Source organism: Paraburkholderia sediminicola (genome assembly GCF_046027355.1).
Classification (GTDB): domain Bacteria; phylum Pseudomonadota; class Gammaproteobacteria; order Burkholderiales; family Burkholderiaceae; genus Paraburkholderia; species Paraburkholderia sediminicola_B.
Genome location: NZ_JAQQEK010000033.1, coordinates 1 through 57,671, shown reverse-complemented (window position 1 = coordinate 57,671; position 57,671 = coordinate 1). Strand labels below are relative to the sequence as shown.

The window sequence follows — 57,671 nt, the reverse complement described above, 5'->3', positions numbered from 1 at the left end:
CGAGATGCACCTTGCCACGCGAGGCATCGATGATGCCGATGGTCCTCGCGGCCTCGTCCGCGAGCGTGAACGCGCGCTCGCCGCTCCACGGGCCTGTGCTATCGCAGCCGTAGTGCTCGGGCGCGACGAACGCATGGCGCGAGCCGAGCGCCTCGCCGAGCTTGCGCCATTGCGCCGCTCCCGAGCCGGAGCAATGCAGTGCGATAACCGACGTTGCGGATGAGAATGCTTGCGAAGCGATAGTGCTGTTCATGTCGTTCATGGAACTCAGAAGTTACGCGCACGGATGCCGGATCGCGGAAGTCTCTACTATCGGCGCGGCGCGGGCGGCTGGCTATGATCGAGACGCCGGCGCACATGTCCAGGCGTCCAAACTGATTGAGAGCGCGCGCGTGGTTTGTCGCCTCAGCGGTCAATCTCCGTCAAATGCATACGGCGTTCGAGTTCGCCCATGTCGGCGGCGGACGCGAGGTACGCGTCACGACGACTGTGTTCAGCGCGGTCAAGCGCCTTTCTCAGCAACGGATAAAGATAGAAGAGCAAGATGAACAAAACGTTCTCCGGTTGGCTGCCTGGTCGATGGCGTATCGCGCACGAACGGGGCGCGATACGTGGGTTCCAGGCGTGCATCCGGTGCGGGGCATCCGACTTCGATGGATGGGCGGGCCGTGCTACGGCTGGACGCTGCGTGATGCAGAGTCCATGCCACATTGCAGCGAGCCTTGTTTGACGGACGTTTCAGCGGTCTTTGAGGGATGCGGATGGGGCGAAGTGTCGTCGCGTGGCCGACGAATATTCGAGTGGAAGTCGGGCCGCGACAAACACGTGTCCGGTAGTGTGTCGTGCGGTACCGAGCGCCACGTTTCGGAAACGTGCGAGAACTCGGTCACGAGTTCCAGTGTGAACGTCCGACTACAGCGCAGTGACATCGAGCGTTCACTATCCATTTAGAACTGGTGGCGAACGCCCACCATTGCACCCGTTTGATCCACCCCGGGCAACGGTGTAGAGCCGGGTGGAATCACGCCGCCATCAATCGTGAACGCTGCGTTGCGCTGGTTGAACATACGTCCTGCTGTGACGTACACGGAAGTGCGCTTGGACAATAGGTATGACGCGCGCGCTGCAATCACGGAGGCTCCCGCGGAACTCCCACCGTTCACGGATATATGTCCGAACTGGGCGTCAAGGGCGATTTGCGGAACCGGAAAATAAGTCCCGCCAAGCCACCAGTAGTTGCTGACCGCGTCGAAAACAGTCGGGGTCTGCACCCCGTGATTAATTCGATGGAGGAAACCCGCGCCGATTGTCGAGGTACCCAGCTTCACATAGCCGTCGATGACGGCGCGTGTATCAGTTTGCGAGGTATTGGGCTGGGGCGAGCCGACGCCGCCACCGCCGTAGTTGCGGTCGATAGCCGTGGCTACGCCCCATGTCGCCGCTTCATATTTCACCATGGCAGACATTGACTTGCAGGCCCGCCAGTCCGTCGGCGACTGCCCGGCGCATCCGCCTGCCGGCGCAGAATCCACCGCGTCACGCCCGAACGAATAAGTGAAGCCCACGGTCAGCCCCGATGACGTGAACGTGTAGGCGACAGCGTTGTCGAGCCGCGCCTGAGACAAGTACGGGTCCAGATCGCCGGCGGCATAGACATTCGGCCCCATCGTGTCACCCGGCAAGGCCCAATAGATCTGAGAATATTGCCGGCCTAGCGATAACGTCCCCCACCGCCCTGAAAGTCCGACATATGCCTGCCGGCCGAACAGGCGGCCACCTTGATTCAGTGTGCCCTGTGACGGGGCAAAGCCCGACTCCAATACAAAAACCGCGCTCAGACCACCACCCAGATCCTCCTTGCCACGGAAGCCCCACCTCGACGGTATCGATCCCGTGAGCGACGGCATACGCACGACGCTGGACTTGTGAGCACCGACGTTTGTCACGTACTCGATACCGGTATCGATAATCCCATACAGAGTGACAGAGCTCTGTGCCTGCGATGCTCCCGGCACACATACCGCAAGAGACGTGAGTCCCCACCAAATTGTCTGACGCCACGAGAATGCACATCCCGTCCGACCCAGCCGCGAACTCATCATCTATCTCCCTTTGGTTAAATGCTTCCACGGAAGATAAATTTCAGTCGTCTTCCCTGTCAAACGATTTGCCGTCGGGAGTTACCCGCATTTGGATCGCCTGAGGCTTGGGGTCGTCAGGAGCGGCGAGTCTTACTCACGGATTCGCCGTTTTTGTCGAGATTTGCACATATTGGCGTTTGCCCTACCTCGACACGCATCGAGCAGAATAGTATCTTCCTCGGAAGACGTAATAGATCGACGTGATCAATTGAGCAGGAGTTCGTTGAAAAATGAAGCAGTTGAAAGACCACCAGACAATCCACGGTCGCGGTGCTGCACCATCACCGAACCCAGCGTGGGAGAAGGATCGTGTGCTGTCCAGCTTCGCCTGGCATGACGACTATGCCCTTGGCCATCAGGCGATGGACGAGACGCACCACGAGTTTGTCGCGTGTGTACACACGCTGCTGACAACGGACGACGAAAATCTTGAGAGCGCACTCGAAGCGTTTGCCGAGCATGCGCGCCGCCACTTTGGCGACGAGGACGCCTCGATGCGCGATACAGCCTACGGTTCAGCGGGCTGCCATATCGAGGAACACGCTGCCGTGCTCCGATCCCTCGACGAGGTACGGACCATGTTGGCTGATGGACGGACCGAGGTCGTCCGCTCTTTTGCCCGAGCGCTGGTGGATTGGTTTCCGGAGCATGTGCGCGTGATGGATCAAGGTCTGGCGCGCTGGCTGGTACAGCGACAACTGGGCGCCTCGCCAGTCGTCATCCGGCGTCGGCTTCACATCGCCGCCTGACACGCTCTCCTCTCTTTACGCCTATATCCGTCATGGAACACACATCGACCCCTATGAACACTTTGCTGCAAGTCAAAGTCTCTGCCAGGACCTGGCTGGCGGACGACATTGCCGGCTATGAGCTCTCGCCATTGGCGGATGGTGCACTGCCTGCCTTCGAAGCAGGTGCGCACATCGACCTGCATGTGCCTGGTGGCCCCGTACGTCAGTACTCCTTGTATGACTTGCCGGGCGATTACCCCTGCTACCGTATCGGCGTGTTGCGGGACCCCCAATCCCGCGGCGGCTCGGTGAAGCTTCTCGAGAACGTGCATGCGGGAGACACACTTACGATCAGCGCCCCGCGCAACCACTTCAGCCTGCACAACGGTCAAAACAACCATTCGATCCTGTTCGCGGGCGGCATCGGTATCACGCCGATTCTCTGCATGGCGCAGCAACTGGCGCGTGAACACCGCCCATTCGCGATGCACTATTGTGGGCGCACGCTGTCGCGCATGGCTTTCGTCGATCGCCTGCAACAAGCGCAATTCGGCGACGGTTCGCAGATGCATGTGCACGTCGACGACGGCGCCCCTGACCAGCAACTCGATGCCCGCTCCGCAATAGGCTCGCCATCTTCCGACAAGCATCTTTACGTGTGTGGACCCAACGGCTTCATGGACCACATCCTGCAGACCGCGCGCGAACTCGGTTGGGACGAGGGACACCTGCACCGTGAATATTTCGCGGCAACGCCAATCGATTCTTCGGAGGACGGACGGTTCGAAATCGAGATCGGTAGCAGTGGTCAGGTCATCGAGGTTCATGCGGATCAAAGTGCCGCCCACGCCTTGCTCGACGCCGGTTTCAATTTGCCACTGTCTTGCGAGCAGGGCGTTTGCGGCACCTGCATGACGAAGGTGCTGGCTGGCGCGCCCGACCATCGAGATCTTTATCTGACGGACGAAGAGCGGGCACGCAACGACAGCTTCATGCCGTGCTGCTCGCGCGCCAAGACTTCCCGGCTGGTGCTCGATCTTTGAGGCCACCTGTTACTCACTGCCTGACACTGTAGCGAGGGGATCAACATGTTGACCAAGCAAGATAACGAATTGATGTGCCGTATCGGAGCGGGTACGCCGATGGGCGAGGCAATGCGCCGCTTCTGGCTGCCCGTCATCCAGTCGTCGGACATGCCGCGGGCGAATGGAGAACCACAGACGGTAGAGCTGCTGGGCGAGCGGTTTGTCGTGTGGCGCGATCAGCAGGGTCGCCCCGGCCTCTATGCAGAAGGTTGCCTGCATCGGGGCGCTTCAATGCAGTTGGCTCGTTCGGAGGGCGATGGTCTGCGCTGCATCTATCACGGCTGGAAGTTTGCGGTGGATGGGACTGTCCTCGAGACCCCGAACATCGAGGACCCGAAATTCAAGGAGCGCATCAAGGGTCGAACCTACCCCGTGCGGGAAGCGGGTGGCATCGTCTGGGGTTATCTGGGTCCCAAGGGTGAAGCGCCGCCCTTCCCGCACACGGCCTTCATGGACCAGCCGGACGCGCACCGCATCAACGCCTGCGCGGTCATCAACGCCAATTTTGTTCAGGTGATGGAAGGTCTCGTCGACTCATCGCATTTGACCGTCCTTCATAGTTCCGCGCTAGCCAGGACTAACGACTCCGATCTCGACTATGCGAGGAAAACTTCGCATATGCAGTTCGACGCAACCCCAAAGATCGAAGCAGACGAGACGGACTTCGGTTTCCACTACGTGGCAATCCGCCAAACCGGAGATAAGCGCATCGCTCGAGTCACAGCGTTCATCGCACCCTGCTTCATCGCCAACGCGAACGGGGATGTCTGGCTTGCGATCGTCCCGGTTAGCGACGAGCGCTGCAATCTGTATCACGTGTGGTGGGACGCCGAAAAGCGCATTGGCGAAGAACCGTTACGCAGTGAGCAGCTCGCGTTCGTGGGTCTGGATGAGCCGACGCTGCGCAAGTACGGGATGACGACCGACACCTGCGACTCTGCGGCCGCCATGTCCGTCGCCAATGGCTACCGCCAGGACCGCGCGCAGCAGCGGAGCGGTCACTTCACCGGTTTTGACGGCATCACGCAGGAAGACGCCGCGTGCAGCGTTTCGAGCGGCGCGATTCGCGACCGGTCGCAGGAGATGCTGTCCACGGCCGACATCGCGATCAGCCGTCTTCAGCGCTGCTTGCTGGCGTACGCCCGGGCGGCCCGTGACCAGCAGGAGATAGCCGCGCTGCGAGCGGACGCTGGCAGCGCAATAGGCGTGTCCGGCGAGATCGGTATCGACGAGAACTGGCGCACCCTGGTTCCGCACCATCGGATCGTTTCGTCCCATGGTGTACGTGCAGAGCGCAGTGAATAACGAAATTCAGGAAAGGAGCATTAAATGTTGAGCCACGCAGACAACGAGATTCTTTGCCGTATCGGTCCGGGTACCCCGGGCGGAAACTTGATGCGACGCTTCTGGCACCCAGTGTGCACCTCGGCCCAGTTGCCGCATCCGGACTGCGCGCCGCTGCGCGTGCGTCTGCTCGGCGAGAACTATGTCGCGTTCCGGGACACCGAGGGCAAGGTCGGCTTTCTGGAAGAGCTGTGCATGCACCGGGGTGCATCGCTCGCACTGGGAAGGGTCGAGGAAGGCGGCATCCGTTGCCTCTATCACGGCTGGAAGTTCAGCGCGTCCGGTACCGTCATGGAAACACCGAATCACGCCGATCCCAAGTACGCTACACGAATGAAGGCACCAGCCTTTCCAGTACGCGAGGAAGGCGGCATCGTCTGGGCGTATGTGGGCCCAATCGAGTTGCTGCCGGCGTTTTCCCGCTATGCCTTCATGGACGCGGAACCGAACCATCGCGTCGTGCTGCGCGTCAACGTTGCCTGCAACTATCTGCAGTTGGTAGAGGGTGGAGAGGACAGCTCTCATGTCGGCGTACTGCACACCAACATGGCACGCCCCGGCTGGAAAGACAACGAGTTCACACGCAACCCTGACGTAATCAATCCCGCTGCGCTTGCATCCAATGACCTGGAACCGGCTCTGAAAATCGAAGAGACAGCCTTCGGCTTCCACTATGTCGCTCTGCGCAAGACTGACGACCCGGGAGTCCGTAACGCGCGCGTGGTCCCATTTATCGTCCCGTATGGCCGCATCATCCCTGCTCCGGCGTTTCAGTTCACCGTCCTCGAAGTCCCCGAAGACGACACACACACCAGCACCTACATCGTCGTTCACGGCGACGCCCCGGTGGCTGAAGAAAAGATCATCGAGTTGCTCGGGCTGAACGACCCCACGTACTACGACCGCAAGAATTGCACGTTCACGGCTAGCTGGACGGACACCTTTGGCCAGGACCGCGAGCTGATGAAGGAAAGCTGGACCGGATTGCGTGGCGTCGAGGTGGAGGACGCAACGATCGGGCTGTCTCAAGGGCCGCTCTACGACCGTTCGCGCGAGCATCTGGTGCCTGCCGACCAGGCTGTCGTGCGCGTGCGCCGTGTGCTGCTGGATTCGATCAAGCGTGTGACGCAGAACCAGCAACCGCCCGCGCTCGGCCTCGACCTCCGGGGCGTGAGCGCCTGCGACCGACAACTCGAAGACGGTGTAGCCTGGCAAGAGCTGCTGCCGTCACATCGCCAGGTAGTGGCAGCCTGAGGAGGAGACTCGCATGAGCAACAACACCCATAACGACGTTCCGGACTACTTGTCCTTGTTACGACTCGACGGCCGCGGTTTTGTCGTGCTTGGCGCCGGCCAGGGTATCGGCGCGCAGACCGTTCATGCACTGGCACAGGCCGGTGCTCGCGTGCTCTGCGTCGACCGCGACGAGACGCTCGCCCGCAACATTGCGGACACTGTGGACGGCATACCGTGCGTGGCGGACGCAACATCTCGCGTCGACATGCAGCGCGTGTTCGACACCGCGCGCCAGCACTTCGGCCGCATTCATGGCGTCGTCGATATCATCGGTATCGCGGGAATCAAGCCGCTCTCTGCCGTCGACGATGCGTCATGGGACCAGCAATTCGATATCGTCGTACGCCACGCATACCTCGCGATTCAAATTGCCGGCGAAATGATGAAGGCCGATGGTGGCGGCACCTTTGCGTTTGTCGGCTCGCTCGCCGGCGATCGCGCGGTGCCGAACGAGGTGGCCTACGCGGCTTCGAAGGCGGCGTTGCATCACCTCGTGCGCTGCGCGGGCGTCGAGTATGCCCCCCACAACGTGCGCATCAATGCAGTGTCTCCGGGTTTCGTCCGCACGCCGCGACTGAATCAGCGTCTGGACGAAGCGACGTGGACGACCGTCGGTCGCGCCATTCCGATTGGCCGGGCTGCCACGCCGGCAGAAATCGCGGGCCATCTGTTATTCCTTGCCTCCGACCTGAGCGCCCATATGGCCGGTGAAATCATCACTGTCGATGGCGGCCTCAGCGTCCTTGCCGCCATTCCCTCCATTACGTTCGCTCCCTCAACGACCCCGACTCCCTGAAATCAACAATGTCTTCTTCCTCTCAAAACCACATCCACCCGTCGCTTCGCGCTATCGCTGCAAACGCCGCAGCGAAGCCGAGCATGGCAGAGGTGAGCCCCGAGGAGGCGCGCGCAGGCATCGCCGCACGCACTGCCGCGCGGGAGCCCGGCCCCCGTATCGATAAGGTTTTCGATTTCATGATTCCGGGTCTCGACGCCGAGATCCCCGTACGCATCTACCATCCGAAAGGCGCCATAGGGGTCACGATGGCCTTTCACGGCGGCGGATGGCTGATGGGCAATCGGGACAGCTTCGACGCGGTATGCCGGCACCTGGCCAACGACGCCGGACTAGCGGTGGTCAGTGTCGACTATCGGCTCGCGCCCGAACACCCCTTCCCTGCAGCGTTGGACGATGTGTGGTCCGCGACCTGCTGGGTCGCCGAGCACGGACACGAGCTGGGGCTTCCGTCCGAACGCTTGACCGTGTTCGGCGAGTCGGCCGGCGGCAATCTCGCGGCAGTGGTCTGCCTGCTTGCGCGGGACCACGCCAAGCCTCGCATTCTCGCTCAGGCGCTCGTCTATCCGGCAACCGATGCTCGTCAACAGGTGGCCTCGCTGTCCACCTATGCCGAAGGCTTCATGCAGCGCAAGGCCGACGTCGAGTACGCATTTCGCACGTATGCGCTGGATCACGGCGTGACGCCCACAACCTGGAAGCTCTCGCCGTTCCTTGCCGACAACCATGCGGGGCTACCGCCGGCCATCGTGATCACCGCCGAGTGTGATGCCTTGCGCGACGATGGCGAAGCCTACGCGCGAAAACTGGCCGACGCGGGCGTCCCGGCGACGTGCGTGCGATACCTCGGCATGCTGCATACCTTTTACAGCATGCGCGGCCAGGTCGACGCGGCGACGCTGGCCCAGCGCCAGATAGCCGACGCGTTGCGCAATGCGGTGCAAGCGGGTTAACGACGCCAATCATCAAAGCGGAACTACTCGGCCGCGCGCCTGATCTTTGACGCGCCGCCGGAAATTTTACGTACAATTGTGCGCGGCCATATTGAGCCACTCCCGCTACAATTTGCCGGGAGTGAACATCCTTCCAGGGAAGTCATCGAGATGAGCATCGCCGCGCCAAAGCGACCCGCGCCTACCCGAACCCGCAAGACTGCGGCATCGGAACAGTCGGAGCCCACCAGGAAATCGAATCTTCCTGGTAGCAGCCTGATCGAATTCATCACGCTGCAGTGGCAACGTGAACACAGCGAGCTCGATCTCTCCAACTTCCTGCTCGCGATCTATTTCATGCGACTCGGCACGCTCGTGGAACAGGCGTTTGACAAAATGTGCCAGGGCCTATGCGGTATTAGCGGGTCGGACATGCGTGTGCTGCTGGCACTGCGCCGCAGCGGTCATCCGTACGCGAAGCGCCCAACCGACTTGTATCGAGCGCTACTCGTTACCTCGGGCGCCATTACCAAAAAGATCGACCGTCTCGCGAGCCTTGGCATGGTGGAACGTCAGCATGATCCAAGTCACGGCGGCGGATTCATCGTCCATTTGACCAGGAAGGGCCTTGATGTTGTTGAGAAGGCGATAGTCAAGCTGGCGGAAGAGTCGTCGATCGCGCCTGCGATGGCACACTTTTCGGAGGCGGAACGCGCTGCGGGTAACGAGTTCTGCCTGCGGACCCTGGCGTTAATGGAAGAATTGGTACTTCCGGGTCTTGAAGAGCCCGACAACGCATTGCCGAAGCCTCAGGCCAAGGGCACGCGGCGCTCGCCGCGCAGCCGCTGATGATCCCATTCATCTTCACATGCTGAGACTCTCCGTTCGCCGGCGTTGGTGGCCCATGATTTCGCCCTCATCGTGCGCTGCCCGAATGTGCTCGATATAGTCGTTCGCGCTACGGCTCAATTGATCCGCCGGGATAACGTGATTCGCGCCCTGCAACGCGAAAAGAGGCAAATAACGCGCGCCGACAAAGCGCGTCGTTTGTTCGAGCGGACGAAGCAGCTCGACCAGCGTGTGTCCCACACGGCCATCTGTCTGATAAGCGGCTTCAGGACTGCCGGTCGATACGACCAGCCCTATTTCTTTGTGCGCCAGCCGGTTGCCACCCGGGCCGTACGCCCAGCCATAAGCGAGGACGTCGTCGAGCCATTTTTTCAGCAGCGGCGGAGTGCTGTACCAATAGAGCGGAAACTGCAGAAAGATCCTCTCGTGGCTTTCTAGGAGTGCCTGCTCCGCGGCGATGTCGATATTCCAGTCTGGATATAGCTCATAAATATTCCGAATCGTGACCGGACCCGCAGCTTCCTCGAGCCCGGATCGCCACGCCGCATTGATCTGCGACTCGGCAAGGTTCGGATGAGCGAGTATGACCAGTGTTTTCTTGCTCATGATGTCCTCGCTCAATGACGGAAATCGATGCGGTCGCGCTCGATACGCGCAGCCGTGCTGGATGTGATCACGATGCGTTTCATGTCAGGCTCCTTGACGGATAAGAAGGGACCCAACGACCCGGTGTCTGCGCGAGATCCGCCTTCGCGCTCCGGTGCGTCGATCCGTTGCAGCCATTCTTGCCCACCTGAGCAGCCCCGCCAACTCCCCAAACATGCGGGCCGTGGGTGCAGCAATGCACAAGTCCGCGCACATGCAGACTTGCATCTAAAGTCAATCGTAGGCACAAAAATATTTGATTGAGATCGGTCCAGTCCGCTTCTAATATCTTTGTCCAGCTACGTCACCTCGAGATTCGGACGATCAAGAGAGAAAAGGAGAGCATCCATGTTCGACTGGGAGGATTTACGCTATTTCGTTGCGTTCAGTCAGGAAGAATCCCTCGCAAAAGCGGCGCGGCAACTGAAGGTCGACCACGCGACCGTCGCGCGGAGAATTGCTTCACTCGAACAGGCCCTTGAACTCAAGCTAGTCGACCGCCGCCCGCGTGCCTATGTTCTGACTACAGACGGCGAGCGCATCGCCGAACGCGGCAAGCGCATGCAGGCAGAGTCGTTTGCTGTCGAGCGGATGTCGATCGCCGGGCAGGAAGTCGTTTCCGGCGAAGTGGTGATCAGCGCGCCGCCCGCGATGGCAAGCAGCGTGATCGCGCCGCATCTCGGCAAATTGCGTGCGCAGCATCCGGCGGTGCACGTACGGCTTATCGCGGATACGCGCAACGTGTCGCTAATACGGCGGGAAGCCGATATCGCCGTGCGCTTGAGCCGGCCGACGGAGGCCGACCTTGTCGCGCGCAAGGTCGCTGTCATTCCATTTGCACTCTATGCGTCGCCGGACTATCTGGCGTCCCATGTCGCCGCGGACTATGAGTTCATTGGATACGACGACAGCATGGACGGAACCGTGCAACAGATATGGCTGGACGCGCAAGCCGATTCGCGTCCGGTCGTGTTTCGCAGCAACAGTCTCGACGTGCAGGTCTCGGCGGCGCGGGCCGGCGTCGGCGTGGCCGCCCTGCCCTATTTCCTTGGCGATTGGGACGAGAGCCTGAGTCTCATCGAAAGTACAGGTGAGCCACTGACGCGTGAAGTATGGCTCTCCATCCACAACGATCTGCGGCACGCACCGGCCATTCGTAGCGTCATGCAGTTCATTGCCAACTGTTTCCCCGGCGACGGTTGACGCCGGCAGCACATGACAAAAGCTTGTGCATTTCTTCACGGACCATCCGCGCATTTCGGGAATTGGCAGATAGAAGACCGGTGGCAATAATGAGTTCACCGATCGACGAACAGCACGAGACAGAGCGTAGATCCTCCACCTCGTCGTTGAACGTCTTCTCTTCGATCTCCCAAGGAGCATGAAATGAAACGCGTACTGATCCCGGCTGTTGTCATTGCGACTGTAATCGCATCATCCACTGTGTTCGCCGAACCTGCCAGCTACGGCAAGACTCGTGCGCAAGTGCGGGCGGAACTGATCCAGGCTCGCGAAGCGGGTGTACTCGACGCGCCCGATACCACGTACCCCTCCGCTCAGTTGCGCGCAGCAGCCGCACTACAGGCCGCTAACACGGCTGCCACGAACGATAGCGCATCGGCCGTGGGAGGCACCGTCGCGGGCCACTCTCAAAGCGGACGCCGCACCGTGACCGCGCCCGAAGCACGGGACAGCATCTATTTCGGTCAATGAACGTCGCGTGGAGCAAGCATGCGCATCTCCAGAACCCGATGCGCATTTCTTCACATGCGGCGTGCAGTAATGGGGAGTTCCGCGACGCCGGTCAGGCAACTACGATGAACTCACCGTAACCAGTCAAGGAGTAACGTGATGGAACAGTTCAAGATGCGCATCGGCAGCGAGTGGCGCGGTGCGAGCGATGGTCGGACGTTCGAAAGCCTCAACCCCTACAACGGGGAGATTTGGGCCGAGGTGCCGCGCGGCACCGCCGAAGATGTCGACGCCGCGGTGCGCGCCGCTCATGCAGCGTTCAAGCGCGGCCCCTGGGCGACCATGACAGCGAGCCAGCGCGGCATGGTCCTGCACAAGATCGGCGATGCGATCGCCGCGCATGCGGAGGAGCTGGCCGACATGGAAGTGAAGGATAACGGCAAGCTGAAAGCCGAAATGCTCAAGCAGATGGAGTATCTGCCGCAATGGTTCTACTACTACGGCGGCCTCGCCGACAAGGTTCAGGGCGACGTCACACCGTTCGACAAGCCCGGCATTTTCCACTACAGCACGTTCGAGCCGCTCGGCGTAGTGGCAACGATCGCACCGTGGAATTCGCCGCTGCTGCTCGCGGTATGGAAAATAGCACCGGCGCTTGCAGCAGGCAACACGGTCGTCATCAAGCCATCCGAGTTCTCGTCCGCATCCTCCATTCTGTTCGCGAAACTGTGTGAAGAGGCTGGTGTGCCGGACGGCGTCGTCAATATCGTGACCGGCTTCGGAAAAGAAGTGGGTGAACCGCTCGTCGCTCATCCGTTGGTCGCACGCGTCGCCTTCACCGGCAGCGAGGGCGGTGGCCGCCATGTGTACGAAAACGCGGCGCGTTCTTTCAAGCGCGTCTCACTGGAACTGGGCGGCAAGTCGGCCAATATCGTATTCGAGGATGCGAACCTCGACGATGCCGTGAAGGGCGCTGTGACCGGCATCTTCTCGGCAACGGGTCAGAGCTGCATGGCCGGCTCACGGCTGCTCGTGCATTCGAGCATCCATGACGAGTTCGTCGAGCGGCTGGTGAAGTTCATGCAGGACGTGCGACTGGGCGATCCGATGTCGCCGGAGACGAACATGGGCCCTGTCTCGACCCAGCCGCAACTCGAAAAGACGCTGTATTACATCGACGTGGCGAAACAGGAAGGCGCACGCCTCGTTCTGGGTGGCGGACGTTCCACTCGGCCAGGCACTGAGAACGGCCTCTTTGTCGAGCCGACCATTTTCGTCGATGTTCGCAACGACATGCGCATCGCTCAGGAAGAGGTATTCGGACCGGTCGTGGCGGTCATCAAGTTCGACACGGAAGAGGAAGCGATCGCGATTGCCAACGACAGCAACTATGGTCTGGCGGCCGGCGTCTGGACGCGCGACCTGCGTCGCGCAATGACGGTGCCGAAGCAGCTCGAAGCCGGCAGCGTGTGGGTCAACGCGTATCGCCTCGTCAGCTATCTCGCGCCGTTTGGCGGTGTGAAGGCGTCGGGAATCGGCCGCGAGAATGGCATTCGCGCGATATACGAATACCTCGAAGCCAAGAGTGTCTTCATCAATCCCACGCCGGGCGTCGAAAACCCGTTCGTGCTGAGCTGAGCAGGCTGAGCAGCCAGGACGATCGCCGACGTAGTCACACGCCGACGATCGTCCTTATGCAAGGACACCGACTGAAGGGTTGGCAAGGCAATGCGTTCGAAATGGATACCCTCTTATAGCCTCGTGATGTTCGCAGGCCGTGCGGCACTGGCCGCGACGCTCGCGCTACTTTGCTCGCTGCTCCTTGGCCTGCACGAGCCGCATTGGGCCGCATGGACCGCGGTTTCCGTCGGGCTTCCAGCACGCGGGGACGGTCTGCTGAAATCGCTCAACCGGGCGATCGGAACGGCAATTGGCGCGCCAACCGGCGTTCTACTCGCTTTCGCGGCGCACGGTAGCGAGCCGCTGCTCGTCGGCTTGCTGGCAGCATGGCTCGCCGTCTCTGTGTATGCAGGTCTCTCGCTGCGTCACTACCGCGCCTACGCGGCGGTACTGGCCGGCTACAGCGCTGTCATCATTGCCATGTCGCTCACGGGCGAAACCGGCCAACTATTCGAGGTGGGGCGAGATCGTTGCGCCGGCATTTTCATCGGCATCGCCAGCGCCTTGATCGTGCTTCTCTTGTCGCGCGACGTACAAAGCGGACATGCAAGCCGACGTATTCGTCGCGCGATTGCGACGGCATGCACCTGGGGCGCAGACCGGCTTGCCGGCTTGCCGCGCGCATGGGCCGCTGACGGCACCGGCCCGCAACGGCTGCGTAACCAGTTGAGCGATATCCTGGCGCTTGACGGCGCCGTTCACAGTGCAGTCGCCGAGTCGCCGGCGCTATGGGCTCGTGCTGGGCGTTTGCACAAAGTCGTGCCGGCACTGCTCGATCTGCTCGTCGTGTCGAGAAGCGTCGAGCGGAACTTCGAAGAGGCTGCCGTCAGCAATAACCCGATAAGCGAAGAGGTCGATGTCGCCGTCACCACAGCATCCGCATTGCTTACGTCCATCGCTTGCGCGCTGCACGACGATCCGGCGCGCGACATCGAAAAGCTGCCAGGCTTTCGGCGTCAGCTGCAGGCATTGCGTGGCATGCTCGCATCCATTCAGGCACGAAATGCGATTGAACGCCGGCGCATCGATCTCGTATTCGCACTCCTCGACGCAACGGAAACCGCACTGAGAACCTATGCCGCCTTAACAGGGGAACGAGGAGGCGTCGATACACAAAGCTATCCAGGCCCGGTCTACGCACTTGATCATAGCTACGCGATCGCTGCGGCGTTGCGCGCCGGGTTCGCGTTACTGTTAGCCGGAGCTATCTGGATTGCCACCGGTTGGCAAGGCGGACCGCTGTTCGTCGCGTTTACGGCGATCGCAATCGCCCTCTTCGCCATCCGGCCCGACCCGCGAGATACGGGCCGTCATTTTCTCGCGTCGGGCGCGGTTGGCGCCGGCGCGGCGTTCCTGTTCTACGTGACGGTCTCACCGCATCTCCCGCACGCGATGGGCGTTTCGCTCGCAGAGGGCGGCATTGTCTTTCTGGGGATTATCGTCGCGTCCGTGCTTTCGAACGCGTTCTGGGCGTCGGGCTTTTGCCTGGTGTTCCTCGTCGTGTCGGATCCAGAGTCCATCGCTCATACGACCACGGTCGCCATAAGCGCGCATGCGCTGGGTGTGCTGGCCGGCTCCGCACTGGCCGCGCTAGCTTTCCATCTTGTCCCGTCGCGCAGGCTTGAACACCAGTGGCGCAAACAGCGCCTCAAACGGATAGCCGACGCGATCAGGGCCTTGATCGCTTCACCCATCGCGCAGCAAACCGCCGAAATGCGCCATGCGTGGCAATGCCGCAGCATCGACACGCTGGTGCGACTCGCTTTGCCTGCCGCCTCCGTCAAGGAGGTGGAAGAATGCATGGCGTGGATAGAGATTGGAGGTGAACTTCTCAAGCTGAAGGAAGCTTCGCGTGTCGAGCTGCTTCCGTTGAACGCCAGAAAGACCATCGACGACTTGCTGACGGACCTCCAGAGTCTCGAACTACAATCGTGGCACACGCGGTTGATCGTCGTCGATGCCGAACTTCGTGACGAAAAGCTTTCCGGCAATCAGCACGTACTGGGAACTCGTGCAGTGGTTCTTGAAGTTGCCTCGCTTATACAGCGCATTGCGGTGGCGGAGGGCTGCGCCAACGGCGCGGAGTATCAACTGAAATCGAGGAGCAATACTGTATGGCAATGAATACCGATACCCGTTTCTTTCAACTTATCGCCGGGTCTTACGAGCGACTCCTCGGGAAACCGCTTGTTCCCAACGGATTAAGCGTCGCTCAGGGTGTTGAATGGCTTTATGCCGAAGCCCCGTTTGGCATTCTCGCGCACAACACCGCCGCCGATCCCGTGTTCGTCTATGGCAACAAGCGCGCACAGTTCCTGTTCGAATACGATTGGGATGAGCTCACCTCGCTGCATTCGCGATTGTCGGCTGAAGTACCGGAGCGCAGCGAACGCCAGGCGTTCCTCGATCAGGTAGGACGCGACGGTTTCGTTACCGGATATCGCGGCATTCGGGTGGCGAAATCCGGCAGGCGCTTCTGGATTGAACGAGCCACCGTGTGGCAACTCCTCGATGAAGACGGGACATATCGAGGTCAGGCAGCGATGATCCCTGAGACGACCGATCTCTGACGCAACGTTCAAATTCTTCCGCACCTCGTTACTTTTTGAGCGGTAGAGGCCAGTCGTGACGCCCGAGCGTCCGCACTGGCCTCGGACACTGCTTCCCAGCGCCCTGGTTTTATCGACCCCTGAACTGCGGCTTGCGCTTTTCTGCGAAAGCCCGGCGCCCTTCGATGCGATCTTCCGATTCCCGCATTGCGCCCCACGCCAACTCCGTGAATTCAAGAGCCTGTGTCAGTGGCACATTGCTGCTGGTTTCGGCAACTTTCTTGATCATCTGGACGGCCAGCGGCCCGTTACCCGCGATGATCCTTGCCAGCTCCAAAGCTTTATTCATCAGGGATTCGGGCTCAACCACATCCGACACCAGCCCAACACGCTCTGCGTATCCTGCGTCGACCTTGCCACCCGTCAGCAGCATTTTCATTGCGACGGCGGAGGGAACCGCTTTCTGAAGCGCCTGAATGCCGCAGACAGCCGGAATGCTGCCCACGACAGCTTCAGGCAGGCCAAGCACAGCGTTGGTGGCAGCAATGCGCAGGTCGCACTGAAGGGCCAGCTCAAGGCCTCCGCCCAGACAATAACCGTTGATGGCGGCAATCATCGGCTTGAAGATTCGCAGCGAACTGAGTTCGATCAGGCGGACGTAGACACCTTCAGCAGCGGCGCGATCGATGGATTTCACGAACGACGAACTGAAGTTGGTCGAAGGCGGCAGCGTGTTTTTCAAATCCGCACCCACACAGAACGACTTACGCCCGGCACCGGTCAGGATAATGACGCGAACGTCCTCGTCATCTCGAGCCTCCGCCAGAACGGCGCGGAGTTCCTTCAGGCTCTCCAGATCGAGTGCATTCAGTGCTTCCGGACGATCCAAGGTAACCGTCGCGATTTGATCCGAAACTGAGTAATGGATAGTCATGACCTGGCTCCTCAAACGCTCGGCGAGGACAGCGATCGCCCACCGCAGACATAGAGCGTCTGTCCCGTGATATACGACGATTCCTTTTGCGCGAAAAACAGAACCGCTTGGGCGATATCGTCGGGCGTTCCAATGCGCTGAACCGGAACCGATTTCTTCAGACGTTCCTGCAGTTCGACGTCAAATTTGCGAAACAGCGGCGTGTCCACGATTCCAGGAGCAACAGCGTTCACCGTAATGCCAGCGCTCGCCCATTCAAGCGCGAGACTTCGCGTGAGGCTTACCACGCCACCCTTGGCCGCCGAGTAGTTCGATTGCCCCACCCCACCCAGCCATGCCCGTGATGAGATATTGACGATGCGGCCATAGTTGGCCGAAACCATATGTTTCAAGGCCGCCCGGCAGCACAAAAACTGCGATTTCAAATTGACGTTGATGACGGAATCCCACTCATCGTCGCTCATCTTTGTGATGCGTTTGTCTTTCACGATGCCGGCGTTGTTCACCAGAACATCCAGCCGGCCCAGTCGTTCGGCGACCGCATCCACTGCCTGGTTCACGGATTCGCTGCTCGTTACGTCCACTGGCATGCCCAGGACGTCGGCCCCGGCGCGCGAAAGGGTTGTCGTGGCTTCCTCGAGGCTATCGCGGTCCAGGTCAAACAGGACGATGCGTCGACCTTTTTGCGCCAAAGCCGACGCAATACCGAAACCAATGCCTTTGGCACCGCCGGTGATAATTGCGACTTCGGCGTCGCGACCAGTTTCAGATGAGTTCATGATGTTTACGCACGCGAAGAGATGAATGAACACGGCCGCCATGAATGCCGGCGAGCGCTCGGGCCACCCCCGTTGAAGAGTGGACCGATTGCGATAGATGCTATTGCCCCGCTGTTTGGCGGGCAATTCACTTTTTCGTCGAGTTCGATTGACTTTCACTGTAGCTAGTCCACGCGCGTTGCCATCACTCGTCATTCAGCGCATCAAAAGTCAATCCAAACAGCAGGAAATGTCGGTTGTACCGCCCCACTGGTTGCCATATCGTTGAATCAGGGTGCGGCGTGTGTTGCTACCACGCGATCAATCCTGTCATCGGTCAATGGATAGACACCGGACGTTTGGGAGACTGGAATGTTGGACGGAATGCGAATTCTCGCGTGGGGCTCACGCAGTGCCGTTGAGTTGAGTGCGAGTCTGCTTGGACACGCGGGCGCGCAAGTGCATGTTGCAGACCATGACTCATTACCCTCGTTCTCAGGGTACGACGTGGTGATCGTCTCGTCTGATACGGCCAGTTTTGCAACGCGGGCGAAGATATCGAGTTTGAAGACGTCTGGCAACCTCATTGTCTGCGACATATCCGCTATGGGCCCCCAGAGTGCGAGGTTGGGGGGCCGCTGGACGGATGGCCAGATTCAGGCGATCACGGGCCTGATGGACACGACGGGCTTCGAAAGTGGAGAACCGGTGAACATCGGTATCCCGTTCACCGAAATCTCCGCAGCGTTATACGCCGCGGCGGCCGTAGCGGCGGCATCGCGAGTCCTTCGTACGCAAGGGTTTGCACAGAACATCGACGTTTCCCTATTCGCCTGCGCGAGCAGCGCACTGACCACCTTTCTGCCGAAAGCGTTCGCCCGCAGCAGCGTTGAACGTGTCGGAAACCGGCACCCGGCGTGCGCCCCGTGGAATGCGTATCGGACACTCGACGGTTGGGTCCTGATTTGCACCAGCACCGAAGACCAGTGGCGCAAACTGAAGATCGCGATCAATCAGCCGGCGCTCGACGACAATCGCTTCGCGACCTTGAATGAAAGGGTCCGCAACGTAGATTCACTTGATCCGTTTATCGAGGCCTGGTCTTCCGGGCTGACTACCGATCAGTGCAGCGCCCTGTGCGAGGAAATCGGCGTGGCAGCGGGGCCTATCGTACCCATATCGTTGCTCCATGAAGAGCCTAATTTCAAGCTCCGGCATCCAGCGGCCGCCGCACAGATTCTGGCAGGTGAAATCGGGAAGCACACGTATACGGCAGTTACGCCGTTCCGGACGTTCCCTCTGATGAACGACGGCGAGTGTCACCGTAATGAAGCCGGAACTGCACGACGGTTGACTGCGAAATCTATCGGTTACGTCGCAGGATTCGAGGCGCGACAAGGCCCAAGTCCAACCGGAGCATTGGCGGGCGTCCGGGTGATCGAGATTGGGCAATACACCACCGCACCTCTCGTCGGAAAACATCTTGCGGCGCTCGGTGCCGAAGTGATCAAGGTCGAGCCGCTGGAGGGAGAGGTTGCGAGAAACTGGTCTCCGGGACAAGACGGGCTGAGCTATTTCTTTGCCCTCAACAACACTGACAAGAAAAGCATCTCGCTGGATCTGAAGCAGGCATCTCACCTGCGCTACCTCGAAGCGTTGCTCGCCACAAGTGATGTCCTCGTCGAAAACCTTCGTCCGGGAGCGCTAGCCAAACTTGGCCTGGGTCGGTCCTCTTTGAAAGAGATCAATCCGGCGCTGATCTACTGTTCGATCTCGGGATTTGGAATCGAGTCCGCCTATCCGACGCGACCTGCGTTCGACACGGTCATCCAGGCGATGAGCGGTCTCATGGATCTCACACGCAATGGTGACGGCTCCCCAGTGAAAGCAGGCGCATCGGCAGCCGACATCCTCGGCGGCCAGGCCGCCTTGTTTGCGATAGTCGCCGAACTCGTCGAACCGTCGGAAGGAAGCGGGAGGTTCATCGAGATATCCATGCAGGACGTGGCGGCGTGGAGCTGTCTTTTTGCCGCGGGCAATCCTGTTTCGAAAGGCGTGGCCATTGCCTGTTCGGACGGATATGTCTCGGCCGAGGCAAAGAATTCCGTGGAAATCGACGTGGTTCGTAGCCAGACACCAGGCGCTCAATGTGAAGCGATGACTCGTGAGCTTCTGATAGCAAAGCTTGAGTCACTGGGCATTGCATCCGTGCCTGTAGTTCGTATGGACGAGCTAATGGACGACGCGGATTTTCTGGCGGATATATTGAGTGTCGGCCGTGGCAATGATGGAGCATTCTGGCCGCTCATAAAAATGCCATATAGGCTGTCTCGCACGCCAGCAAAAGTTCGTACCGTTCCTGGACGCCCTGAACCCGTGATGGTGCAGACCACTGAAAAGCATGAATCGACAAACGAAATTTCTATCACCAATACGCAGGAGAGTTGAAAGTGGCAAAGCGAGATTCAGTTCAAATCGCCGAGAAATTCTGGCGTGAAGTATGGCAGTTGCGTAATCCGAACGCTGCGGACCATCTGGTTTCGGAAGACTTCACCGTGACGTCCGGCGGTGTGGATATCAGATCGCGCGCAGCGTTCAAAAAGTGGGTGGCAGCATTCCTGTCGAGCATCGACGACTTTGAGTTCAATGTCATCGAGACATTCCAGAACGAGACAGGCGACCGAGTGGTGACTCGCTGGCGTGTCACGGGAAAAAACAAGGGGTTTATGGGCTCCGAATCATGCGGGTCGCCGATTGACATGACGGGGACTGCAGTCTTGCACGTTGGCGAGAACGGCCTGCTGAAACACAACTGGGTGGAGCGCAGCGCGTTGGAAGTGCTTCGGAACCTGGCCGCGAAAAAGTCCATCGCCTGAGGCCGAAGTTAACAACGGTTGGCCCACCCACAAGTCCGCAGGACGCCCTCGGAATTCGCGGTGCCAGTCTCAGCTCTTCTCAGCGCTCAAGCGGGGCAGTCCGTCGCGCTGCCCACAACTTCTTTCATACTTCCGTCTCCTGCGTCACGTAGGCGTTTTTCGCTGCGATAGCGGCCAGCGTGTCGATGCCACGCGGCCGTCGCAGCGGAGATTTCGACGAATCGACCCGCGTAGGTACGTGGTAACATTTCGTCATGCGAACGCTTCCGTCTCTCAACGCTCTGCGAGCTTTCGAAGCCGCGGGTCGACTCCTCAGCGTCCAACTGGCCGCGGAGGAATTGCATGTCACCCCCGCCGCCGTGAGCCGCCACATCAAGCTGCTCGAAGATCAACTCGAGGTGACGTTGTTTGACCGGGGACATCGGTCGATAACGCTAACGCCGATGGGCGAGCGCTATCTCGTGGACATCGCTCGCGCCTTCGAGTCGATGCGCACCGCGACCGTCAATCTGACCGAGAGTCGACGCAGGCGGCACCTCAAAATCCGCGCCTACACGACATTTTCGAGGAATTGGCTCATCCCTCGCCTGTCGTCATTTCATCTTCAGCACCCGGATATTGAAGTGATTCTGACAACGTCGCTTCACGCGGTCGACTTCAACATCGACGATGTGGACGCCGCGATACGCTTATCCCACGCACCATCATCCGACATCGGCTTTGATCGGCTCGTGCCGAATGAGCTTGTCCCTGTATGCAGCCCGGAATTCTTGCACGCTCATCCGGACCTGACGGACGCGACGCCGGAGGCGCTGCGCACAGTACCCTTGCTTCACTCGCTGGCTCGCCGGGAAGATTGGGCAAAGTGGCTCGATGCCGCGGGCGTAAAAGGCGTCAATCCGCTCGGCGGTCTGAGTTATGAGAGTTCGATCCTCGCGTATTTCGCGGCCACGCAAGGGCATGGCGTCGCAATAGCGCAGCGTGTTCTGATAACAGAAGATCTGGATTCCGGCCGTCTCGTGACGCCGTTCTCTTTTGTTCTCGATGAAGGCGCGTTCACGTACTATCTTGTCTATCCCAAGAGCCGCATCTCGTCGCCCGAATTCACTGCTTTCCGCGAGTGGCTTCTCTCGGTGGGTGGCGGGCAGACCTGATCTGCCCGCCACTCTGACCGCCCGCACCGCTATCCTGTCGGCGCGATGACGTGCGGTGCAGCGCATCCCGGGATCAAGCCGAGAGGATGGTGACGAGAGCGACGGCCGAATCACCCGCCAGTTGACCACCGTTGTTCTCGGCGAGTGCCACTTTGGCACCCGGACGTTGGCGAGCGCCCGCCGTTCCCCGAAGTTGTTGGGTCAATTCGACAATTTGCGCGACCCCAGTCGCCCCGACCGGATGACCACGGGAAAGAAGGCCGCCGCTCGGATTGACTGAGATGCGGCCGCCGATGTCGGTGTCACCCGAACGGATGAGTTTGGCTGCATCGCCCGGGGGACAAAGGCCGAGATTTTCGTAATGGATCAATTCGGCCGGCGCCGAAGCGTCGTGAAGTTCGACGACATGAACATCGGACGGCCCGATTCCCGCTTCTTCGTATGCCGCTCTCGCCGCTCGCACTGCAACGAGATCACCTGACCCATCGGCTTTCGCGGATACGATCGAGCTTGCGCGAATGTAGACAGGACGGATATCGTGCTTCTTCGCGTAATCTTCCGAACAAATGAAGAGCGCGGCTGCTCCATCGCCAATCGAGGAGCACATGAACAGCGTGAGCGGATTGCTGACCATCCGACTCTCCAGGACTTCCTCGATGGTCGTTTCCTTGCGGAATTGCGCGACCGGGTTAAGTGACCCAGCGCGACGGCTCTTCACCACGACCCGCGCGAAGTCGCTCGCCTCCGCACCGGTCCTTTCCATCCATTTGCGAGCCTTGGCGGCATAAAGATCCATGAAGAGCGAGCCGGTACCGGCTGTCACGCCTTCGGGCAGCGGTTCCTCGAGATCGACGGCCTTCGCGAATGCACCGAACGAGACGGCCTTGTCTTCGTGAGTAAGTTTCTCCGTGCCGACCACCAGCGCCGTTTCGGATTGTCCGGAGGCCACCGAGAGCCACGCCAGATTAAGGGCCGAGCTGCCAGAGGCACAGGCATTCTCGACGTTATACATCGGCTTGCCGTCGAGCCCGGTATTGCGAAGCGACGATTGCGCGCGAATCATCTCCTGACCGGTAACAACGCCTGCTGCCGCGTTGCCAAAAAAAATCCGGTCTACGTCGTTGACCGTAACGCGAGCGTCCTTGAGCGCGAGACCGACTGCTTCCTCCGACAGTGACTTCAGATTCCGCTCGATAAATTTACCAAAGTGCGTCATACCGATACCGCCAATAACGACCTTACGCATTTCTCTCTCCATCAATTCCAAGAATGTTCCGCGAGGCACTCACTCCGAGGTACCCGCATTACCCATGCATCAATCCAGAGCCTTTCCTTTCGTCTCGGGCATCACCGCGTATACGCAGAATCCGACTGCGCAAACGATCGCGATGTAGACCCATATGTAATCCGAGAAGCCCGCGTTCGACATGGCTGTCACGATGTACGGAAGCGTTCCACCAAAAAGCGTCGCTGAGATCGCGTAAGGCAAGGCGACACCGGTCGCGCGGATCTCCGCCGGAAACTGCTCGGCCATCACTGCTGCGCAAGTGGCGGTAAAGCCTGACGAGAGCAACATGCCGATCGTCACAATGACCGTGTCCGTCCAGAAATCATTCGCGAGAAAATGAAGACTCGGCCACGCGAACACGGCGGAGCCGCCGGCAAACGCGAGCAGAACAGGCCTGCGGCCAATTCGGTCAGAGAGCTTTCCAAAAAATGGAATCGCAAAGAGCGAAACCACGATTGAAATGACGCTGGCGCTGAAGCCGTCGCGCAGCGGCAGACCCGTCCGCATGTGGGCGAACGTTGGAAAGAGGACGAGCCAAAAATAGACAGACAGATTCCCTGCCATGGCGATACCAATCACGCGCAACGCGGCCCGACGATGTTCGCCCACCAGCACCAAAAACGGATGACGGCGCTTTTGATGGTTCACGACTGTTTTCTTGAAGGCTTCGGTTTCTGAAACAGATAGACGTACCCACAGCGCCACGAATCCCATCAGACCGGCAATCGCGAACGCAAGTCGCCAGCCCCAACTTGCCATGCTTTGTTCGCTGATACACGATGTGAGGATGTAGCCAATCAGCGCCGCGACCAGGACGCCAGCGTTCACCGCAAAGTGTTGCCAGGAGCCGGTAAATCCGCGTCGTGATGGGGCGGAGGACTCTATGAGAAAAGTGGACGCGGAGCCGAATTCCCCGCCAGCTGCGAATCCCTGCACCAGTCGGGCGACAACCAGAATAATCGGCGCCACCATTCCGATCGCCGCGTATCCCGGACAGACCGCAATCACCAGGGAACTCCCGGCCATCAATGCAACTGAGAGAGCAAGACCATTCTTTCGTCCGTGACGATCTGCATATGCGCCCAGAACAGCGCCACCGATTGGCCGCATGATGAATCCGACTGCGAATACCGCGAAGGCAGAGAGCAGCGAAATCTTTTCGTTGTGGGCCGGAAAGAAATGCCGTGAAAACAGCGAGGCGAATGTTGCATAGATGATCCAGTCGGCAAACTCGACGATAGTGCCCAGCGTCGCGGCAGCAATCGCTTTTTTCTGTTCGCGCGTGAACGGGATCGGGGCTTCCACGATAGTGTTGGACAAGGCGGTATTCATATCTGTCTCCATCAATCCTTATTGATAAAGCGCATGGCTAGTCGCGGTGGCATACAAACGCCTGCCCCACTCGCCACGCCTGGGTTCATGGAGAGGGTATTCAGCAGATCAAGCCATCATTGCCGGAGTTCTTGCCGGTGCCGCTGTGTCGACTTAGCACATGTAGGCATCGTAGGTTTGCGTGCGATTTCGACGCAAACTACTTTTTTTGCTGGTTGGATTGACTTTTTTTCTGGTGCGGCGAGGGCAGCAGAAATCGAGCGGTGCCATGTCGGACAAGGCGCTCGGTAATGGGGATTCTGCCCTGTCGCACCGATTCGATGCGTGGCTGGCATGGGAGCGTCGACGCTCCGATGGATAGACTTTGAGGGGCGCCGAAGACGGGCCGGTAGTCGCGGTGCTCTGCTCGCGGCACGCCGCCATCAAGAGCGATCCCGTTGATCTATTGTCGTATCGCGCGTCGCCTTCATCAAGGACGGGGCGATCTTCTTTCGCTTACGTCAAACGCGTCCATAAACTCCGCTGCCAGCCACGCGAGTCCCGGATCCTGATCCCTCGAAGCAGCCCACATCAGCGAGACTTCATAGCCCGGCACGTCGAATGGCAATGGACTCATCGCCAGATCCAATGTGTCGCGCCAAACGCGGCCGATGAAATCGGGCACCGTGGCGATCGCCGGCGTGTGCCGCACGATAAACGGGCTAGTCGCGAAATTCGAGCTGGAGAACACCACGTCGCGCTTGAGACCTTGCATGGCTAGTTGCTCGTCTATAAAGCCCTGCAGGCCAGCGCTGAACGAGGTGAGCACATGCCGGTGCCGCAGGAACTCATCCATTGACAGGCGCTTGCGGCGCGTCTTGACGAGGCGCGGATTGTAGACGCTCACGAAGCGCCACTGAAACAGCGGCCGGCGCCGCTGCCACTGCACGCATTCCGGGAACACGCCGACCGCCAGTTCGATCGCGCCCTCGTCGAGCATCGCCGCCGCGCGCGTGGAGTCGGTAGAGCGGGCGATCAGTTTCACGCCGGGCGCCTTGGTGGCGAGGCGGCCCATTATCTCCGGCATCAGCAGGACCTCGAGCGAATCGCTCAGGCCAATGCGAAATACGCGCTGAGCCTGTGCCGGATCGAACGCCGGCGGTTGCGTGAGCGCCCGGTGCAGCGATTGGAGGAAGGGCTCGACCTGCCGCGCCAGTTCGAGCGCGCGGGGCGTCGGCGTAATGCCGTGAGGTGTGCGCACGAACAGTTCGTCGCCGAACGCCTCCCGAAGACGCTTAAGCGCCCCACTCATCGCCGGCTGACCGAGGAAGAGTCGCTGCGCGGCACGCGTGACGCTGCGTTCCTCCAACAGCGCGCGAAAGGCCAGCAGCAAGTTCAGGTCGAAACGCCTGAAATCATTCTCAATGATGTCGGTCATCGTCACAAACGATTTGAATGATATGGGCCTGACACGCATTCTATCGCCAAGGAGGTGTGCTGTAAGCCAATGTGACGGCACATCGGCAGGTGCCTCCTTTCATCGACAGGAGCAGCGACATGGATTGGCAGAATCAGAAAGTCGTCGTGCTGGGTGGTTCGTCCGGCATTGGACTAGCGACGGTGTCGCGGCTGAAGGAAGCCGGTGCGCACGTCGTGGCAGTCGGCCGCGACCAGGCCAAACTGGATAAGGCGCTCGCCGGACTCGAAGGATGTGGGAGTGTCGCCGGCAATGCACTCGACTGCACCGACCGCGCTGCGCTCGACCGTTTCTTCGGCGGCCTGAGTGACATCGATCATCTGGTGCTAACGCTCTCCGGCGGCGACGGCGCCGGCCTGTTCAAGGACCTCGATTTGAATTCCTTGCGCCGTGGCTTCGAAGCCAAGTTCTGGCCACAGCTCGAAGCGGCACAAGCTGGCCTCGCGGCCCTGCGCCGCGACGGCAGTTTGACGTTCGTGACCGCGATTTCCGCGCGCATTGCCAATCCCGGCACTGCGGGATTGGGCGCGATCAACGGCGCGCTCGAAAGCATGATCGGGACGCTCGCGCGCGAACTGGCGCCGCTGCGCGTCAATGCCGTTTCGCCCGGCGTGGTCGATACGGCCTGGTGGGACAGATTTCCCAGCAGCGTCAAAGAGGACCTTTTTCGCCAGCAGACCGAAACCCTGCCAGCTCGACGTGTCGGCCAAGCTCAAGACGTCGCGCATGCGCTTCAGTTTCTGATGGAGAACACCTTCATGACGGGCGCGGTAATCGAGTGCGACGGCGGCTTGCGGCTGCTATGACGGTGTCTCCATCGAGGCCTCCGCATCGCCGCTCCGATTGCGGAGGCACCCCAGCGGTCATGACTGTCTCGCCGGGCCACGCGCGACGCTAGCACCCGTTTGTCTGCGCCGATAGTGGGTGTCCCGCGACGCGAGCCAGTAATACAGCGGCGACGTCAGAAGCAGCCCGATAACCCACGAGAGATCCGCGCCGTCGAGATACTTCGGCACGGGACCCGCATACATCGGCGTGTTCATGAACGGAATCTGCACGACGATGCCGATTCCATAGGCAATCAGCGCCTGTGGATTGAAGCGGCCGTAGATGCCCCCGTCCACCTGGAAGATCGACTGGATGTCGTATTTGCCCTTGTGGATCACATAGAAGTCGATCAGATTGATCGCGGTCCACGGCACCAGCACGACCAGCAGCGCGAGCACGAGATCGACCAGATTGCCGACGAAATTCGTCGACGCGCCGATCGCACCATAGCAGCATGCGAGGAGAATCGCGATCGACAGCACGGCCCGCGCTTTCGCCGTGGGAATCCAGCGATAGGCGAAGGTCTGCAGCGACGTGATGGCCGCGAGCACCGCGCCGTAAAGGTTCAGCGCGTTATGGCTGATCACGCTCAGCAGGAAGAGGACGAGCATCGGCAGCCCGAGCGGTCCGGTGGCCTGCTTGACGGCGTCCATCGCGTCGGTGCCGGGCGGCACCGCGAGCACGGCTACCGCGCCGAAGACGAACGCGAGCGTCGAGCCGATCGTGCAGCCGAGGTAGGTCGCCCAGAACGTCGATGCGACGCGCACGTTCTCCGGCAGATAGCGCGAATAGTCGGAAACGTACGGGGCGAAAGCGATTTGCCAGAGCGCCGACAGAGAAACGGTGGCGAGCCAGCCGGCGATGTTGAATCCGCCACGCGTCAGAAAATCGTCCGTGGCGATATGCGTGAGGATATAGCCGAAACCGATGAAAATGCCGATCCCGAGCACCCAGGTTCCGATGCGGTTCAAGATGTGGATGATCCGGTAACCGATGATCCCGATCAGCCCTGATCCCAACGCGCCGATCACGATGCCGACAGGAACCGGGATGCCGTTTTCGATGCCATGAAGAGACTTCCCGGCGAGCACGATATTGGACGCGAAGAAGCCCACGTACATCACGCCTGCGATCACGGTGACCAGCAGCGCGCCCCATGAACCGAACTGAGCGCGGCTCTGAATCATCTGCGGGATGCCCATTTGCGGGCCCTGTGCCGAATGCAGCGCCATCAGCACACCGCCGACGGCCTGACCGACGACGATCGCCACGATGCCCCACAGCAAGTTCAAGTGGAAGATCTGCACGCCGAGCGCGCCGGTGACGATGGGCAAGGGAGCGATGTTGCCGCCGAACCATAGCGTGAACAGATCGCGCACCTTGCCATGGCGATCCTCGGGCGGCACGTAGCCGATGGTGTGTTTTTCGATCAACGCCGAGGCATTGCGTTCCGAAGTATTCAAGTTCGTCTCCTGTGTCGACAGGAGTTGGCGCTTTAGCGCTTACTCCTGTCCCATGCTTTGCGGTCGACAGGAGTTGGCGCTTTAGCGCTTACTCCTGTCCCTTGCGTGGCTAGGCGTGTTCGGTCCACTGAATCGCCATGCCTGGCATTCGAAAGTATTTGAGTTGAGTGGTCTGCGGATCGTCCTGCTTTAGCGCAAGACAGTCGCCTCGCCAATACGTATCAGGACGTCGCCGAAACGTAGTCCGCCAGCCGAGCCAGCATCGCATCGCAATTGCGCAATTGCTCGACGGTGACGAATTCGTCCGGCTTATGCCCTTGGTCCATGCTGCCGGGTCCGCAGACCACTGTTGGAATCCCTGCCTGATCGAAGAGCCCGCCCTCGGTGCCGAATGCGACCGTGCCGAACTCAATGGACCCGCTGAGCAGCGCCAAAAGACGCGCCGCGTCGCTGTCGGGGGATGTGGCCAATCCCGGATAGGCGGAGAGCGGCTGAAAGCGGATGTCGGTGTCGGACTTCACGGCGCGCATCTTCGGCAATAGTTCGGCTTCGGCGTAGGTCTGCAACTCGTCGGCGACCTGGTTTGCGTCGAAGCCAGGCAGCGCGCGTACTTCGAAATCGAATTCGCATTCGGCCGGCACGATGTTGAGCGCGCGGCCGCCCTTGATCACGCCCGTCTGCACGGTCGAGAACGGCGGATCGAATCGCTCGTCGTGATGCTCGGGCTGCGCCAGTTGCTCGCCGATCTCTTCCAGTCGGCCGATCATCCGCGCCGCGTATTGAATGGCGTTGACTCCATACGGCGCATAAGCCGAATGGCAAGGCGCGCCTTTCACCTGACAGCGCATCGCCAGCTTGCCCTTGTGGCCCAGCACCGGCTTGAGCTCGGTCGGCTCGCCGATCAGGCACAGGGCCGGCTTGTGCGCACGCCGCTCCAATTCCGCCAGCATCGGCCGCACACCGAGGCATCCGACTTCCTCGTCGTACGAAAAAGCGAGGTGAATCGGCAGCTTCAACTCGCGCCCAAGGAACCCGGGCACCGCCGCCAGCACCGAAGCGATAAAACCCTTCATGTCGGCCGTGCCGCGGCCATACAACCGCCCGTCGCGCTCGGTGAGACGGAATGGATCGACGGTCCACGCCTGACCATCGACGGGCACCACGTCGGTATGGCCGGACAGCACGATGCCGCCGCGCTCACGCGGACCGATGGTCGCGAACAGATTCGCCTTGGTGCGCTCGGCGTTGTAGAACAGCTCGCTCTCGACATCGAGTTCCTGCAGGTAAAGCCGAATGAACTCGATCATGTCCAGATTGGAGTCCCGGCTGACCGTGGCGAAGCCGATCAGCCGTTCGAGCAGCGCACGGCTGGATCTGTCATTCATTGCCCGGCACTCCGTAGCTGGGCGCGACGGTCGGATTCAATGCCCGGGTCAAGTAGTCCTGCATCTGCGGCCGATACGCCTGCCACAGACCGTCGAGCTGGCCGATGGGATCGTCATCCACCCAATCGACTCGCAAATCGACGATCGGCCAGCTCACGTCGCCCACGATCTTGAGCGCCGCCGAATGCACGGGCCCCGCTTCGCCGCCGGCAGCGATCGCAGCATGCATGGCCGCGAGCAGCCGATCGGCAAGCGTGCCGGATGCCTGCTCGAACGCCGGAAGCATGGCTTCGATCACTTCGACACCGGCGAGCATGTTGCCTGCGGCTACGCACTGCTCGCCGGCGACAGCGTGATACGTGCCCAGCGCTTCCTTGCCGCTGAAGAACGCCGTGCGACCCTGCCCATCGATCACCGTCACCTGGCGGTACTCGCTCCGCTCGCTCGCGCCGAGCACGCGGTCCAACGCTGCGGCGGGATCGAGTTGTGCGTTCTCCAGAAGATCGAGAATCTGCGGCCCTAACGCGGGCAGCGTGACGTTCTGCGTCGCAACCGCGCCCACGCCTGCGCGCACCCATGGGCATCGGGCGCCCACCGCAATGCTGGACGAACTGATCGCGATTCCAAGCTGCCCGGATTCCGGGCAACGTCCGACGATTGAGAATGTCATGTCCCGCTCCTTAGGCCGTCGGCGGCGTCCATCCATCCGGAATGACCGCGATAACGTCGATCTCCATCAACCACTGCGGCTGACCCAACGCGACCACTACCAAGCCGGTCGAAATAGGAAACACGCCCTTCAGCCACTTTCCGACTTCCTGATAGACCGGCTCGCGGTAGCGGATGTCGGTGAGGAACGTCGTCGTCTTGACGATGTGCGACAGGTCGCTGCCCGCTTCTTCCAGCAATTGCTTGACGTTCTTCATCGCTTGCTCGGCCTGGGCGCGCGGGTCGCCGATGCCGACCATGCGGCCTTCGAAATCCGTGCCCACCTGCCCGCGCACATAGACCGTATTGCCGGCGCGCACGGCTTGACAAAGATCGTTGTCGAGCGTCTGGTTCGGATACGTATCCTTCGTATTGAACATACGGATACGGGTATGCGTAGGTTGGCTCATCAATGCACCTTAATGTTAGGAAGAAATGGATCGCGGATTAGAGAGACGTACGCATCAGTTCACGCCCATCTCGCTGACTTTGTGGACGCGCGAATCGGGGGATGTGTTTTCAACGCTTTCAACGCCGCGGCTCTGTGCCTGGTGTTGCGCGTCGCCGTAATAAGCCGCGTATTTGCGCTGCGTGACGATGTGATCGGCGATGTGCTTCGCGTCGTGCCACACGCCCCAGATAAATGCGGAGCCACGGCGCGATAGCCAGGGCAGACCGAGGAAATAGATGCCTGGCTCCTTCGATACGCCGCGCTGATGTTTCGGCTTACCCTTTTCATCGAAGGCGTTGACGTTCAACCAGCTGAAATCGACTGCATAACCGGTCGCCCAGACAATCGACGTCACGCCGGCTTTCGCCAGATCCAGATCGTGCAACGGGTGCGTCACGCATTCCGGATCCGCCGGAATGACGCGGGCTTCGGGCTCTTCGGGAAGATCGAGGCCGTTGCGCTCGGCATAGGCGTCGGCCGCGTCCAGTAGCGAGAGATAGTTCTCGTCACCGCGCGCGATGTTCGCCGCGAGATCCGCTTCGAAGGTCACCACGCCGTCGTCGAAGGATTTCGTCAGACCCACGAGCGTGATGCCCTGATTCGCGAGACGCCGGAAATCCACCGTATGGCCGCCGCGCGAACCGCTCACTGCAATGGTGACGTGCTCCCTGCCGGGCTTCATGACCTCCGCATCCCATTCGCCGAGCACGCCGAGCCACCAGCAGAAGTCGCGACCGCGATAAGCGCGCGGCGGACGATCGTGCGCTCCGACCGACAGGTAGACGCGTTTGCCAGCACGTTGCAACTCGTCCGCGATTTGCACGCCCGACGATCCCGCGCCCACCACCAACACGCCACCTTCGGGCAATTGAGCGGGATTGCGATAGTCGGCGGAATGAATCTGCGTAAGGCTCGAATCTTGCGGCGCGATTGGCGGAATGACGGGGCGCTGAAAAGGCCCGGTTGCGACCACCACGCGATTGGCCTCGATCGTGCCCTCCGATGTTTCGACGGTGAAGCCCTGCCGCCCCGCATTGCGCACGACCTTCTTCACTTCCACGCCGGTGCGAATCGGCGCTTCAAACTTCTTCGCATAAGCGACGAAATAGTCCGCGACCTGCTCCTTCGAAGCGAACGCGTTGGGGTCGAAGTCCGCAAACTCGAGATTGGGGAAACGATCGTGCCACGCGGGGCCATTGGCAACCAGCGAATCCCAGCGTCCCGTGCGCCAACGCTCGGCGATACGAGCGCGTTCCAGCACGAGATGCGGCACGCCAAGCTTGCTCAAATGTTCGCTCATGGCGACGCCGGCCTGACCGGCGCCGACTACGAGCGTGTCGATAGACGTTGTTTCCACTGTCATGGCTGTGTCCTTCTGAAAAGGCGGAATGTTTCGATTCGTGAAAATCTACGCGCCCCTTCAGAATTTGAAAAATATATTTAAAAAATGCATGGCATCGGATTTACCTATGCAAGCCTTTTTGACCGCTTCACAATGCCGCCCATTGAAGAGCTTGAACACGGAGCGTCGTCGATGGAGAGTCAACCGTTGCGCTACTCGTTGCGCCAGTTGCGTTATTTCGTGGTCACTGCGGAAGTACTGTCCTTCACCGCCGCCGCGAAGCGTCTGCACATCTCACAGCCGTCGATCTCGACGGCGCTCGCGGATCTCGAAGTGTCGTTCGGCGTGCAACTCTTCATCCGGCATCACGCGAGCGGTCTCTCGCTCACGCAAGCCGGTCGCGATCTGCTCGGGCAAGCGCGCAATCTTCTGAAGTTCGCGGAGGAATTGCAGACGACCGCGAAGGAAATGGACGGCGGCATGACCGGCGCCATCACGCTCGGCTGCCTGGTCTCACTCGCGCCGCCGCTCATGCCGCGACTGATTAGCCGATTCATCGACGAGCACGCGGGCATCTCGTTTCGCACCGTCGAGGCGCATCAGGACGGCCTCTTGCGCGGCCTGCACGACGGCTCGCTCGACATTGCCCTCACCTACAGCCTCGACTTGACTGAAGAAATCGCCTTCACGCCGCTGCTCTCGCTCCCGCCCTATGCGATCCTGCCGAGGACGCATCGTCTGGCACGCGCGCGCAAGATATCGCTCGCCGACCTCCTGCCCGAGCCGTATGTGATGCTCGACCTGCCGCACAGCCGCGAGTACTTCGCCGCACTCTTCGATGCGGTGGGCAGCCGTCCCGTGCCCGCGTTCCGTTCGTCACAGCCGGAGGTCGTGCGCGGCATGGTGGCCAACGGTCTCGGCTACAGCCTCCTGAATTTTCCGCTCAAATCGAATCGCACCGTGGATGGCGAAGAGTTCGTCATTAAGCGTTTCAAAGAAAACGTCAACGCAACGATGCTCGGCATCGCGCAGTCGCGCACAATGAAGCCGCGCCAGGTGGTACATCGCTTCGCGTCGTTCTGCGAGACCTATATCCAGAGGCTGCATTTCGACGCATGATGAGGAATGCGCGATTGTCTGCTTCAAGCCTGCGGACGCTGCATAGGCAAAAGCTTTGCTTTGTATCTGAAAACAATATTTTGGCTTGCAATTTGGCTTGATAGATTGGTGCCATGTTGAGTGCCACGCCGCAAAGCCTTGCGTCGCCGCGCTCTCACCGTGACGAATCAAGGGGGACACCATGACCAACCCGGCAAGGACGATCGCAGTGCAAGCACTTGTCGACGAACTGCAGACGGGTTGCGAACGGCCATTCAGCGACGCGCATGCGATGCCGCCCGGTGTCTATACGTCACCCGAATTCCTCACGCTGGAAGAGCGGGCTATCTTCGAGCGTGAATGGCAATGCGTCGGCCGCGCCAGTGCGCTCAAAGTGCCCGGCGATTACATGACGGCGCGGATCGGAGCGCAACCGATCGTGGTATTGCGCGACGAACAGATGCAACTCAAGGCGATGTCGAACGTGTGCCTGCATCGCATGTCGGTGCTGCTCGAAGGACGCGGCAACGTGCGTCGCATCGTCTGCCCCTATCACGCGTGGAACTATTCGCTGGATGGCGCGCTGCAAGGCGCGCCTCTCATGGATCGGCAAGAGGGCTTCTGCAAGGAAAGCTACAAGTTGCCCGCTGTGCGCTGCGAAGAATGGCAAGGCTGGATCTACGTGACACTCGACGAAGACGCGCCGCCGGTTCACGCGCAGCTCGCCGAACTGAGCGAGCTCATCGGCGCATACGGCATGTCGGACTACATCGAAACTTTCTATGAAGAGCACGTGTGGGACACGAACTGGAAGATCCTCGCGGAAAACTTCATGGAAAGCTACCACCTACCCATGCTGCATCGCGCGACGGTAGGACCGCATTCACGGCTCGAGGAAATGGAATGCCCGCCCGGCTATCCAGCCTTCAACTATCACTGGATCACGAAGGAAGCGACCTTGCCCATCGGCAACGCGCATCCGGACAACACGCGCCTCACGGGACATTGGCGCAAGACCACGGCGCTGCTCGCGATCTACCCGACGCATCTCGTCACGCTTACGCCGGGTTACTTCTGGTATCTCGTGCTGCAGCCTCAAGGCGTGGAGCGCGTGCATATTCGCTTCGGCGGCGGGCTTGCGCCGGAGTTCATCGCCGATCCCGAGGCCAACGCGCATATGACGAAATTGAAGAAGCTGCTCGACGAAGTCAACGCGGAAGACAAACGCGGCGTGCAGGCCGTCTTTCGCGGCGTGCACGCGCCGCTCGCGAAGCCCGGTCACCTGAGCCCGCTCGAACGCCCCAATTATGACTTCGCGCGCTATGTCGCTAGCAAGATCGCCGCGATGCAGTTCGGCGCGCATTGATTACGACGCACCATCGACAGGACGCGATCACGATGTCAAACCCTTCCTTCATTTCGTTCTCGGGCGTGAGCAAATCGTACGACGGCGCCCAATACGTCGTCGATGACTTGAACCTCGACGTGCGCAAGGGAGAATTCCTGTCGCTGCTGGGTCCGTCCGGTTCGGGCAAGACGACGACGCTCATGATGCTCGCGGGATTCGAATCGCCCACGCGCGGCGAGATACGCCTCGACGGACGGCGGCTCGACGACAAGCCGCCGCATCAGCGCGACATTGGCATGGTGTTTCAGAACTACGCCCTCTTTCCGCATCTGACGATTGCGGAGAACGTCGCGTTTCCGCTCTCCGTGCGGCGCGTGAGCCGCGCCGAGCAGAAAACGCGCGTGAAGCGCGCGCTCGAGATGATCGAGCTACCGCATCTGGCGAACCGGCGTCCCGCGCAGCTCTCCGGCGGACAGCAGCAGCGCGTGGCGCTCGCGCGCGCGCTCGTGTTCGAGCCAAGCGTCGTGCTGATGGACGAGCCGCTCGGCGCGCTCGACAAGCGCCTGCGCGAAACCATGCAATACGAAATCATGCGCCTGCATCGCGAGCTCTCGCTCACGATCGTCTACGTGACGCACGATCAGGCCGAAGCGCTGACGATGTCGGACCGCGTCGCCGTGTTCTCCGATGGCCGTATCCAGCAAGCCGCCACGCCCAGCGAACTCTACGAGAACGCGCAGAACGCGTTTGTCGCAAACTTCGTCGGCGAGAACAACGGACTGACCGGACGCGTCGTCACTACGGGCGAGGAGTGGGCGACGCTCGCGCTCTCGGACGGCAGCGTCATTCGTGGCCGTTGCGAACCCGGCCTGCGCGTGGGCGACGAAGCGATGCTCGCGCTGCGCCCCGAACGCGCGCATATCCCGAGCGCCGAAGGCGCGCAGGTCGACGAACACAGCAACGTGGTGCGCGCACACGTCCAGGAACTGGTGTATTGCGGCGATCATCATCGCGTGCACCTTGCGCTCGGTTCGCGCGATTCCTTCGTCGTGAAAGTGCCCAATACGCAGCGCCATGCGCTGCCTTCGCCCGGCAGCGCGATCGAGATCGCATGGCGCCACGACGACTGCAAGATTCTCGCGATGAGCGTGCCGCGCAGCGCGCCCGTGATCCCCGCATCCACCCCGCTCTCACCCTCCATCATCACGACCGCACCTGCAGGAGCCAACTAAAATGCGCACTCTCATCAAAACACAAAACGTCGCACTCGCAGTACTCGCCGCAGCCGCTTTTACCACCGTGACCACCCAGGCAGCGGAGACGCTCTCCGTCGTGACCTTCGGCGGTGCATACGAAGCGGCGGCGAAGAAGGCCTATTTCGAACCGTTCACGCAAGCCACCGGCATCGGCTTCTCGACCGAATCGTATGACGGCGGCCTCGCGAAGCTCTCCGCGATGGAGCAGGCGAAGAACACCACGTGGGACCTGATCGACCTCGAAACGAACGATGCGATCACCGCCTGCGACGAAGGCCTGCTGCAGAAGTTCGACAAGAAGACGCTCGGCAAGACGAGCGACTTCATCCCCGGCACGATCAGCGATTGTGCGGTTGCGAGCATGGTCTGGTCCACGGTCTACGCGTACGACACGAGCAAGCTGAAGACCGCTCCGACCACCGTCAACGACTTCTTCGATCTGCAGAAATTCCCCGGTAAGCGCGGCCTGCGCAAGTCGCCGAAGGTCACGATGGAATGGGCGTTGATTGCGGACGGCGTCGATCCGAAAGATGTCTACAAGGTGCTCGCTACGCCCGCCGGCGTGGATCGCGCGTTCAAAAAGCTCGACACGATCAAGCAGAACATCGTGTGGTGGGAGTCCGGTGCCCAGGCGCCGCAGTTGCTCGCGGACGGCGCGGTCGTGATGACGCAGGCCTACAACGGCCGCATTTCCGACGCCGCGAAGAAGGACAACAAGCCGTTCAAGACCGTCTGGGACGCGCAAGTTTACGACTTCGACTGGTGGGCCGTTCCGACGGGCGCGAAGCACGCCGACGCCGCCGCGAAATTCATCGTCTCCGCTTCGCAGCCGAAGGCGTATGCGGATTTGTCGAAGTACATCGCCTACGCGCCGCCGCGCAAGGACGCAATCGCGCTGATCGACAAGCAACGCCTCGCCGATCTGCCGACCGCACCCGAGAACTTCAAGCGCGCCTTGCAGATCAACGCGAACTTCTGGGCCGACAACGCGGACCAGATCAATAAGCGCTTCCAGGTGTGGCTGACGCAGTAACACCATCGTCCGACGAGAGCCCGACTTGACTACCCACATGCCCGCTTCGGCCCGAGCCACGGCCCCGGGCTCTCCGACGAGAGCCGACGGCCGCGCGTCGTTTCAAAAGGCGCGCCGCCGCGCATCGGTGCAGGCGCTTTTGCTCGCGCTGCCGCTGATCGTGTTTCTGCTGTCGACGTTCATCGCGCCGATCGCGCTCCTGCTCGCGCGCAGCGTGGAGAATCACGAAGTGCCCGACAGCATGCCCGCGCTCACGCGCGCGCTCGATGCATGGGACGGGCGCGGCGTGCCGGACGAGCGCATGTTCGCCCTGCTCGCCGCGGGGCTCAGGGAGGCGCAGCAAAGCGGACAGCTCGGCACTGTCGCGCGGCGGCTCAACTTCGACCAGGCCGAGTTCCGTAGCCTGTTGATGCGCACCGCGCGCCAACTGCCCGCCGATGCGCCGCCCGCGTGGAAACCGGCGCTCGTTGAACTCGACCAACGCTGGAATTCGCCGGAGACATGGCGCCTGCTGAAGCGCGCCGCCATGTCGCCGACGCCGGACTATCTGCTCGCGGCCGTCGATGCGCACGTGACACCGCAAGGCTCGGTCGCGTTCGTGCCGGACAACGCTTCGATCTATCGGCAGGCGTTCGTGCGCACGATCTCGATCAGCGCCACGGTCACGCTGCTGTGCCTTGTGCTCGGCTATCCGGTCGCATGGCTGCTCGCGAACCTGCCCGCGAAAAGCAGCAACCGCCTGATGCTTCTCGTGATCGTACCGTTCTGGACCTCGGTGCTCGTGCGCACGACCGCGTGGTACGTTTTGCTGCAACCGGGCGGCGTGATCAACAGCCTGCTGATGGGTCTCGGTCTCGCCACTCATCCGCTGCCGCTTATCTTCAACCGCGCCGGCGTGCTCATCGGCATGACGCATGTGCTCTTGCCCTACATGATTCTCGCGATCTACTCGGTGATGAAGAGCGTATCGCCCGTGTACGTGCGGGCCGCGCAATCGCTTGGGGCGCACCCGTTCATCGCGTTCGTGCGGATCTACATGCCGCAGACGCTGCCGGGCGTGGGCGCGGGCTGCTTCCTCGTGTTCGTGCTCGCGCTCGGCTACTACATCACGCCCGCGCTGCTCGGCGGCGCAGGCGACGAGATGATCAGCCAGCTCATCGCGATACAGACCAACACGCAACTCAACTGGGGCCTCGCCGGTGCGCTTTCAGCCTATCTCGTGATCTTCACGGCGATCTTCTATTTCCTGTTCAACCGCATCGTGGGCATCGACCGCTTGCGCTTCGGTTGAGACTCGGTTGAAACACGCGGACACGACGAGGGAACGACATGCCAGATCAACGCAACAAGGTGCTGACGGAACGCATCGCCGGCCGCTGGGTGCGGCTGCATACGGCGCTTGTACTGTTCTTCCTGATCGCGCCGATTCTCGCGATCATCCCGCTCTCGTTCAATTCAGGCTCGTACTTCTCCTACCCGTTGCAGGGCTTTTCGCTGCGCTGGTATGAGCAGGCACTCACGAGCGCGGACTGGCGGCGCTCGCTCCTGAACAGCATCGGCATCGGCGCGGCGTCGACGCTGATCGCCACGTGTCTCGGCACGCTCGCCGCGCTGGGCATTTCGCGCGCGCAATTTCCGCTGCGCTCGCTGATCATGCCGATCATCATCTCGCCGATGATCGTGCCGATCGTCGTCGTTGCCGCGGGCTTCTATCTGATCTTCGCGCCGCTCGGCCTTGTGAACTCGTATCCCGGCGTGGTGCTGGCGCATGCGGCACTCGGCACGCCATTCGTCGTGATCACCGTGACGGCGTCACTGCTTTCGTTCGATCAGAGTCTGTTGCGCGCCGCTTCCGGGCTCGGCGCGACGCCCTGGGTCACATTCAGGCGCGTGACCTTGCCGCTCATCACGCCGGCGGTCGCGACCGGCAGCGTCTTCGCTTTCGCGACCTCATTCGACGAGGTAATCGTCATTCTGTTTATCGGCGGCCCGGATCAAACGACCGTGCCGCGGCAGATGTGGAGCGGGATTCGCGACTCGATCGACCCGTCGATCCTCGCCGTGGCGACGATGCTGATCGTGTTCGCCGTGCTGCTCTTCGCGAGCATCAACTGGCTGCGTGGCCGCACGGCCGCCGCCAGCAAAGCTCTCGTCTGATGCATCGAGGCCGCCTGGGGCCGAGCTGATCGCCGCAGGCCGCCGCCGAAGTGCTGGACCCGGATAGGTGGCTCGCCACCGGCGGCCAACACGTCCTCAGACAAGCCGCCGCCTACTTCCTTGCTTTGGTATCAGCGTTCGCATGGGCCACATACTCAATACTTGGGAAGCGTTACAGTTCCGTCTGTAGCTGCTCGGTTGGTGCATTTTCACTACCCGCGGGATTGGCGTGTCTCGCATTGCATCTTGCGACGAGGGAAACGCCGAGCTTGACGGCACAGGAACGTCGCTTGCTTGGGTGTCCGTCACAGCGCACTTGCTGGCAATAACCGCTAGAGCGGTTGAACCCAAGGAGTATTGAATATCGACCCGGTTTCGCACGGCATTATTTTTTGGCTGATTATTGGCGGTATCGCCGGTGCTCTGGCAGGCCGGATTGTCGACGGTGGCGGCTTCGGCATTCTTGTCGACATCATCGTGGGGATTGTCGGCGCATTTATCGGAGGATGGCTTGGTGGCGTTCTTGGGCTGCACCTGGGAAGCGGCATCATAGGCTCACTGATTACCGCCCTGATTGGGGCTGTCATCCTGCTTGCCATCCTGCGCCTGTTCAGCGGAGGTCGCGCGCGCTCACTTTGATTCGACAGTTGGTTGGTTCTGGCGGCTGGTCCGCCAGAACCAACTTTCAAAGCTGAGTTGGTGACAAGTCCGTTAGCCTCGAAACGCGCGGTCGAACAGTGCTCATTTCTCCCCCAACGGCGGAGGCGCTTTCCACTTTGGAATCACAGTCAGAGGCTGTAGAGCCGTACTAGCGTTCTCCGAACGCTCTCTCGCCAAGAACGATTTTATGCACATTCGAGGGGTAGACCCACTGGAGCGCCTGGCGTTCGATAAGCTTCATGAACGAAAGTGGTCCGCTGCAGATTACATGAGAGTTCGCGTGGGTGGGACTCACGGCGTGATCCGCAGCGCTCGCAATCTGCTCCTCGCTTAGACCGATTCGGTGGCTAACCTGAGCATGATCGCGAAGTTCGTCCAAATCCGTCCGAAAGACAGCTCGCTCAGGTGTTCGAGCGAAATTGTGAATTTCCAGGCAGCATCCCGCCACTGATGCGATATGCCTTGCGACACCCGCGATAGCCTTGACTCCAACGCCAGCTGAGAACAGGATGTAGCGCGCGCTCTGGTCTATGACAACGGCAGTGTCTCGCGGAACCCCTACGTAAATTTCGTCTCCCTTGTTCCACGGGAATCCTGAACTTGCTCGTGCTGTCTCCCTATCGTCCTCTTGCCGGATTCCCAGTAAAAACGCGTCACGTCGTGAAGGAGCGTGCCACAGTGGGTGCGACCGCACGGCTCGGCTTCCATTGCCTCGAGCGAGGTCTACTATCGCTCCGTCTTCGAACGGCGGTAGTTCCAACCGGTCCTTTGTCTGCAATTCGACTGCGTGATAACCCTGGGCGAGTGGCCACTTCCGCATCACAGTTGCTGCAATCATCTTCTCGTCCATGTGTTCTCCACTACGGGCCTGCAAAAAGGATGGGAAGGTGCTCGGTGTGACAACGCAGAATCGCGGCCGACCCGAAGCTCTATGTTCGATAGCCGGATTCAGAGTAGGACGCGTCGATTTTGACCGCAAGATGCGATAGTCGAATGCCGTTCATATGACATCCTTGATAATCATTCGTGTGCTGGCTGCTGTGCAAGGAGAGGATTACGTAGTGTCCTTCGGATAAGTCGACGAGGCTTTTCAAGTCGCTTTTCTCTACGTCGAACTTATCCGTATGCAGCAGCACTTGAGCATCAGGCTGGGCGCTCAATGCGTCTCGCGCGTTGTTCGCGAATGCGGTTCGGACCGAAACTGTGGCTCCGCGCGTCCTCCGCACAAGTTCGAGCAAGTCCTCGCAAACCCCGTTGAAGTTCAACGTGCGACCAACCAGCACCTGGTTTTGCGCGAAAAGCAGCAAATGTCATAGGCTTCGCCAGATTCTCACCATTCCAGCAATCTGACCAAAACCGGGAAGATTTCTTATTGGAAACACCACTGTGAAGCGATGGTTCCGATTCGCGTCGCGTGACGGACTTTATTCTTCCTGATCATCCGCACCCAGCCGCGGCTAGCCGCCTCCTCAAATTTACTTGACATCTAAACTATCGATGTCTAAATTACTCCCATCAGCAGCGTTCACATATGGGGAACAAGCATGCGCATCGTTTGCATTGGTGGCGGCCCGGCCGGTCTGTACTTCGGCCTCTTGATGAAGAGCCGGAACCCGGCCTACGATGTCACGGTCGTCGAGCGCAACCGCCCGTACGACACCTTCGGCTGGGGCGTCGTCTTCTCCGACCAGACACTCGGCAATCTGCGCGCCGCCGACGCCCCCAGCGCCGACGCGATCCTCGACGCCTTCAATCACTGGGACGACATCGAGATCAATTTCCGCGGCCGGCAAATCCGCTCGTCGGGTCACGGCTTTTGCGGCATCGGCCGTAAACGTCTGCTGAATATCCTGCAAGCGCGCTGCGAAGAACTCGGCGTCAAGCTGGTCTTCGAAACCCAGGTCACGGACGACAGCGTCTACGAAGCCGATCTGATCATCGCCTGCGACGGCGCCAACAGCGCGGTCCGCCAAAAGTATGCGGCCACCTATCGGCCCGCCGTCGACATGCGCGATTGCCGCTTCGTCTGGCTCGGCACCAAAAAACTCTTCGACGCCTTCACCTTCGCTTTCGAAGAAACCGAATTCGGCTGGTTCCAGGCGCACGCGTATCGTTTCGACGATCAGACCTCCACGTTCATCGTCGAAACGCCGGAACGCGTGTGGCGCGCCGCCGGTCTCGACGAGATGAGCAAGGAACACAGCATCGCCTTCTGCGAAAAGCTGTTCGCGAAGTATCTGGACGGCAACGCGTTGCTGTCGAACGCGGCGCATTTGCGCGGCTCGTCGCAATGGATTCGCTTCCCGCGTGTCGTCAACGATGAATGGGTGCATTGGCGCAGCAACGCGGACGGCACGCAAACGCCGATTGTCCTCATGGGCGACGCCGCGCATACCGCTCACTTCTCGATCGGTTCCGGCACCAAGCTCGCGCTCGAAGATTCGATCGAACTCGCGAACAGCATGGGCGCGCATCCGGGTGATCTGGCCTCCGCGCTGAAGCATTACACCGACGTGCGCAGCATCGACGTACTGCGCATTCAAAATGCCGCGCGTAATTCGACGGAGTGGTTCGAGCATGTCGACCGCTATACGTCCTTTGAGCCGGAACAGTTCGCATATTCGCTGCTCACGCGCTCGCAGCGCATTTCTCATGAAAATTTGCGTGAACGTGACGCGCAGTATCTGTCCGGCTTCGAAGACTGGCTCGCCCAGCGCTCCGGTGTGAATCGCGCGCCGGAGAAGCACTCCGTCCCGCCGATGTTCACGCCTTTCACGCTGCGCGGCGTCACGCTAAAAAACCGCGTGGTGGTGTCGCCAATGGCGCAATACTCGGCCGTCGACGGTATTGCGGGCGACTATCACCTGATGCATCTCGGCGCTCGCGCCATGGGCGGCGCAGGGCTGGTCATGACGGAAATGACCTGCGTCTCGCCCGAAGCGCGCATTACGCCCGCGTGTCCCGGCATGTATGCGCCCGAGCATCTCACTGCATGGAAACGCATCGTCGACCTCGTGCATCGTCAGTCGGATGCGAAGATCGGCATTCAGCTCGGCCATTCCGGCGCGAAAGGTTCGACACGTGTCTCGTGGGAAGGCATCGATCAGCCACTCACGGAAGGCAACTGGCCGCTCATTTCGGCATCGCCGCAACAATATCTGCGTGGCGTCAGCCAGCATTCGCGCGAAGCCACGCAAGACGAGTTGCGCGAAATCGAGGCACAGTTCGTCCGCGCGACGCAAATGTCGGTGGAAGCGGGTTTTGACTGGCTCGAATTGCACTGCGCGCACGGCTATTTCCTGTCGGGTTTTCTGTCGCCGCTGACCAATCATCGCACTGACGAATTTGGCGGCTCGCTGGAAAATCGTCTGCGCTACCCGTTGCAGGTTTTCAAGGCGATCCGCGCGGTCTGGCCGCAAGACAAGCCGATTTCCGTGCGCATTTCCGCGAACGATTGGGTCGAAGGCGGCACCACTCCCGACGACGCAGTCAAGATCGCTCAAGCCTTCAAGGCAGCCGGCGCCGACATGATCGATGTGTCGTCAGGCCAGGTCAGCAAGGAAGAAAAACCTGTATTCGGCCGCATGTTCCAGACGCCGTTCGCCGACCGTGTGCGCAACGAAGCTGGCATCGCGACCATCGCGGTCGGTGCGATCTCCGAAGCCGACCATGTGAACAGCATCATCGCGGCCGGTCGTGCGGATCTGTGCGCGATTGCACGCCCGCATCTGGCGAATCCCTCGTGGACATTGAACGAAGCGGCCAAGATCGGCTATTTCGATGTGATGTGGCCGAAACCCTACACGGCGGCGAAGTCGCAACTCGAACGCAACCTCGAACGCGAGCGCGCTCAAGCCGCCGCGAACGCCGGTCTGTCGCCGCAAGAACGCGCGCAACGCGCCGAAGGAACCGTGTGAACACGCTCAATTCCACACTCGCGGGACAGCACGCGGTCGTCACCGGCGGCGGCAGCGGCATCGGCGCAGCGGTAGCGGAAAGCTTGCTACGCGCCGGCGCGCGCGTCACCTTGATGGGTCGTAACGCGGAACGTCTGGACGTGCAGCGCGAAAAGTGCCGGGCGCTGGGCGACGTGGCGTGCATCAGCGTCGACGTCACGCAGGAAGACTCGGTCGCGAACGCGTTTCGTGAGGCCGGCGCGGTCGACATCCTCGTCAACAACGCGGGTCAGGCGCAAGCCGCACCGTTCACACACACCGACATGGCGCTCTGGCAGCGCATGCTGGACGTGAACCTCACCGGTGTCTTTCTCGGCACGCGTGCGGTCTTGCCCGGCATGCTCGAACGCGGCCACGGACGCATCGTCAATGTGGCCAGCACGGCGGGACAAATCGGCTACGCGTACGTCGCCGCCTATTGCGCCGCGAAACATGGCGTGATCGGTCTCACGCGTTCGCTCGCATTGGAAGTCGCGACGAAAGGCGTCACCGTCAACGCCGTGTGTCCCGGTTATACGGAAACGGAACTGCTGCACGCGTCGCTTGAACAGATCACCAGCAAGACCTCGCGCACCGAACAGCAGGCGCGCGAAACCTTGCTTCGCTCGAATCCACAACATCGCTTCGTGAGTCCGGAACAGGTCGCCAATGCGGTGCTCTGGCTCTGCCAACCTGGCTCGGACGCCATCACGGGGCAATCCATTTCCATCTCTGGTGGAGAAGTGATGTGACCAAGTCATCGAACATCAAGAAGCCCGCGGCGGCGGCTGATACGAAACCGCCGCGCAAGGGCGTCCCCAAGCCCGCGGAGAACGTCGTGGACCTCGAAATGAGCACCGGCGCGGATAGTCACATGGGTTTGCGTCTGTGGCTGCGCATGCTGACCACGACCAACCTCGTGCAAGCGGAATTGCGCAAGCGTCTGCGCAACGAATTCGACACCACGTTGCCGCGTTTCGATCTGATGGCCCAATTGGAACGACATCCTGAAGGCCTGAAGATGACCGAGCTGTCGCGCCGTTTGATGGTGACGGGCGGCAACATCACCGGCATTACGGATCAGCTTGAGAAAGAAGGACTGGTCGCGCGTGACAACGATCCGAACGATCGCCGCTCGATCAGCGTCTGCCTGACACCGGCAGGCCGCAAGGCGTTTGACAAGATGGCAGTCGCGCACGAGCAATGGGTGGTCAAACTGTTCGGCGGTTTGAGCCTCGATGAAAAATCGCGTACCCATCAGCGCCTCGGCAAACTCAAGCAACACTTGCTCGACAGTCTGAAAGACTGATCGGCATCGAACCGCGGAGAGAGACTCATGACACGATCCAACGCCGACGCCCTGCTGGCCGGCAACCGCCTCACGCTAGCCGGTTACGAAGCGCGGCACTTCGGCTGGTCGGTCGCCGACAAGGTCGCGACGATCACGCTGAACCGCCCGGAGCGCAAAAATCCGCTGACCTTCGAGTCGTATGCGGAGTTGCGCGATCTATTCCGGCAGTTGACCTATGCGACCGACGTCAAGGCAGTCGTGATTCACGGTGCAGGTGAAAACTTCTGCTCGGGCGGCGACGTGCACGACATCATCGCGCCGCTAATCGATCTGCCGATGCCGGAACTGCTGCTCTTCACGCGTATGACCGGCGATCTCGTCAAAGCCATGCGTCATTGCCCGCAGCCGGTAATTGCTGCCGTCGACGGCGTCTGCGCCGGTGCCGGCGCAATTCTCGCGATGGCGTCCGACATGCGACTCGGCACCGCGCGCAGCAAGCTCGCTTTTCTATTCTCGCGCGTCGGTCTCGCGGGTTGCGATATGGGCGCTTGCGCGATTCTGCCGCGCATCATCGGCCAGGGACGCGCCGCCGAACTGCTCTTCACCGGACGCTCGGCAAGCGGCGACGAAGGCCACGCATGGGGTTTCTACAACCGGCTATGCGAACCCACCGCGCTCCTTGAAGAAGCGCAGAAGCTCGCCGCCGATCTCGTCGCTGGTCCGACTTTCGCGCACGGCATCACCAAGAAGATGCTGCATCAGGAATGGAGCATGAGCATCGACGAAGCGATCGAATCCGAAGCGCAAGCCCAGGCGATCTGCATGAGCACACGCGATTTCGAGCGCGCCTACAGCGCGTTTGCCGCGAAGTCGCGTCCGGTGTTCGAAGGAGATTGAGTTGAGCGCCAACACCAATCTGGATCTGCATAGCGCGCTGGCCTGGCCGTTCTTCGAGCCGCGTCATCGCGAACTGGCTGCGGGTATCGAAGCATGGTGCCGAGAGAACCTCGCGCATGAAGACCACAAGGACGTCGATGCGACCTGCCGCCATCTGGTGCGTGAACTCGGCGCGGCGGGCTGGCTGAAATATGGTGTGGGCGGCGTCGCCTACGGCGGCCACGGCGATACCATCGACACGCGCGCCGTTTGCCTTCTGCGCGAAACACTCGCAAAACACTCGGGACTCGCAGACTTCGCGTTGGCAATGCAAGGGCTCGGTTCGGGCGCCATCTCGCTCGGCGGCACGCACGAACAAAAGACGCGTTATTTGCCACGTGTCGCCAACGGCACGGCCATCGCGGCATTCGCGCTGTCCGAGCCTGAGGCCGGCTCCGACGTCGCCGCCATGGCGCTCTCCGCCCGCGAGGACGGCGACGTCTACGTGCTCAACGGAGACAAGACCTGGATCTCCAACGGCGGCATCGCCGATTTCTACGTGGTGTTCGCGAGAACCGGCGAAGCGTCAGGCGCACGCGGTATCAGCGCATTCATTGTCGATGCGGATACGCCGGGCCTGGAGATCGCCGAACGTATCGACGTGATCGCGCCGCATCCGCTCGCTCGTCTGCACTTTGCCGGCGCGCGCGTGCCGCGCAGCCAGATGCTCGGCGCACCCGGCGAAGGTTTCAAACTCGCCATGCGCACGCTGGATATTTTCCGCACGTCCGTGGCGGCTGCGTCGCTCGGCTTTGCGCGTCATGCGATGGCCGAGGGTCTCGCGCGTGCCGCGTCGCGCAAGATGTTCGGGCAGACGCTCGGCGATTTTCAACTGACGCAGGCCAAACTCGCGCAGATGGCGTTGACCATCGACAGCAGCGCATTGCTGGTCTACCGCGCCGCGTGGCTGCGTGATCAAGGTGAAAGCGTCACGCGTGAAGCCGCAATGGCCAAGTGGCACGCGAGCGAAGGCGCGCAACAGGTGATCGACGCCGCGGTGCAACTCTACGGCGGCATGGGCGTGCAAAGCGGCACGGCCGTCGAAATGCTGTATCGCGAGATCCGCGCACTGCGCATCTACGAAGGCGCGACCGAAGTGCAGCAACTGATTGTCGGACGCGATCTGTTGAAGGCGCATGCTGCCGCTGCCGGAGACAACGCCAAATGAGCGCATCTTTCGAAAGGCCCGTGCGTATCCGCTTCTCGCACTGCGATCCGGCGGGCATCGTGTTCTTTCCGCAATATCTGGTGATGACCAACGCGCTGGTCGAAGACTGGTTCAACGAAGGCCTGCATATCGACTACGCGCACATGATCTCGCAACGCCGCCTCGGCTTGCCGATCGTGAAACTCGATTGCGAGTTTTCGCGGCCGAGCCAGATGGGCGAAACGATCACGCTGACACTTAATGTTGTTGCGATCGGCCGGCGCTCGATCAGCATCGATATCGTCGGCCATTGCAACGGCGAAACGCGTTTCCGCGCGAAACAGGTGCTCGTCACCACGTCGCTCGAACGCGGCACATCTATCGACATTCCCACCGACATCGCGAGTGCGCTCGCGAAGTTTGCCCCACAGCCCGACTCTACTGAGGCGCATCGCTCATGAAAAAAGCTCTTCTCCCCGCCGGCTGGGTCAAGCCGCGTGGCTACGCGAACGGTGTCGCGGCAACCGGCACGCAGGTGTTCATTGCCGGCCAGATCGGCTGGGACGAACAGGCGCGTTTCCACACGACGGACTTCGCCGAGCAAGCCATCCAGGCACTCAAAAACGTGCTCGCCGTTTTGCATGAAGCCGGCGGCAAGCCCGAGCACCTGGTGCGATTGACGTGGTACGTCACCGACAAACGTGAATATCTCGCTTCGTTGAAAGACATCGGCCGCGCGTTTCGCGAGCTGATCGGCGACTACGACATCGCGATGAGCGCGGTGCAGGTGGTCGCGTTGATCGAAGACGAAGCGAAAGTCGAAATCGAGGCGACCGCCGTGGTCCCTCAGTAACAGAGCAACAAAGCACACGAAAAGAACCCACCAAGCCAACCGAAGCGCATTTAGCCGGCTCAACGCCCGGGAGACCATGATGGAACCGTCAGCACACGTCGATACCTTCGCGCGCGACAATCTTCCGCCGCAGGATCAATGGCCCGTCTTTCTGCTCGACAACCCTGACGTCGCGTACCCGGCGCGCTTGAACTGCGCGACGGAGCTGCTCGACAGAACCATCGATGCAGGCCACCGCGATCATCCCGCGATCTGGTCCGATGTCGACGGCACACCACGCGCCACCACTTACGGCGAACTGCTGGCGCTCGTGAATCGCAGCGCGCATGTGCTGGTCGATGAAATGGGTCTACAGCCCGGCAATCGCGTTCTACTGCGCGGCCCGAACACGCTGCATATGGCGGTAACGGCACTCGCGGCGTTGAAAGTCGGGCTCGTCGTGGTGCCGACCATGCCGCTGCTGCGAGCCAAGGAGTTGAAGCAGATCATCGAGAAAGCGCAGGTCGGCGCGGCTTTGTGCGACGCTCGCCTGACCGCCGAACTGGCGCGCTGTACCGATCCACAAGACGAGTTCTATTGCGCGGGCCTGAAGCAAACGCGCCTCTTCCACGACGACGCCGCTGATTCACTCGACACGCTAGCCATCGATAAGCCCGACCACTTCACCGCGTGCGACACCGCCGCCGATGACGTCTGCCTGATCGCCTTCACGAGCGGCACGACCGGCGCGCCGAAAGGCTGCATGCACTTTCATCGCGATGTCGTGGCCATGTGCGATCTGTTTCCGCGTCACGTGCTCAAGGCTTCGTTGAACGATATTTTTTGCGGCACGCCGCCGCTCGCGTTTACGTTCGGGCTCGGCGGCTTGCTGTGTTTTCCGTTGCGCGTTGGCGCGTCCACGGTGCTGATCGAGAAGCTCACGCCCGAGACTTTGCTGCAGACCGTCGAGCGTTTTCACGCGACCGTCATGTTCACCGCGCCGACTTTCTATCGGCAGATGGCGCCGCTGGTTGCGCACCACGACATCTCTTCGTTGAAGAAAACCGTGTCGGCGGGTGAGGCGTTGCCGGATTCGACGCGGCGTCTGTGGCGCGACGCGACCGGCATTGAGATGATCGACGGCATTGGTGGGACCGAGCTGATCCACATTTTCATTTCGGCGCAAGGTGACGAGATTCGCCCGAACGCGATAGGCCGCGCGGTGCCGGGTTACGTCGTGCAGGCCGTGGATGACGACATGCAACCGGTCGCGCCCGGCACGATCGGCAAACTCGCGGTGCGCGGCCCGACCGGCTGCCGCTATCTCGCCGACGAACGGCAAAAGAAGTTCGTGCGCGATGGCTGGAACCTGCCCGGCGATTCCGTCTATCTCGACGAAGACGGCTACGTGTTCTACCAGGCGCGCGCCGACGACATGATCGTCTCCGCCGGCTACAACATCTCGGGCCCCGAAGTGGAAAGTGTCCTGCTGCAACACGACGCGGTGTCCGAATGCGGCGTGATAGGCGTGCCGGACGAAACCCGCGGACAGATCGTTAAGGCATTCGTCGTGGTCAATCCCGGTTTCGAACGTGATGACAAACTGGTCGCGCAATTGCAGGATTTCGTGAAAAATAGCGTGGCGCCGTATAAATATCCACGCGTCATCGTGTTCGTCGATGCATTGCCGCGCACCGAAACCGGCAAGCTCAAACGCTTCGAGTTGCGTACGATGGCCTAGCCCACCTTCCCTGAGCAACCAGGTTGCATGGGATCGGAGTAGCGCTAAAGCGCTAACTCCGATCGACAAGGAGACACACCGCATGGTCGCCTCTTTCATCGAAGTCGTCGCCCAGGATGGCGGCCGTTTCAATGCGTACGTCGCGCGTCCGGCGCATGGGTCGGGCCCAGGACTCGTGCTGCTGCAGGAAATTTTTGGCATCAACGACACCATGAAGGCGATGGCCGAACGCTTCGCTGAAGAGGGTTATGTGGTGCTGGTGCCCGATCTGTTCTGGCGGATCAAACCGGGCATCGTGCTCGGTTATGGCGAGGCCGACATGACACAGGCGCTCGACTATCTCGACCAGTTCGACACGGACCTCGCAATCGACGATATCGCGGCCACAGTCGCCGCATTGCGCGCCCTGCCCGAACAGGCCGGCAAAGTCGGCACGGTGGGTTACTGCCTCGGCGGCAAGCTCGCGTTCCTGAGCGCCGCGCGGACCGATGTCGATTGCGCGGCCAGCTACTACGGCGTAGGCCTCGAAGCGTATCTGGATGAAGTGCCGGCGATTCGCTGCCCGATGGTGTTTCATTTCCCCGAAAACGACTCGCACTGTCCGCCGGAAACCCGCGAACGGATCAGCGCCGCATTGCGCACGCGGCCGCAAATCGAGCAATACGTGTACCCGGGTTGCGATCACGCGTTTGCCGCGCCGTCGCGCCCGCAATACGACAAGCCCGCCGCGATGATGGCGTACTCGCGCACGCTCGCGCTGCTGCGCAAAGTGCTGGGTCCGGTCTACGATCTCAACGCACTGTGGGAAGCGCATTGCTATTACGAGTTCGCCACGCGTGACGTCGATGCCGTCATGCCGACCATGGTCGCGCAGCCTTACGTCAATCACGTTCCGACCATGACTGGCGGAGTCGGTCATGACAACCTGAAGCGTTTCTATACGCATCACTTCGTCAACTCGAATCCTGTCGATACGAAGCTGATTCCGATTTCGCGCACCATCGGCGCGGATCGCATCGTCGATGAATTTATTTTTAGCTGCACGCATAGCTGCGAGATCGACTGGCTGCTGCCCGGCGTCGCACCGACCGGTAAGTATTTCGAGGTGCCGATGCTGGCTGTCGTGTGTTTCCGAGGCGACAAGCTCTATAACGAGCACATCTATTGGGATCAGGCTTCCGTGCTGGTGCAGGTTGGCTTGCTGAACCCAGAGGGACTGCCGGTGGCCGGCATTGAAAGCGCGCGCAAGCTGCTCGACGAAACGCTGCCGTCGAACCGGTTGATGGGCGGCAAATCGCGCGTGTGAGATGCGACTAGAGGCCTGCCTCTGCACAACATCCTTATGATGTGACACTCCACTGGCCACCGTCCCTCGACCCATGCTGATCGTCCATCATCTGAACAACTCCCGCTCGCAACGTGTGTTGTGGCTGCTCGAAGAACTCGGCGTTCCATACGAAATCAAGCGTTACCAGCGCGACCCGAAAACAATGCTGGCGCCGCCCGAGTTGCGCGCGGTGCATCCGCTCGGCAAGTCGCCCGTGATTACCGACGATGGTCAGACTATCGCCGAGTCGGGCGCGATCATCGAGTATCTGCTCGGCAAATACGGGCAAGGGCGTTTTGCGCCCGCGCCGGGCACGTCGGAGCAGCTGCGTTATACCTACTGGCTGCATTACGCGGAAGGCTCGGCGATGCCGCCGCTGCTGCTCAAACTCGTCGCGCTGCGGATTGCCAGTGCGCCGATGCCGTTCTTCGCGAAGCCGATCGCGCGCAAGATCGCCGCCACGCTGCAATCGAGTTTCATCGATCCGCAGTTGAAGCTGCACCTCGGTTATATCAATCAGGAGTTGAGCAAGACTGGCTGGTTCGTCGGCGACGATTTCACGGCAGCGGACGTGCAGATGAGTTTCCCGCTCGAAGCCGCCACGGCGCGCGGCGGCATGGAAGGCCAGATTCCGGCGGTGGTTGATTTCCTCAAGCGCATTCATGCGAGGCCGGCGTATCAGCGGGCGCTGGAGCGTGGCGGCAAGTACGAATTGCTTGGCGGCGATTGAGGTTCGCGCCGACCTGAAACTCGTAGTTGTGGGTCGAAATTCGCGGGTGCTAGACTGACAAATCCCATTGTCGTCAACGAGTTGCCAACCGGTTGATCGGTATTGCGCCGGGTTGTGGTTCTTTCGGTGCGGTACCTGATTCAGCGGCGGCGCGTCCGCCATTCAATCGACCATGCCTAAGGAGCCGCCAGCATGACCCATTCCATCCACGGCGACAAACGCTGGCTCGCACTGATCGTCCTGTGCCTCGGCGTGCTCATGATCGTGCTCGATACGACGATCGTGAACGTTGCGCTGCCGTCCATTGCAGCGGATCTCGGCTTTACCGAGACGTCGCTCGTGTGGGTGGTCAATGCGTACATGCTGACGTTCGGCGGTTGTCTGCTGCTGGGCGGGCGGCTCGGCGATCTGTATGGACATCGCAAGCTGTTTCTCATCGGCATTACGTTGTTTACGCTGGCGTCGCTTGCTTGCGGGGTTTCAAATTCGCAAATGCTGCTGGTGTGCGCGCGGGCCGTTCAGGGTGTTGCGGGCGCGATCGTCTCGGCAGTTTCGTTGTCGCTCATCATGAATCTGTTCACCGAACCCGGCGAGCGTGCGAAAGCCATGGGCGTGTATGGTTTCGTGTGCGCGGGCGGTGGCAGCATCGGCGTGTTGCTTGGCGGGCTGCTGACCAATCTGCTGAGCTGGCATTGGATTTTTCTCGTCAATCTGCCCATCGGTATTGCAGTGTATGCGCTCTGTGTCGCGTTGTTGCCGTCCGCACGAGGGCACGCACATGGAGAGCGGCTCGACGTCGCTGGCGCGGTGTCCGTCACCGTTTCGCTCATGCTGGCTGTCTATGCTGTTGTGAATGGCAATGAAGCTGGCTGGGCTTCTACGCAAACGCTCGGCTTGCTGTTTGCCGCAGTGGCTCTGCTCATTGTGTTCCTCGTGATTGAATCGCGCGTCCAGCATCCGTTGATGCCGCTCGGCCTGTTTCGCTTGCGCAATGTGGCGACGGCGAACGTGGTCGGCGTGTTGTGGGCTGCCGCGATGTTTGCGTGGTTCTTCATCTCTGCGCTGTATTTGCAACGCGTGCTTGGGTATCGGCCGTTGCAGGTTGGGCTCGCGTTTCTGCCGGCTAATCTGATCATGGGGTTCTTTTCGCTCGGGCTGTCGGCGAAAGTGGTGATGCGGTTTGGGCTGCGTTTGCCGCTTGCTGTGGGGCTGATGGTCGCGGCGGGTGGGCTTGCGCTGTTTGCTCGTGCGCCGGTCGGCGGGAGCTTTGTGGTCGATGTCATGCCGGGAATGATTCTGCTCGGCTTCGGCGCGGGTATTGCGTTTAATCCGATGCTGCTGGCGGCTATGAGCGATGTCGATCCGAGTGATTCGGGGCTCGCGTCGGGTATTGTTAATACGTCGTTCATGATGGGTGGGGCGCTTGGGCTTGCGGTGCTGGCGAGTCTTGCTGCGGCGCGTAGTGAGGCGATGCAGGCGTCTGGTGATGCGGTCGCGGCGCTGAACAGTGGGTATCACGTCGCGTTTTTGTTTGGGGCGATTTTTGCGGCGGTGGCGGGGGTTTTGGGTGGGTTGCTGTTGAGGCCGGGGCAGGCGGGCGGTGCGGATGCACACCAAGATGCTCATGGTCACGACGTAACAGCAGCGGATGGACACTCCACCACAACCGGCAACAAACCCGCGACCGAAAACTACTAAGCCCGCTCCCGCAAAACCGCAATCCCGATCAAACACCCCGGATCGGCGCTCGCTATGCTGGTTCCATGCTGACATGAGAGCCCATATGAACCCGGTTGGAAAAGCGCTCTGGTTTATCGAAAGCCACTATGCCCGCGAGTTGACGCTCGACGACATCGCCAACTGCGGATGCGTGTCGCGCTTTCATCTGGCGCGCGCGTTCGAAGCGGCCACGGGGTTTTCGGTGATGCGCTATGTCCGCGGGCGTCGCTTGAGCGAAGCGGCGCGGCGGCTCGCGAGCGGCGCACCAGATATCCTCGCGGTCGCCATCGACGCCGGCTACGGTTCTCACGAGGCATTCACGCGCGCGTTTCGCGAGCAATTCGGGCTCACGCCCGACGCGCTTCGCACGCGTGGCCATCTCGACAACCTCGCCCTCGTGGAGCCGATCAAAATGGACGAAACCCTTCTGACCCATCTCGAACCGCCGCGCTTTGAAGACGGCAAAGCGTTTCTTGTCGCGGGCTTGAGCGAGCGCTATACCAGTGAAACCTGCGCCGCGATTCCGTCGCAGTGGCAGCGCTTTGGCGACTACTTCGGCAAAGTGCCCGGCCAGGTCGGCAACGTGGCGTATGGCGTTTGCTATAACGCTGACGACAGCGGCAACATCGACTATCTGTGCGGCGTCGAAGTCAGTGACTTCTCGGCGCTGCCTGCCGAACTGAGCCGCTTGCGCATTTCCCCGCAGCGGTATGCGGTGTTTAGCCATCGCGAGCATATTTCTACGATCCGGTGCACCTGGAGCACGATCTGGAATCAGTGGCTGCCGGCATCGGGACACGTTCCTGCGGATGCGCCGAACTTCGAGCGTTACGACGAGAAATTCGATCCCGTCAGTGGGATGGGCGGCCTCGAGATCTGGTTGCCGTTGAAGACCTGAAGAACCCACACGCCCGTCACGGCGATGCACGCGCCCGGTGCGTCGCCGGTGACATCGCGTAATCACTTGCACCAGCGCGTGAAGCGCCAAACGTTTGCTGCGTGCATGCTGGCGCGAGAGCGCCCCATAGATCAACCCGGCCCAATGTTTGCTCTCATGTAGTCACAACATTGCAAACAACCAGGACCAGGTCATGTCGAATCCGCTTGAAATCGTCGAGCTGACGCATCACGTCAAGAAGCTCGCGACGGGGAAAATTTCCGATATCAACGACATCAATCGCGAGACCACCTTCCTCGCGCTGAACGCCTTGATCGAAGCGGCGCGCGCCGGCAATGCGGGCCGCGGCTTCGCGGTGGTGGCGAATCAGGTCAAGCAGGTGTCGGCGCGCATCGGCGAAATCACGACGGTGCTCAATCGAGAGCTCGCGGGTTCGCTGAACAAACTGACGGATCTCGGCGACAACATGATCGAACGGCTGCGCTCGCACGAAGGCCAGCGCTGCGCCGACCTCGCGCTGAACATGATCGACGTGATCGACCGCAATCTGTACGAGCGCACGTGCGACGTGCGCTGGTGGGCGACCGACTCCGCCGTGGTGGACTGCCTGGCGAACGCGAATGACGACACAAGGGCGCATGCGTCGCGTCGTCTGTCGGTGATTCTCGACAGCTATACGGTGTACCTCGATTTGTGGATCGTCGATGCGTCCGGCAAGGTGGTCGCGAATGGCCGGCCCGATAACTATGCGGTGTATGAGCGCAATGTCGGCGATGCGAGCTGGTTTCGCAACGCGATGAAGACACCTTCGGGCGCGGACTTCGTTGCTGGAGATATTGAGGCGCTGCCGCTTTTGAGGCACGCGCAGGTCGCGACTTATGCGACGGCGATCCGCGAGAACGGCGCGGTGGACGGCAAGCCGCTCGGCGCGCTGGTGATCTTTTTTGATTGGGCACCGCAGGCATCGGCGGTTGTTAAGGGTGTGCGGCTTAGTGATGAGGAGTGGACTCGGACGCGGTGCTTGATTGTTAATGCGGCGCATCGGGTGATTGCCAGTTCGGATGATAAAGGCGTGCTTGAGGAACAGTTTCGGCTTAAGACCGATGGTGAGGCTGCTGGGTTTTATCGGTTGACGGATGGGCGCACTGTGTCGTTTGCTGCTACGCCGGGGTATGAGAGTTATCGGGGGTTGGGGTGGTATGGGGTGGTTGTGCAGGGGGTGGCGGGTTGAGTTTTTTTTATGTGATCGGTGGCGTACGGTTGCGCCACCTTCTTCTAATTGCGCAGTCTATCGCCCATGCCGATTGCTGGCGTTTTGCAATCGCTTAGTGTGGCGCGGCGGCTGGTTGCTGGATCGCGTCGGGTCTTAACGTCGCTGCACTTTTCGATGATGCGCTTTTGTGCTGTGGCGCGTCGGCGGTGGCGTCGGATGCTTTCGCTCTCTGCGATGCTTCGGCCAGCAGGTTGGCCGCATGGCTTGCGGTGATGCGGCTTTGCGGGACGCCCTTCGCATCGAGTGCGATTATCTGGAACAACTCACGGTCGCATTCGAGTTCCTGCTGATACTGCTCGGCCGTGTCCACCAGCAATTCAAGGAGCGTCTTATGACGCCGTCTTTCATCGCTCGTGATGGCAGGATTCCTACATATCGAGGACGCAAGTGTGATCAAGGTGTCCAGTTGACCTACTTGTCGGTCGCATAAGTCGAATGCGGATAAGGCGAGTTTTTCGTATTGGAGGGCGTCGACGGGCGGACGTGATGCTGGCTGGTTTTTGATGGACTTGGTCATGGTGCGATCTCCCTGGTGATTCCTTGGATCGCCCGACACTCGCTTGCAAAGGGGTGAGCGGGCACATGGCGGGATTGGAAGACCGGCGCTAAACCAAACCGGCGAGCCTTGCGGCTCCCCCACCACAGCCCGCCCGTTGATCTGTATAGGCGTGCAGAGGTAGACGCACGACCCGCGATGAGCGGGTGTGCGAGTTTAGCTAGCAGGCTTCCAAACCTGGTCGTTGGGTGTTTCCCGACGACTTGGGAATTATAAATCAGGGCAGGCGGGTTGCTACCAACTGTGTGGGCTAAATGTTTGATTTGGCGGGAGGGGATGAGGACAAATTGTGGCGGGGGCGACGGATATTCGGCCAATACAAGCATTTCAATCGTGGGCAGCGCTTATCAGTCAATGTCGCAATTTGTCAAAACTATGTGATCTCTGGGCTGCCGAACAACCGCGAGCGTATGCGACTCATAAGTTGAGTACCGAACGAGTCCGCTTCGCATGCAGATGCGCGTTTGCCCAAGACACCCTTCGACCTTGCCTGACTAACGCACACGGACGGTTAATCGCCACGCATCGTCCGCAAATTACCCGGTCAGCAATATGATCACCGGATAGATCCTCTCGCGAAAATTCGCGATAATGGCATGCTTAGATTTCCGAATAAAATGAGAGGAGCCTTATGAGCGACATTCAGCTGTTTCGTCTCCTGAACGGAGCAGCGAGCGAGCTGCCAAGCCAAGTCGCGAAGCTGGAGAAGCATTTGCAAAGCTTGATGGAAACCAACATGCAAACGTTGCTCGGCGCGCGCTTCCTCGCCAGCGAATATACGACCGGCAAGACCCACCGGGGCCGCATCGATTCACTAGGCCTAGACGAGAACGGCTGCCCGGTCATTATCGAGTACAAGCGACATAGCAACGAAAACGTCATAAACCAAGGGTTGTACTACCTCGACTGGCTGCTCGATCATCAAGCGGAGTTCCGCTGGCTAGTGATGGACAAGCTTGGTAAAGATGAGGCCGACCAGATCGAATGGGCCGGCACGCGCCTGTTGTGCATCGCAGCCGATTTCACACGCTACGACCAGCACGCCGTGCAACAGATCCCGCGAAATGTCGAGCTGATTCGGTACAAGCTGTTCGGAGATGATTTGCTGCTTCTTGAATTGGTCAATGCTCAGAGCACACCTGAAACCGTCGTGAGCAAGTCAGCGGCTACGAGCGCAGCCCCTCCGGTACAACAGGTCTCTGCGACTGCGGGCGTCTCCATCTCGGACGCTCCGAAGTCGACGGGAAAGGACAAGACAGTCGACGAGCAACTTGCGCTTGCGTCCCCGGAAATACGTGATCTCTACGCCAGTATCGCCAGTTTTCTGCTGAGTCTCGGGGACGATGTGCAGGAGAAACGGCTAAAGCTCTATACCGCGTTTCGGCGCCTGAAGAATTTCGCATGCGCGATCCCGTACCCGAACAGGATACTGATGATCCTGAAGCTCGATCCCAGCACGGTCGCCCTGGAAGAAGGCTTTTCTCGAGATATCAGCCAGATCGGCCATTGGGGCACTGGAGACGTCGAATTGACGTTGCGCGGCCAGGCCGATTTCGACCGCGCGAAGACGTTGCTTGAACGCAGCTATATCGAGGCGTAAGTAGAGTCCTCACATACGAAGGCCAATAGATTTGATTAAATATGCGCCGACCGTTGTTATGACCGACTGAATCAACTCGGCGCGGTGGCTGCCATCAACCAAAAGGCGTTCGGATGGCGACCGCGCGCGTCGGCACGGTTCATATTTACGTCGAAGTGGTTGGCATCAATTTTTGATGTGAGGCGCTTGGTTTATCGGTTCGCCATCTGACGACTATCGACAAAAGAACGGACACGGGAGCAACACTAATAAATACCCGCAGCCAAACTTAGCCGACCGTGATGCCCGCCGACCCTAGACTGTCGTTCGGACGCGGGTCACCGCGCCTGCCGTCCCGACCGCCTCCGGAGTATTGCCGTTGCTTCCGCAATCGAGTTCATTGGCAAGTAATCGGCCATTGCGGACGTTCGGCTGTCGGT

At 60.6% G+C, this 57,671-nt stretch carries 52 protein-coding genes (1 of these 52 running past the window's edge); 37 read left to right on the top strand and 15 right to left on the bottom strand.

Features of this window, described 5'->3' with window-relative positions; all coding sequences use genetic code 11:
• The 3 genes from PQR42_RS36820 to PQR42_RS36810 all read right to left on the bottom strand — a co-directional run.
• Window positions 1–253 carry the beginning of an alpha/beta fold hydrolase gene (locus PQR42_RS36820; RefSeq protein ID WP_408388510.1) on the bottom strand. Its footprint begins 557 nt before the window's first position, so only the first 253 of its 810 coding nucleotides appear in the window; its start codon is at window positions 251–253; the stop codon falls past the left edge of the window.
• 152 nt (window positions 254–405) lie between these two features.
• Window positions 406–630, bottom strand: coding sequence for a DUF3563 family protein (locus tag PQR42_RS36815; protein ID WP_408495114.1), 225 nt, complete (start codon window positions 628–630; stop codon window positions 406–408).
• A 317-nt stretch (window positions 631–947) separates the two neighbouring features.
• Window positions 948–2,099 (bottom strand): porin, encoded by a 1,152-nt coding sequence (locus tag PQR42_RS36810; RefSeq protein WP_408211655.1) that lies wholly within the window; start codon window positions 2,097–2,099, stop codon window positions 948–950.
• Between the two features lie 272 nt (window positions 2,100–2,371).
• Between PQR42_RS36810 and PQR42_RS36805 the strand changes: the two genes are divergently transcribed.
• From PQR42_RS36805 to PQR42_RS36775, 7 genes are all read left to right on the top strand, one after another.
• The gene (locus tag PQR42_RS36805) at window positions 2,372–2,890 is read left to right on the top strand and encodes a bacteriohemerythrin (protein ID WP_408211316.1); all 519 of its coding nucleotides are present in this window, start codon (window positions 2,372–2,374) and stop codon (window positions 2,888–2,890) included.
• Between the two features lie 53 nt (window positions 2,891–2,943).
• Entirely contained in the window at window positions 2,944–3,915 is a 972-nt protein-coding gene (locus PQR42_RS36800) for a PDR/VanB family oxidoreductase (RefSeq protein WP_408211318.1), read from the top strand.
• 45 nt (window positions 3,916–3,960) lie between these two features.
• Complete coding sequence (locus PQR42_RS36795) at window positions 3,961–5,262, top strand: Rieske 2Fe-2S domain-containing protein (protein ID WP_408211321.1); 1,302 nt, start codon at window positions 3,961–3,963, stop codon at window positions 5,260–5,262.
• Window positions 5,263–5,286: 24 nt separating this feature from the next.
• Window positions 5,287–6,555, top strand: a complete 1,269-nt coding sequence (locus PQR42_RS36790; RefSeq protein ID WP_408211324.1) for a Rieske 2Fe-2S domain-containing protein — start codon at window positions 5,287–5,289, stop codon at window positions 6,553–6,555.
• Window positions 6,556–6,568: 13 nt separating this feature from the next.
• Window positions 6,569–7,393: an SDR family NAD(P)-dependent oxidoreductase gene (locus tag PQR42_RS36785; protein ID WP_408211327.1), complete on the top strand. Its 825-nt coding sequence runs from the start codon at window positions 6,569–6,571 to the stop codon at window positions 7,391–7,393.
• An 8-nt stretch (window positions 7,394–7,401) separates the two neighbouring features.
• On the top strand, window positions 7,402–8,346 hold the full coding sequence (locus PQR42_RS36780) for an alpha/beta hydrolase (RefSeq protein ID WP_408388514.1): 945 nt from the start codon (window positions 7,402–7,404) through the stop codon (window positions 8,344–8,346).
• A gap of 150 nt (window positions 8,347–8,496) precedes the next feature.
• A complete protein-coding gene (locus PQR42_RS36775; protein ID WP_408211333.1) occupies window positions 8,497–9,174 on the top strand; it encodes a MarR family winged helix-turn-helix transcriptional regulator in 678 nt (225 codons plus the stop codon).
• A 15-nt stretch (window positions 9,175–9,189) separates the two neighbouring features.
• Here PQR42_RS36775 and PQR42_RS36770 read toward each other — a convergent pair whose 3' ends face one another.
• Entirely contained in the window at window positions 9,190–9,795 is a 606-nt protein-coding gene (locus tag PQR42_RS36770) for an NAD(P)H-dependent oxidoreductase (RefSeq protein WP_408495110.1), read from the bottom strand.
• 372 nt (window positions 9,796–10,167) lie between these two features.
• Between PQR42_RS36770 and PQR42_RS36765 the strand changes: the two genes are divergently transcribed.
• The 5 genes from PQR42_RS36765 (at window position 10,168) to PQR42_RS36745 (ending at window position 15,761) form a co-directional block, all read left to right on the top strand.
• Entirely contained in the window at window positions 10,168–11,022 is an 855-nt protein-coding gene (locus PQR42_RS36765; protein ID WP_408211339.1) for a LysR family transcriptional regulator, read from the top strand.
• Window positions 11,023–11,205: 183 nt separating this feature from the next.
• On the top strand, window positions 11,206–11,532 hold the full coding sequence (locus PQR42_RS36760; protein ID WP_408388519.1) for a DUF4148 domain-containing protein: 327 nt from the start codon (window positions 11,206–11,208) through the stop codon (window positions 11,530–11,532).
• A gap of 138 nt (window positions 11,533–11,670) precedes the next feature.
• Window positions 11,671–13,149 (top strand): aldehyde dehydrogenase, encoded by a 1,479-nt coding sequence (locus tag PQR42_RS36755; RefSeq protein WP_408222771.1) that lies wholly within the window; start codon window positions 11,671–11,673, stop codon window positions 13,147–13,149.
• 90 nt (window positions 13,150–13,239) lie between these two features.
• Window positions 13,240–15,315, top strand: coding sequence for an FUSC family protein (locus PQR42_RS36750; protein ID WP_408495108.1), 2,076 nt, complete (start codon window positions 13,240–13,242; stop codon window positions 15,313–15,315).
• Window positions 15,306–15,761: an MEKHLA domain-containing protein gene (locus PQR42_RS36745; protein ID WP_408211347.1), complete on the top strand. Its 456-nt coding sequence runs from the start codon at window positions 15,306–15,308 to the stop codon at window positions 15,759–15,761. Before PQR42_RS36750 ends, PQR42_RS36745 begins: the two co-directional genes overlap by 10 nt.
• Before the next feature lie 109 nt (window positions 15,762–15,870).
• Here the strand turns inward: PQR42_RS36745 and PQR42_RS36740 are convergent, their stop codons facing one another.
• Together PQR42_RS36740 and PQR42_RS36735 are read right to left on the bottom strand one after the other, a co-directional pair.
• Window positions 15,871–16,674 (bottom strand): enoyl-CoA hydratase/isomerase family protein, encoded by an 804-nt coding sequence (locus PQR42_RS36740; protein ID WP_408388521.1) that lies wholly within the window; start codon window positions 16,672–16,674, stop codon window positions 15,871–15,873.
• A gap of 11 nt (window positions 16,675–16,685) precedes the next feature.
• On the bottom strand, window positions 16,686–17,453 hold the full coding sequence (locus PQR42_RS36735; protein ID WP_408388681.1) for an SDR family NAD(P)-dependent oxidoreductase: 768 nt from the start codon (window positions 17,451–17,453) through the stop codon (window positions 16,686–16,688).
• Between the two features lie 351 nt (window positions 17,454–17,804).
• Between PQR42_RS36735 and PQR42_RS36730 the strand changes: the two genes are divergently transcribed.
• From PQR42_RS36730 to gcvA, 3 genes are all read left to right on the top strand, one after another.
• Window positions 17,805–19,880 (top strand): CaiB/BaiF CoA-transferase family protein, encoded by a 2,076-nt coding sequence (locus tag PQR42_RS36730; RefSeq protein WP_408388523.1) that lies wholly within the window; start codon window positions 17,805–17,807, stop codon window positions 19,878–19,880.
• A 2-nt stretch (window positions 19,881–19,882) separates the two neighbouring features.
• On the top strand, window positions 19,883–20,308 hold the full coding sequence (locus PQR42_RS36725) for an ester cyclase (RefSeq protein ID WP_408388525.1): 426 nt from the start codon (window positions 19,883–19,885) through the stop codon (window positions 20,306–20,308).
• Window positions 20,309–20,562: 254 nt separating this feature from the next.
• Window positions 20,563–21,462, top strand: a complete 900-nt coding sequence (gene gcvA, locus PQR42_RS36720) for a transcriptional regulator GcvA (protein WP_408211357.1) — start codon at window positions 20,563–20,565, stop codon at window positions 21,460–21,462.
• A gap of 73 nt (window positions 21,463–21,535) precedes the next feature.
• On the opposite strand, the gene PQR42_RS36715 is transcribed toward gcvA, so the two are convergent.
• The 3 genes from PQR42_RS36715 to PQR42_RS36705 all read right to left on the bottom strand — a co-directional run bounded on the left by PQR42_RS36715 (window position 21,536) and on the right by PQR42_RS36705 (window position 25,499).
• Window positions 21,536–22,708 carry a thiolase family protein gene (locus PQR42_RS36715; protein ID WP_408211361.1) on the bottom strand — a complete coding sequence of 391 codons (1,173 nt, stop codon included), beginning with the start codon at window positions 22,706–22,708 and terminating at the stop codon, window positions 21,536–21,538.
• A 69-nt stretch (window positions 22,709–22,777) separates the two neighbouring features.
• Window positions 22,778–24,082 (bottom strand): MFS transporter, encoded by a 1,305-nt coding sequence (locus PQR42_RS36710; protein ID WP_408495105.1) that lies wholly within the window; start codon window positions 24,080–24,082, stop codon window positions 22,778–22,780.
• Window positions 24,083–24,551: 469 nt separating this feature from the next.
• The gene (locus tag PQR42_RS36705; protein ID WP_408388529.1) at window positions 24,552–25,499 is read right to left on the bottom strand and encodes a LysR family transcriptional regulator; all 948 of its coding nucleotides are present in this window, start codon (window positions 25,497–25,499) and stop codon (window positions 24,552–24,554) included.
• A 119-nt stretch (window positions 25,500–25,618) separates the two neighbouring features.
• Between PQR42_RS36705 and PQR42_RS36700 the strand changes: the two genes are divergently transcribed.
• Window positions 25,619–26,344: an SDR family oxidoreductase gene (locus tag PQR42_RS36700; protein WP_408388531.1), complete on the top strand. Its 726-nt coding sequence runs from the start codon at window positions 25,619–25,621 to the stop codon at window positions 26,342–26,344.
• 57 nt (window positions 26,345–26,401) lie between these two features.
• On the opposite strand, the gene PQR42_RS36695 is transcribed toward PQR42_RS36700, so the two are convergent.
• From PQR42_RS36695 to PQR42_RS36675, 5 genes are all read right to left on the bottom strand, one after another.
• Window positions 26,402–27,829 carry a purine-cytosine permease family protein gene (locus PQR42_RS36695; protein WP_408388533.1) on the bottom strand — a complete coding sequence of 476 codons (1,428 nt, stop codon included), beginning with the start codon at window positions 27,827–27,829 and terminating at the stop codon, window positions 26,402–26,404.
• Window positions 27,830–28,050: 221 nt separating this feature from the next.
• Window positions 28,051–29,214, bottom strand: a complete 1,164-nt coding sequence (gene argE, locus PQR42_RS36690) for an acetylornithine deacetylase (protein WP_408388535.1) — start codon at window positions 29,212–29,214, stop codon at window positions 28,051–28,053.
• Window positions 29,207–29,884 carry a DUF1028 domain-containing protein gene (locus PQR42_RS36685; protein WP_408388537.1) on the bottom strand — a complete coding sequence of 226 codons (678 nt, stop codon included), beginning with the start codon at window positions 29,882–29,884 and terminating at the stop codon, window positions 29,207–29,209. Before PQR42_RS36685 ends, argE begins: the two co-directional genes overlap by 8 nt.
• Before the next feature lie 10 nt (window positions 29,885–29,894).
• Entirely contained in the window at window positions 29,895–30,332 is a 438-nt protein-coding gene (locus tag PQR42_RS36680) for a RidA family protein (protein ID WP_408211378.1), read from the bottom strand.
• Window positions 30,333–30,386: 54 nt separating this feature from the next.
• A complete protein-coding gene (locus tag PQR42_RS36675; protein ID WP_408388539.1) occupies window positions 30,387–31,736 on the bottom strand; it encodes a flavin-containing monooxygenase in 1,350 nt (449 codons plus the stop codon).
• Window positions 31,737–31,907: 171 nt separating this feature from the next.
• Here PQR42_RS36675 and PQR42_RS36670 point away from each other — a divergent pair, with 171 nt between their 5' ends.
• The 20 genes from PQR42_RS36670 to PQR42_RS36575 all read left to right on the top strand — a co-directional run bounded on the left by PQR42_RS36670 (window position 31,908) and on the right by PQR42_RS36575 (window position 55,054).
• Window positions 31,908–32,834 carry a LysR family transcriptional regulator gene (locus PQR42_RS36670; RefSeq protein WP_408211383.1) on the top strand — a complete coding sequence of 309 codons (927 nt, stop codon included), beginning with the start codon at window positions 31,908–31,910 and terminating at the stop codon, window positions 32,832–32,834.
• 181 nt (window positions 32,835–33,015) lie between these two features.
• Window positions 33,016–34,179 (top strand): aromatic ring-hydroxylating oxygenase subunit alpha, encoded by a 1,164-nt coding sequence (locus PQR42_RS36665; protein WP_408388541.1) that lies wholly within the window; start codon window positions 33,016–33,018, stop codon window positions 34,177–34,179.
• A 32-nt stretch (window positions 34,180–34,211) separates the two neighbouring features.
• On the top strand, window positions 34,212–35,393 hold the full coding sequence (locus tag PQR42_RS36660) for an ABC transporter ATP-binding protein (RefSeq protein ID WP_408211388.1): 1,182 nt from the start codon (window positions 34,212–34,214) through the stop codon (window positions 35,391–35,393).
• A 1-nt stretch (window position 35,394) separates the two neighbouring features.
• Window positions 35,395–36,450, top strand: a complete 1,056-nt coding sequence (locus tag PQR42_RS36655) for an ABC transporter substrate-binding protein (RefSeq protein WP_408211390.1) — start codon at window positions 35,395–35,397, stop codon at window positions 36,448–36,450.
• A 37-nt stretch (window positions 36,451–36,487) separates the two neighbouring features.
• Window positions 36,488–37,741, top strand: a complete 1,254-nt coding sequence (locus PQR42_RS36650; RefSeq protein ID WP_408211663.1) for an ABC transporter permease — start codon at window positions 36,488–36,490, stop codon at window positions 37,739–37,741.
• A 38-nt stretch (window positions 37,742–37,779) separates the two neighbouring features.
• Entirely contained in the window at window positions 37,780–38,607 is an 828-nt protein-coding gene (locus PQR42_RS36645; RefSeq protein WP_408388543.1) for an ABC transporter permease, read from the top strand.
• Between the two features lie 363 nt (window positions 38,608–38,970).
• The gene (locus PQR42_RS36640; protein WP_132382006.1) at window positions 38,971–39,246 is read left to right on the top strand and encodes a GlsB/YeaQ/YmgE family stress response membrane protein; all 276 of its coding nucleotides are present in this window, start codon (window positions 38,971–38,973) and stop codon (window positions 39,244–39,246) included.
• 1,565 nt (window positions 39,247–40,811) lie between these two features.
• On the top strand, window positions 40,812–43,184 hold the full coding sequence (locus PQR42_RS36635; protein WP_408388545.1) for a bifunctional salicylyl-CoA 5-hydroxylase/oxidoreductase: 2,373 nt from the start codon (window positions 40,812–40,814) through the stop codon (window positions 43,182–43,184).
• On the top strand, window positions 43,181–43,954 hold the full coding sequence (locus PQR42_RS36630) for an SDR family NAD(P)-dependent oxidoreductase (protein WP_408211402.1): 774 nt from the start codon (window positions 43,181–43,183) through the stop codon (window positions 43,952–43,954). Before PQR42_RS36635 ends, PQR42_RS36630 begins: the two co-directional genes overlap by 4 nt.
• A complete protein-coding gene (locus tag PQR42_RS36625; RefSeq protein WP_408495101.1) occupies window positions 43,951–44,511 on the top strand; it encodes a MarR family winged helix-turn-helix transcriptional regulator in 561 nt (186 codons plus the stop codon). The genes PQR42_RS36630 and PQR42_RS36625 overlap by 4 nt, the downstream gene beginning before the upstream one ends.
• A 27-nt stretch (window positions 44,512–44,538) precedes the next feature.
• Window positions 44,539–45,390 carry an enoyl-CoA hydratase family protein gene (locus tag PQR42_RS36620; RefSeq protein ID WP_408211408.1) on the top strand — a complete coding sequence of 284 codons (852 nt, stop codon included), beginning with the start codon at window positions 44,539–44,541 and terminating at the stop codon, window positions 45,388–45,390.
• Window position 45,391: 1 nt separating this feature from the next.
• A complete protein-coding gene (locus PQR42_RS36615; RefSeq protein ID WP_408388547.1) occupies window positions 45,392–46,597 on the top strand; it encodes an acyl-CoA dehydrogenase family protein in 1,206 nt (401 codons plus the stop codon).
• Window positions 46,594–47,037, top strand: a complete 444-nt coding sequence (locus PQR42_RS36610) for an acyl-CoA thioesterase (RefSeq protein ID WP_408388549.1) — start codon at window positions 46,594–46,596, stop codon at window positions 47,035–47,037. Before PQR42_RS36615 ends, PQR42_RS36610 begins: the two co-directional genes overlap by 4 nt.
• Window positions 47,034–47,429 (top strand): RidA family protein, encoded by a 396-nt coding sequence (locus PQR42_RS36605; RefSeq protein WP_408388551.1) that lies wholly within the window; start codon window positions 47,034–47,036, stop codon window positions 47,427–47,429. The genes PQR42_RS36610 and PQR42_RS36605 overlap by 4 nt, the downstream gene beginning before the upstream one ends.
• A 79-nt stretch (window positions 47,430–47,508) precedes the next feature.
• The gene (locus tag PQR42_RS36600; protein ID WP_408388683.1) at window positions 47,509–49,149 is read left to right on the top strand and encodes an AMP-binding protein; all 1,641 of its coding nucleotides are present in this window, start codon (window positions 47,509–47,511) and stop codon (window positions 49,147–49,149) included.
• Between the two features lie 82 nt (window positions 49,150–49,231).
• Entirely contained in the window at window positions 49,232–50,455 is a 1,224-nt protein-coding gene (locus tag PQR42_RS36595) for a dienelactone hydrolase family protein (protein ID WP_408388553.1), read from the top strand.
• Between the two features lie 73 nt (window positions 50,456–50,528).
• Window positions 50,529–51,206 (top strand): glutathione S-transferase, encoded by a 678-nt coding sequence (locus PQR42_RS36590; RefSeq protein WP_408211420.1) that lies wholly within the window; start codon window positions 50,529–50,531, stop codon window positions 51,204–51,206.
• A 192-nt stretch (window positions 51,207–51,398) separates the two neighbouring features.
• Complete coding sequence (locus PQR42_RS36585; protein ID WP_408388555.1) at window positions 51,399–52,904, top strand: DHA2 family efflux MFS transporter permease subunit; 1,506 nt, start codon at window positions 51,399–51,401, stop codon at window positions 52,902–52,904.
• A gap of 85 nt (window positions 52,905–52,989) precedes the next feature.
• Window positions 52,990–53,823, top strand: a complete 834-nt coding sequence (locus PQR42_RS36580) for an AraC family transcriptional regulator (protein ID WP_408388557.1) — start codon at window positions 52,990–52,992, stop codon at window positions 53,821–53,823.
• A 169-nt stretch (window positions 53,824–53,992) separates the two neighbouring features.
• The gene (locus tag PQR42_RS36575; protein ID WP_408388685.1) at window positions 53,993–55,054 is read left to right on the top strand and encodes a methyl-accepting chemotaxis protein; all 1,062 of its coding nucleotides are present in this window, start codon (window positions 53,993–53,995) and stop codon (window positions 55,052–55,054) included.
• Between the two features lie 94 nt (window positions 55,055–55,148).
• On the opposite strand, the gene PQR42_RS36570 is transcribed toward PQR42_RS36575, so the two are convergent.
• Window positions 55,149–55,613, bottom strand: a complete 465-nt coding sequence (locus PQR42_RS36570; RefSeq protein WP_408388559.1) for a hypothetical protein — start codon at window positions 55,611–55,613, stop codon at window positions 55,149–55,151.
• Window positions 55,614–56,283: 670 nt separating this feature from the next.
• Between PQR42_RS36570 and PQR42_RS36565 the strand changes: the two genes are divergently transcribed.
• The gene (locus PQR42_RS36565) at window positions 56,284–57,252 is read left to right on the top strand and encodes a DUF5655 domain-containing protein (RefSeq protein ID WP_408388561.1); all 969 of its coding nucleotides are present in this window, start codon (window positions 56,284–56,286) and stop codon (window positions 57,250–57,252) included.
• The last annotated feature ends 419 nt before the right edge of the window (window positions 57,253–57,671 follow it).

Excerpts from the sequence above, each read along its gene's own strand:
- PQR42_RS36815 (WP_408495114.1), bottom strand. The coding sequence starts at position 630 with ATGCACGCCTGGAACCCACGTATCGCGCCCCGTTCGTGCGCGATACGC.
- PQR42_RS36810 (WP_408211655.1), bottom strand. The coding sequence starts at position 2,099 with ATGAGTTCGCGGCTGGGTCGGACGGGATGTGCATTCTCGTGGCGTCAG.
- PQR42_RS36805 (WP_408211316.1), top strand. The coding sequence starts at position 2,372 with ATGAAGCAGTTGAAAGACCACCAGACAATCCACGGTCGCGGTGCTGCA.
- PQR42_RS36800 (WP_408211318.1), top strand. The coding sequence starts at position 2,944 with ATGAACACTTTGCTGCAAGTCAAAGTCTCTGCCAGGACCTGGCTGGCG.
- PQR42_RS36795 (WP_408211321.1), top strand. The coding sequence starts at position 3,961 with ATGTTGACCAAGCAAGATAACGAATTGATGTGCCGTATCGGAGCGGGT.
- PQR42_RS36790 (WP_408211324.1), top strand. The coding sequence starts at position 5,287 with ATGTTGAGCCACGCAGACAACGAGATTCTTTGCCGTATCGGTCCGGGT.
- PQR42_RS36785 (WP_408211327.1), top strand. The coding sequence starts at position 6,569 with ATGAGCAACAACACCCATAACGACGTTCCGGACTACTTGTCCTTGTTA.
- PQR42_RS36780 (WP_408388514.1), top strand. The coding sequence starts at position 7,402 with ATGTCTTCTTCCTCTCAAAACCACATCCACCCGTCGCTTCGCGCTATC.
- PQR42_RS36775 (WP_408211333.1), top strand. The coding sequence starts at position 8,497 with ATGAGCATCGCCGCGCCAAAGCGACCCGCGCCTACCCGAACCCGCAAG.
- PQR42_RS36765 (WP_408211339.1), top strand. The coding sequence starts at position 10,168 with ATGTTCGACTGGGAGGATTTACGCTATTTCGTTGCGTTCAGTCAGGAA.
- PQR42_RS36760 (WP_408388519.1), top strand. The coding sequence starts at position 11,206 with ATGAAACGCGTACTGATCCCGGCTGTTGTCATTGCGACTGTAATCGCA.
- PQR42_RS36755 (WP_408222771.1), top strand. The coding sequence starts at position 11,671 with ATGGAACAGTTCAAGATGCGCATCGGCAGCGAGTGGCGCGGTGCGAGC.
- PQR42_RS36750 (WP_408495108.1), top strand. The coding sequence starts at position 13,240 with ATGCGTTCGAAATGGATACCCTCTTATAGCCTCGTGATGTTCGCAGGC.
- PQR42_RS36745 (WP_408211347.1), top strand. The coding sequence starts at position 15,306 with ATGGCAATGAATACCGATACCCGTTTCTTTCAACTTATCGCCGGGTCT.
- PQR42_RS36740 (WP_408388521.1), bottom strand. The coding sequence starts at position 16,674 with ATGACTATCCATTACTCAGTTTCGGATCAAATCGCGACGGTTACCTTG.
- PQR42_RS36735 (WP_408388681.1), bottom strand. The coding sequence starts at position 17,453 with ATGAACTCATCTGAAACTGGTCGCGACGCCGAAGTCGCAATTATCACC.
- PQR42_RS36730 (WP_408388523.1), top strand. The coding sequence starts at position 17,805 with ATGTTGGACGGAATGCGAATTCTCGCGTGGGGCTCACGCAGTGCCGTT.
- gcvA (WP_408211357.1), top strand. The coding sequence starts at position 20,563 with ATGCGAACGCTTCCGTCTCTCAACGCTCTGCGAGCTTTCGAAGCCGCG.
- PQR42_RS36715 (WP_408211361.1), bottom strand. The coding sequence starts at position 22,708 with ATGCGTAAGGTCGTTATTGGCGGTATCGGTATGACGCACTTTGGTAAA.
- PQR42_RS36710 (WP_408495105.1), bottom strand. The coding sequence starts at position 24,082 with ATGAATACCGCCTTGTCCAACACTATCGTGGAAGCCCCGATCCCGTTC.
- PQR42_RS36705 (WP_408388529.1), bottom strand. The coding sequence starts at position 25,499 with ATGACCGACATCATTGAGAATGATTTCAGGCGTTTCGACCTGAACTTG.
- PQR42_RS36700 (WP_408388531.1), top strand. The coding sequence starts at position 25,619 with ATGGATTGGCAGAATCAGAAAGTCGTCGTGCTGGGTGGTTCGTCCGGC.
- argE (WP_408388535.1), bottom strand. The coding sequence starts at position 29,214 with ATGAATGACAGATCCAGCCGTGCGCTGCTCGAACGGCTGATCGGCTTC.
- PQR42_RS36685 (WP_408388537.1), bottom strand. The coding sequence starts at position 29,884 with ATGACATTCTCAATCGTCGGACGTTGCCCGGAATCCGGGCAGCTTGGA.
- PQR42_RS36680 (WP_408211378.1), bottom strand. The coding sequence starts at position 30,332 with ATGAGCCAACCTACGCATACCCGTATCCGTATGTTCAATACGAAGGAT.
- PQR42_RS36675 (WP_408388539.1), bottom strand. The coding sequence starts at position 31,736 with ATGACAGTGGAAACAACGTCTATCGACACGCTCGTAGTCGGCGCCGGT.
- PQR42_RS36670 (WP_408211383.1), top strand. The coding sequence starts at position 31,908 with ATGGAGAGTCAACCGTTGCGCTACTCGTTGCGCCAGTTGCGTTATTTC.
- PQR42_RS36665 (WP_408388541.1), top strand. The coding sequence starts at position 33,016 with ATGACCAACCCGGCAAGGACGATCGCAGTGCAAGCACTTGTCGACGAA.
- PQR42_RS36660 (WP_408211388.1), top strand. The coding sequence starts at position 34,212 with ATGTCAAACCCTTCCTTCATTTCGTTCTCGGGCGTGAGCAAATCGTAC.
- PQR42_RS36655 (WP_408211390.1), top strand. The coding sequence starts at position 35,395 with ATGCGCACTCTCATCAAAACACAAAACGTCGCACTCGCAGTACTCGCC.
- PQR42_RS36650 (WP_408211663.1), top strand. The coding sequence starts at position 36,488 with ATGCCCGCTTCGGCCCGAGCCACGGCCCCGGGCTCTCCGACGAGAGCC.
- PQR42_RS36645 (WP_408388543.1), top strand. The coding sequence starts at position 37,780 with ATGCCAGATCAACGCAACAAGGTGCTGACGGAACGCATCGCCGGCCGC.
- PQR42_RS36635 (WP_408388545.1), top strand. The coding sequence starts at position 40,812 with ATGCGCATCGTTTGCATTGGTGGCGGCCCGGCCGGTCTGTACTTCGGC.
- PQR42_RS36620 (WP_408211408.1), top strand. The coding sequence starts at position 44,539 with ATGACACGATCCAACGCCGACGCCCTGCTGGCCGGCAACCGCCTCACG.
- PQR42_RS36610 (WP_408388549.1), top strand. The coding sequence starts at position 46,594 with ATGAGCGCATCTTTCGAAAGGCCCGTGCGTATCCGCTTCTCGCACTGC.
- PQR42_RS36605 (WP_408388551.1), top strand. The coding sequence starts at position 47,034 with ATGAAAAAAGCTCTTCTCCCCGCCGGCTGGGTCAAGCCGCGTGGCTAC.
- PQR42_RS36600 (WP_408388683.1), top strand. The coding sequence starts at position 47,509 with ATGGAACCGTCAGCACACGTCGATACCTTCGCGCGCGACAATCTTCCG.
- PQR42_RS36595 (WP_408388553.1), top strand. The coding sequence starts at position 49,232 with ATGGTCGCCTCTTTCATCGAAGTCGTCGCCCAGGATGGCGGCCGTTTC.
- PQR42_RS36590 (WP_408211420.1), top strand. The coding sequence starts at position 50,529 with ATGCTGATCGTCCATCATCTGAACAACTCCCGCTCGCAACGTGTGTTG.
- PQR42_RS36585 (WP_408388555.1), top strand. The coding sequence starts at position 51,399 with ATGACCCATTCCATCCACGGCGACAAACGCTGGCTCGCACTGATCGTC.
- PQR42_RS36580 (WP_408388557.1), top strand. The coding sequence starts at position 52,990 with ATGAACCCGGTTGGAAAAGCGCTCTGGTTTATCGAAAGCCACTATGCC.
- PQR42_RS36570 (WP_408388559.1), bottom strand. The coding sequence starts at position 55,613 with ATGACCAAGTCCATCAAAAACCAGCCAGCATCACGTCCGCCCGTCGAC.
- PQR42_RS36565 (WP_408388561.1), top strand. The coding sequence starts at position 56,284 with ATGAGCGACATTCAGCTGTTTCGTCTCCTGAACGGAGCAGCGAGCGAG.